Genomic DNA, 56,501 nt, shown 5'->3' with positions numbered 1-56,501 from the left:
CTTCGTCTCATTGCCATTGCTCGAAGACACCAGCATCATCGAAGCCACCGTCACGCTCGACGCCGCCATCGCACCACTGCCCGGCGAACCCGTGCCGCCTGAGCCGTGGGGAGAAGCTTTATTGCTTATCGACGCCCTCTCCACCACCACCCACCGCCCCATCCACCATCTTTGGGACACCCACGCCCCGGGTGCCAGCTCTCCTGCGGCGGCGCTCCTCGCCGACGCAGGCTACACCCAGGCATACCGGGAAACCCAGGCGACCTTTGTGCTTGATGGCCTTGGCTTGCCTGAGTCCCCCACCTGCACCATCGTCCACAACATGGACTTCTCGCCCGAAGATCTCTCCGGATTCCGAACGCTCATTAGCGCTGCTTCCCGGGACTACCCACGTGGCGAGCTCACACTCGACATAGTCGACTGGACCGAACAGCGCGTCTGCGATGCCAGCGCCCGCCTCCGCGACCGCGGCGGCAACCAACTCACCGCACTTCTGCGGTCTGGCGACCATTTCATCGGGCTGGCTGAAGCCGTCCATTACGACGTCGACGATGACACCCCCATGGAACTCGGCCTCGTCTACGTCCTCCCCGATGCACGCGGTCAAGGCTCCGCCAAACAACTTCTCTCCAGCGTTCTCGCCGCTGCGCGTACCGAATGGCCCAAGGTGGAAACCTGCTACGTATCCGCCCCCGCTGGCAGCGAACCTGTCACGTGCCTGCTCCGCGCCGCCAACGCCAAGATCATTTCCAGCTCTACTGCCTGGCAGAAGCGCTCAGGTTGATGCAATACTGCGCCGCATACCATCCCCAAACTCATCCAGAAGATCAAGCACATCCTGAGCGCGCCACGCGCGCACTTTATTCGACATCTGCGCACCAATGAGAATCCCATTTTCCTCAAGACGGACGAGCGTCGCACGCGCCGCCGCCGGGGTGATACCTAGTTCCTCCGTCAAAGCGGCCACGGTGATAACGGGTTGGCAAATGAGGACATCCAGTGCCCTCCAGTCAGTCGCGTCTTTACGCGCGGTGACTAATCCTTCCCACTCTTCGCGCACGCCATCGAGCTCAGCAACAAACCATTCACCCCGCCTCATCGCCTCATAAGCAGCGTGCGCGAACAAGCTGATGATCGATGTGACATCGCCGTCGCGATAGGCATCCAACGCTGCAAAGTACCTATCCACATCTGCCAAAAGCGACGCTGAGATAGGCAACGAGGTCTGCCTGGTCAGCCCGCGCTGACGCAACAGAACGTGAATCAGCGCACGGCCTGTTCTCCCGTTGCCATCGGCAAACGGGTGGATGCTCTCAAAATGCGCATGCGCCACCGCTGCATGGGCCAAGGCGGGAAGATCGTCACGTGCGAAGAATTCCAGAAAGTCTTCCAACGCTTCTGAAAGGTGACACTGATGTGGCGCAACAAAGTAGGCATCCAACGGGTACTGGTCCGCGCCCCCAATCCACACGGGTTCATTCCGCAACACACCAGCAATAGTGGGCGCGCTGTCAGCGAGCAGAATTCGATGAAGCTCTAGAAGATCAGCGAGCTGTTCAACGTCGTGATCTTTCGCTGCCTCCATCTGATGGACATTGCTCGCAATCAGCCCGGCATTGCCACGTCTACTGCCCGTCAACTCGGCTTCCAACACACTGCGCGCTGAGGACGAGAGATTCTCAATCTTGCTCGACGCCACCGACTCAGTCCGCAGCAGCAGTGGCGTAAACGGAATGAGACGGTGTGCCACCGTGGCGTCAAAACGCGCGACAGCAATCGTCGCCCGCTCAACTTCCGCCTGAAGATCAGCCGAAAGATCCAAAACCTCCCGTGCTATCGCGGGAACAAGCACACTCTCGTACGTGGTCGGCGCCTTCGTTCGGGCGCGACGCGACATCTCACCGCGGGGCACCCACGGCAAAGTTTCAGTACGGAACCTAGGCCAAGACATGATTAGAGGATAGGATAAGTGCTTATCCTATCTCCAGTAGGACGTCGCAGAGAGGATCCTTCAGGATCACTCACTCTTGGAATTTTGGTGGCACTCGCGGGCCTGGGCGCGGCGATCGTCGACGAGGTGTGCGGGGACATCCTGCGCGGAGTCGGCGTGTGAGTGGGCTTGGGTGGCAGCGGACTGGACGTCCGCAACCGGGTTAGCTTCGGGGTTGGCGCGACGGGTCTCCTCGTAGCGGGTCTGCTCCTCATCGCGGCGTAGCCATGCTGATGTGAGAATCGGCACGGCCACAACCAGGCACACGATGGCAAGGTACATGCCGGCACCGGTGGAGCCACCGGCTGTACCGGTCTGGCGCATCCATGTTCCCAACAGAGCTGTGGCAAGGCCGATGCAGGCTGTCAACCACGCCACCATCGCCGGGGATGTGTGCCGAAGCGCGAGGGCAAGCACGCTGAACACAACCAGTGATGCGAAGGACACCAGCGTGAATACGCGCTCTGCCAATGCAATGTGGGTATCAGCCGGCTCTGTAAACGAGAGCACCTGCCATCCCGGAGTACCGGCGGCGTATGGCAGGAAGAGAGTCATCACATAGACGGCAATCACCGCCACGAGGACCCACTTACGCCACCCGAGGTCGAGGCGGGTGGCGAGGGGTTTTTCGGGGGTTGGGGTGACGTCGTTAAGCAATCTGCTCTCCTTATCCGCATGAACCGCACGCGGACGCGGCGGGTGATGGGCTTGGTGCCCCAATCTTAGGCAAACCGAGGCCAACGCCGACAGGTGCTGTGGTGGGCACCTGGCCAGCCTCAGCATTATCGCCAGCGAGCGTGCGGCGATGCGAGTGAATGCCTGAATCCGCAATGAGATAGTGCGGGCGGGCTTCCGTAACCGTCACATGAACGATGTCACCCGGACGCACGGTGTCATCGATGTTGCCGGACACCGTGAAGTGCACGAGTCGTCCATCACGCGCACGGCCGGACATGCGGCCAGTCTCTTTCTTATCGTTGCTCTCCTGGACGAGAAGCTCCTGCTCTGTGCCAATGAGCTTGATGTTTTCTTCCTCACTGATGCGCTCCTGCAGCGCCAGCAGACGCTCGAAGCGCTCCTGCACGACCTCTTTAGGGATCTGGTCAGGCATTTCCGCCGCCGGAGTGCCGGGGCGCGGCGAGTACTGAAACGTAAACGCGGAGGTAAACCGGGCCTTTTCCACCACGTCGAGGGTGGCCTGGAAGTCCTCTTCCGTCTCACCTGGGAACCCCACGATGATGTCCGTAGTGATGGAGGCGTACGGCAGTTTCTCCCGCACCTCATCCAAAATGGCCAGGAACTTCTTCGAACGGTATGAACGGCGCATGTCCTTGAGCACCTTGTCCGAACCTGACTGCAACGGCATGTGCAGCTGCGGGCACACGTTCGGGGTGTCCACCATCGCATCAATGACATCGGAGGTGAACTCCGCCGGGTGCGGGGAGGTGAAGCGGACGCGCTCAAGGCCCTCGATCTCACCACAGGCGCGCAGCAGCTTCGAGAAAGCAGAACGGTCGCGGTCCAACTCCGGATCCACAAAGTTCACGCCATATGCGTTGACGTTTTGGCCGAGCAGTGTCACCTCGCTCACGCCTTGGTCCACGAGCGCTTTGACCTCGGCGAGAATGTCGCCCGGCCTACGGTCCTGCTCCTTGCCACGCAAGGATGGCACGATGCAGAACGTGCACGTGTTGTTGCAGCCCACGGACACAGACACCCAACCTGCATAGGACGATTCCCGCTTCGCCGGTAGAACCGACGGGAAGTGCTCCAAGGCCTCAACGATTTCAACCTGGGCTTCCTCACTTACCCGCGCACGGTCAAGCAACGCCGGAAGCGCCGCCATGTTGTGAGTACCAAACACGGCATCTACCCACGGCGCCTTCTTCACCACCACGTCTCGGTCCTTCTGCGCGAGGCAGCCACCAACGGCGATCTGCATGCCCGGGTGATTGCGCTTCACCTCACGCAGCTGCCCAAGCGTGCCGTAGAGTCGCTTGTCCGCGTTCTCACGCACGGCGCACGTGTTGAACACGATGAGGTCAGCTTCCTCATTCTCCTGTGCCGCCGTGTACCCCGCTTCTTCAAGCAGGCCAGACAGGCGTTCGGAGTCATGCACGTTCATTTGGCAGCCGAAGGTGCGTACCTCGTACGTGCGGGGCTGTGTCAGGGAAGGTTGTGTTGCGGTTGTCACGGTGGGACAGTCTATTCCCGCGCGGTGAACTCTCCTAACTGTCACCACGAGTCGTGGCTAATCCTCCACCGACTCCGATTCCAACTCTGCACAACGCTCTGCCAAGGCCTCCCGCGCGATCTGAAGCGACATACCGGAGTTGAATCCCCTCCGTGCGAGCACCCCGACGATACGACGCAACTCTTTGTCCCGCTGCTGCCGATCTTCAGGCACACGTTTGACCTGCCGCGCCTTCTTCACCGCTTGGCCACGCGCCACTTCACGCTCGTCTTCGCGTTCGATGACGCTGAGTGCCTCTGCCCGGTCGGCGTCCCCCACGCCTTTGCGTTGCAGCTCCACGTCCAGCATGGCGGCGGACTTACCGCGCCGCTCAAAACGCTGACGCACCCACTCGCGCGCGAAAGCCAGATCGTCGACCAAGCCGTTGCGCTGGAAAGAATCCAACACTTCATCGACGAGCTCCGGTTCGAACTCAGCTTTCACCAGCCGATCGCGCAGCTCCTGGCGGGACCGCGCCCGTGAATCCAGGAGAAGGAGGGCACGTTCGCGGATGCGGGAGAGGGCTTTCTCCCGCGTTTCGTCGATAAGCGGTTCCTGCCCGGAGTATTCCTCGAGCGCCTTTTGTAACGCGCGGATTTTCTCCGGGTCCGGCTGTTTTCTCTCCCTCACGGATTATTCTCCAGCTGGAGCAGCATCCTCATCGTCGAAGTCGATGTTGGGGACCATGTCCACCGGGTCATCCGTCAGTTCATCCTGGCCAGCGAACTCACCGACACCGAGCTTCTCAAAGATCTTGCGCTCCAGCTCATCGGCCAGGTCCGGGTTCTCCTTGAGGAAAGTGCGGGCTTTCTCCTTGCCCTGCCCCAGCTGGTCGCCCTCATAGGTGAACCAGGAACCGGACTTCTTGATGATCCCGTTGTCCACGCCCATGTCAATGATGGAGGACTCACGCGAGATGCCTTCGCCGTACATGATGTCGAACTCGGCGATCTTGAACGGTGGTGAGACCTTGTTCTTCACCACCTTGAGGCGGGTGCGGTTACCAATGGAATCCTGCCCATCCTTCAGCGTCTGAATTCGGCGGACATCGCAGCGCACGGAAGCGTAGAACTTCAGGGCCTTACCGCCCGTGGTGGTCTCCGGGGACCCGAACATGACGCCGATCTTCTCACGCAGCTGGTTAATAAAGATCGCGGTGGTACCGGAGTTGTACAGCGCACCCGTCATCTTGCGCAGCGCCTGGGACATGAGGCGAGCCTGCAGGCCAACGTGACTGTCACCCATCTCGCCCTCAATCTCGGCCTTCGGCGTCAACGCTGCCACCGAGTCAATGACGATGATGTCAATCGCGCCAGAGCGCACCAGCATGTCCGCAATTTCCAGCGCTTGCTCACCGGTGTCCGGCTGCGAAACCAGCAAATTATCGGTGTCCACGCCAAGCTTCCGGGCGTAATCCGGATCAAGAGCGTGCTCCGCGTCAATGAACGCAGCAATGCCGCCGGCGCGCTGTGCTTCAGCGATGGCGTGTAGCGCCACCGTGGTCTTACCGGAAGACTCCGGTCCGTAGATCTCCACAACGCGGCCACGTGGCCACCCTCCGATACCCAGCGCCACATCAATCGCCGTGTTGCCGGAAGAGATGGATTGAATCGGCGGGCGCTTCTCATCGCCCAAGCGCATGATGGCGCCCTTGCCAAAGTCCTTCTCAATCATCGCCATTGCGGCATCAAGCGCATTCTGGCGATCGTTGGCTGCTGAACCAGCCTTCTTCTTCGTTGCCATGGGTGTCTCTTTGTCCTTTCGTTGTTCACCGTCTCCCCGTGCGGGGCAGTTCAAGTTAAATAAGTGGTGCACTTACTTAGACCGCTCTAACCTCGCATCCGGTTCCCCGTTGCTGCGAATTACATTAATGCGATATCGGACACCACCCCCGAACATACACGCACGGATGTTCGAAAGAAAATTTTCTGGAGTTTATTTTCCAGGACGGTCAATACCGAGGCGTCGCTCTTCCGGCACGTCAAAGGCCTCACACAGGCCATCCCAAACAACCCGGGGATCGACTCCACTTTCGATCAGTTCCGCAGCCGTCTTCCCCTCCCCCGGAAAGACGTGGGAAGAGACGACCCATTGACCTTTTGCGTCACCAAACTCGTCGGTAACGCGTTGCTGGAACTCCGTCAAGCGCATGGCCACCACCATACAACCCTCACTCAAAGGGACCTATTGAACAGTGTTCAAGTTTGTGCATTAAAGTATCCGGCATGTCTAACACTGTCTCTACATCTTCTTCGCCCTCTAACGCCAACGTGGCGAAAGATCTTGCGCTCATCACCATGTTCACCGCGCTCATTTGCGTACTTGGGTTCGTCTCCATCCCAGTCGGCGTGGCTGGCGTGCCCATCGTGCTGCAGAATGTGGCCACCATCCTCGCAGGCCTCGTGCTCGGTGGTCGCCGTGGTTTCCTAGCCACCGGTCTGTTCCTGCTCATCAGCCTCGCCTTCCCGGTCCTCGCCGGCGGCCGCACGCTCATTCAAGCTTTCGCGGGCCCCAGTATCGGCTACTTGCTCGGCTACCTCCTTGGCGCCGCTGCAGCTGGCTACATTGCCTACCGCGCACCACGAGACAATAAGACGGCCATGGCCGCGTTGTTCGCCATTGCTGGCCTCGCCGCTGTCTTCCTGCAATATTTCTTCGGTGCGTTCGGCATGATGTGGCGCGCGGACATGACCCTCGGTACCGCGGTCGCTGCCCAGGGAGCGTTCATCCTTCCCGACCTGGCCAAGCTTACGGTCATGGTTTTGATCGCTCTCGCTGTCCATGCGGCGTTCCCGCAACTACGTCGTCGATAAGCTTGCCCCGTGCCCACTATCACGTTCGACGGCGCAGGAGTCGTCTACGAAGGAACAACGATCCTTGAGCCCGTGTCGCTGACTCTCACCGAGCAGCGCATCGGCATCATCGGCTCAAATGGGTCCGGCAAATCGACGCTCGTGCGTTTGATCAACGGCCTCATTGAACCCACTCGAGGCCGTGTGCTTTTCGACGCCTCCCCCACCACCACGCACGGCAAACACATCCGTCGCCGGGTGGGCTTCATCTTCTCCGACGCGGAGGCCCAGATTGTCATGCCGCGTGTCCGTGAGGACATCGCCTTTTCACTGCGACGTTTCAAACTGCCCAAGGTGGAGGTGAACCAACGCGTCGACGCCATGATGGAGAGGTTCGGGCTCACTGCTTTGGCAGAAAACTCTCCACACACGTTGTCCGGGGGCGAGAAACAGATGCTGGCGCTTGCCGCCGTTTTGGTCATCGAGCCGGAGACAATCATTGCGGACGAGCCCACCACTCTGCTTGATCTACGCAACCGCAAGCGGATCATTCGGGAGCTGCAGGAGTTGGAGCAGCAAGTCATCGTCGTCACCCATGACCTTGACATGCTCCACAACTTTGACCGGGTCATCTGTCTTAACGACGGGGCCATTGCTTACGACGGCACCCCTCGCGATGCCATCTCCTTCTACACCGACCTCATGGAGCGCACCTCCTCATGATCCGTGAGCTCCCCCTCGGCGTCTACGTCCCCGGCACCACCTTGGTGCACCGGGCTTCACCCACGCTGAAATTTCTGGCCATCGTGGTGCTGATCATCTTGACCACATGGCTGCCCACTCGTCCTTGGCACACAGCTGCTGTGCTGGGTGGGGTCCTTTTCCTCTACGCAGTAGCCCGGATCCCCGTGCGCACCACCTGGCGCCAGATCGCTCCCGTCCTGCCTTTCATGGCGTTCCTCGCGGCGTTCATGTGGTGGCAAAACGGTTTCGAAAGGATGATCACCGTCACCATCGGGCTTATCGCTTCTTTCCTCGCGGCGACGCTGCTTACCCTCACCACAACCGTTGAGGAACTTCTTGCCGCTTTGGAATCAAACATGGCACCGCTCACGCGCATTGGCGTCCCTGTAGACACCATTTCACTCGCCATTGCCCTGACTATCCGTCAGATCCCCATCATCCTGAACACCGCGAACGAATCCCTCGAGGCCCGCAAAGCTCGCGGTGCGCGCTTCTCCCTCTTGGCCTTCGGCACTCCCCTGGTGATCCGCAGCATCCGCAGAGCCGAGATGACGGGTGAAGCACTCATGGCGCGTGGCGCCGTCGATTAGGCAACGCAAAACCCCGGCCGTGGAGTGCATCCACATGCCGGGGTTAGACGTTGAAGGTGGTTTAGCTCTCGCCGCGCAGCTCACGCATGCGCTCAGCCACTGCATCGTCAGACACGCCCGTGGTGTCCGTGGAGTCAGCAGCGCCAGTGTCGCCACCCTCGATGGCCTGCTGTCCCTTGCCGGACTCAAGCTGGCCCATCTCAGCGCGGATCTGCTCGAGGCGAGAGTGGCCAGCCATCTGGATGCCAGCCTGCTCGACTTCAGCCATGCGGCCCTGGACAGAGCCCTGTGCAAGCTCAGCCTGGCCGAGGGCCTTGGAGTAGCGGCGCTCGATCTTCTCACGCACCTGGTCCAAGTTCGGCTGGTTACCTCCAGTGATGGCATTCATGGACTGCAGGGACTCGGCGACCTTCTCCTGCATCTTGGCCTGCTCCAGCTGGGAGAGCAGCTTGGAGCGCTCAGCGACCTGCTGCTGCAGCTGCATCGCGTTGCGCTCAACGGCCTGCTTAGCCTGCTGTGCCTGCTGCAGAGCCTGGTCGTGGAGCTGCTTGGTATCCTCAACGCCCTGCTCGGCGGTGACCAGCTGAGCAGCGAAAGCCTCAGCGGCGTTCTCGTACTCGGTAGCCTTCTGGTTATCACCATCAGCACGTGCCTTATCGGCCAGCTGCAGAGCCTGACGGGTGTTGGACTGGAGCTTCTCCACATCCGCCAGACGACGGTTGAGCTGCATCTCCAGCTGACGCTGATTACCAATCACTGCTGCTGCCTGCTGGGACAGAGCCTGGTGCTGGCGCTGCGCCTCGCCGATAGCCTGCTCGATCTGAACCTTGGGGTCAGCGTGCTCTTCGATCTTGTTGTCGAAAAGCGCCATCAGGTACTTCCAAGCTTTAACAAAAGGATTAGCCACGGTGCATTTGCCTTTCTTTCGTGTGCAGAACTGCAGCAGAAGATTGTTGTTAAGAAATGTTCGTCTATATGGTAGCGGAGCGCGCCCGCTCGCGCGTCACTCGAGACCGCACTAAACCTCTGCGGCGGCAGGAGGTGTGTGTGCCAGCTCGTCTGCCATGGCTTGGAGCGAGAGGTTCGCCGCAGCTTCCATCAGCAGTTCAGACACCGTGGTGTCCAGTGCAACACACACGGAAGCAAGCAGTTCAGAGGACACTTCTTTGCGGCCTCGTTCCAGTTCGGACAGGTAGCCGGGTGAAACACGTGCCTGGGATGCCAGTTCACGCAGCGTCACACCTTTATCCGCACGGAATGCGCGCAGGGACATGCCAAGGGCTTCCCGCAGCAGCGGTTCACGCACCTTCTCGCGGGTAATAACCTCCGGTGCGGGCTGGTACTTAAGAGTCGTTGTTGTTGCCATCACGTGTTCTAACGAACCATTCCTTCTTTTTGTTCCCATTCCCGAATTTCACGTTCCAGCATCTCCAAACTTGCTGTCACTGCGGCCTCCCGGATGGTTTGCCGGTCTCCGGCAATCTGCGGCGCGCGCTCCGCGATGGTGCGCATGGGCCCTGCCACAGCAACGTACACTTCGCCCACCGGGTGCCCGTCTTGAGGGGTCGGCCCCGCAACGCCCGTGAGAGCAACTGCCCAATCGGAGCCACACACGCGCTGTGCACCGCGCGCCATGTGTTCTGCAGTCACAGGCGACACAGGCCCATGCTCGACCAAAACATCCGCGGGCACGCCCGCCAAACTCCCCTTAAGGTCCGTGGCATACGTCACCAGCCCACCACGCAGCACAGCCGACGCGCCCGACACGTTCGCTACCGTCGCGCACGCCAAGCCTGCGGTGAGGGATTCGCAGAAGGAAAGGGTGTGGGAGTGGGCCTGGAGGACGCGAATAAGCGAGCTCGCGAGACTCATGCTGCCTTCCTATTCGCGCGGGCGCCGTCGACGAGATACTGCCCGCCCGTAACCACCGTGACCACAACGGCAATGAGCATGACAACAAGCGTGGGCACATCCATCCAGCTTGGTAGCGGGCACAGGTACAGCGCCACGCCGAGCGTCTGCAGCACAGTCTTGAGCTTGCCACCCTTCGACGCCGGCACCACCTTGCCCTGACGCAACATCCACATGCGCCACACCGTGATACCCAGCTCACGCACCACAATGACCACGGTGATCCAGATCGGCAGCGAGCTGGCAATATTCAGTGTCACCAGCGCCGTAATCATCAACGCTTTATCCGCAATCGGGTCCGCGATCTTGCCAAAGTCAGTGATCAGACCACGTGCGCGCGCAATATCACCATCAAGTTTGTCCGTGATCATCAACGCCACGAACAGACCAAACGCCCACCACCAGCGCTCACTCAGCGCAAGCCACGCGAACACCGGCGTGAAAATGATGCGCAAAGATGTCAGAACGTTCGGAAGATTCCAATTGGACTGTTTCACACCCCCAACCCTATTAGAATCCGCGTCCATGACCCACTTTATTGTTACCTACACGTACGGGGAGCATTCTCTTATCCACGAGACCCGTCCCGCCCACCGCTCTTTCATCGCCCGACTAAAAGATCAGGGGTATGTCATTGCCGCCGGGCCGTACGGGGATGGGAACCAGTCCGTGATCATCCTGCGCATGCGCGACGGGTCCTCGTTAGGGGCTGCCGCCGAACTGTTGGCGGAAGACCCGTACTTGACAGCAGGCGCTCTGGCGGACCGGGACTTCCGCGAGTGGAGCCCCGTCATCAACGTGTGGGAGTAGTTTCTGCGATCTAGCGGGCACCGCCACGCTTGACATCCAGGTGCGAGGTTTCCCGCGATCCGGTGGCGGTGTGGTCCCCCTTGCCCGAGGTTGCCGGATCATCGATCCACTCGATGTGGTTACCGTGGGCATCCACCTTGCGGCGGTTCCCGTGGTCATCATAGTCCACGTGGTACTTCATCGCGTCGCGTTCCAGCAGGCCCGCCTTGATGTCTGAACGCTCCTTGATGATCGACGCTACAGCCGTCACGATGAGCACTCCCACGATGATCACGAGCGACAGCACCGTGCTGACTTCCGGCACGTTGACGTTTTCACCACCGTTGATGAAGGACAGGTTGTTCTCGTGCAGCGCGTGCAGCAGCAGCTTCACACCGATGAATCCAAGCACCACCGCTAGGCCGTACGGCAAGTACACAAGCTTATCCAGCAGACCGTTGAGCAGGAAGTAGAGCTGACGCAGACCCAACAGCGCAAACGCGTTAGCGGTGAACACCAGGAATGCTTCCTGGGTAATGCCGTAGATCGCCGGGATGGAGTCGAAGGCAAACATGACGTCAACAAAGCCAATGGACAGAAGCGCCACGAACAGCGGGGTCACTGCCTTCTTGCCCGCTTCTGTGACGGAGAACAGACGGTCACTGTGGTACGACTTCGTCACCGGGATGACCTTGCGCAGGGTCTTGACCACGAACATGTCGTTCGGGTCTGGGTCTTCCTGGTCAGTGGCTTCGTCATAAACAAGCTTGATCGCGGTGTACAACAGGAATGCGGCGAAAATGTAGAAGACGTCGGACCACGCCTCAATGATCACTGCGCCGAGCAGAATGAAGGCCAAACGGCAGATCAGCGCGATCACAATGCCGATGAGCAGCACCTTCTGCTGATATGCGCGCGGGATCTTAAACGCACCCATAATGAGTGCGAACACAAACAGGTTGTCCACACTGAGTGACAGCTCAGTGATGTAACCGGTGAAGAACTGCACGCCGTGTTCGGCATCCCACAGCCACCACACGATGCCGCCGAAGATGCAGGCCATCGTCATATAGAACGCTGCCCAGCCGCCTGATTCTTTCATGGACGGTTCGTGCGGCGTACGCACGTGGGACACGAAGTCAAAGACGAAGAAGCCGAGGATCACCGCCGAGGTGATCAGCCAAATAGAAAGGGGCACATGCATGTACGCAACCTCCGGTTAGATATGAGTAACAACCGGAGGTCTCCCCCACCCGCCATGCTTATCGACGACTGGCCGGCCCGACCGGGAAACATTCCACTTCCGTGTTGACGATCGCCACCGCTTCCGGGGTACTCCCCTCCAACGAGGGGCAACACTACACGGTTTTGGCCATCTGCGCCTCACCGCCCCGCCGGAGCAGTGAGCATTGGCGCTAGAACGCGCCGCCTGTGGGGTTGTATGTGGCGGTCACCGTGTTGGGCGTGTCGGGGGCGTCGGGTGCGTCGGAGGTCTCGTCGTCAAGCTCCTGTTCCTCGAGCACCTCCTTGGGGGCCTCAGCGGGATCTGCACCCTTGATCATCCAGATGATGGTGTCCAGCTCCTCCGGCTTGACCAGCACCTCGCGGGCCTTCGAGCCTTCGGAGGGGCCGACAACGCCACGGGACTCCATGAGGTCCATGAGGCGACCAGCCTTGGCAAAACCGATGCGCAGTTTGCGCTGCAGCATCGAGGTCGACCCGAGCTGGGACGTGACAACGAGCTCGACAGCCTCGAGCAGATCGTCCATGTCCTTGCCGATCTCTTCGTCGATGTCCTTCTTCTCCGGCGCCTTCTCCTCGGTGACCCCCTCGGTGTAGTGTGGCTCGCCCTGTTCCTTGACAGCTTCAACGACGGCCTGGATCTCCTCATCAGAGACGAACGCGCCCTGCAGACGCTGTGGCTTGCCGGCGCCCTGCGGGATGAACAGCGCGTCACCCATACCGATGAGTTTCTCTGCACCCGCCTGGTCCAAGATGACACGGGAGTCAGTGAGCGAGGACGTGGCAAACGCCAGGCGCGACGGCACGTTCGTCTTGATCAAGCCGGTGACAACGTCCACAGACGGACGCTGCGTTGCCAACACCAGGTGGATACCAGCGGCACGCGCCTTCTGAGTGATGCGGACGATGGAGTCCTCGATCTCCTTCGGCGCCGTCATCATGAGGTCGGCGAGCTCGTCCACCACACAAATGATGAGCGGGTAAGGGCGCACCTCACGCTCCGAGCCGATTGGCGCGGTGTATTCGCCCGCGCGAACCTTCGCGTTGTAGTCCTTAATGTGGCGCACGCGCGCGGACTTCATGTCCATGTAGCGCTGCTCCATCTCCTCCACGAGCCACTGCAAGGCAGCAGCTGCCTTTTTTGGCTGGGTGATGATCGGGGTGATCAGGTGTGGAATGCCCTCGTACGGCGTGAGCTCCACCATCTTCGGGTCAACGAGGATGAGCCGGACCTCTTCCGGCGTCGCACGGGTAAGCAGCGACACGAGCATCGAGTTCACAAACGCGGACTTACCAGAACCCGTGGAACCCGCCACGAGCAGGTGCGGCATTTTCTGCACGGATGCAGAGACGAAGTCGCCTTCAATGTTTTTGCCCAGACCGATAAGCATCGGATCGTGATCACCACGCACAGTCGGCGCATCAAGCACGTCACGCAGACGAACCATTTCACGGTCGGCGTTGGGGACCTCAATACCCACGGCAGACTTACCGGGGATCGGGGTGAGCAGGCGGACGTTGTCCGTAGCCACGGCGTAGGCCAGGTTGGACTGCAAGTTGGTGATCTTGGACACCTTCACGCCGGGCCCGAGCTCAACCTCGTAGCGCGTCACTGTCGGGCCGCGGGAGAACCCAGTCACCTGGGCATCAACGTTGAATTCTTCAAAGACCTCAGTGATCGCCTCGATCATGCGGTCATTGGCCTCAGTGCGCGTCTTCGGGGTCTTACCCGCAATGAGCAGGCTGGTAGACGGAATCTTGTAGTCCGTCGTCGTCTCGGGGACGCGAGGAGAAGGCTTTTCTGCGTCTCCCCCAGCCTTCCCCGCCGCATCAATTCCAGAACGAGCGATGATTGCCTTACGCATCTCTTCCCGCGAGGCGGAGACCGCATCGGTTGTGGTCTCCGTTACAGGAGTCGGGCGTTCGAGAATCTTGGTCTCGTTGTCCGGCTCATCAACGATGGATGGTGCCACTCCCACCTTCTTGCGGGTGGAGCGTTTCTTCTTGGGCTCCTCGGGAGCGGGGGCGGTACTGTCCCCGTCGAAAAGCGTAGGCTCATCGACTGGGTAGTTGTCCATCGGCGTGCGACGACGAGCACGGGGGCGTTCCTCCGCGATGGCATCAATGTCATCGTCTGCGTCCGCGTAAAGGTCTTCATCCTCGGGATCTGGGGTATGAGCACTGCTTGCAATGGAGCTGAACAAGCCACGGATATAGTCGAAAGACTCACGCACCGTAATACCGGTAGCCAACAGGGCCGCGTACACGATGACCAGGCCCAACAGTGGAACCGCAACGAATGGCGTAAACCCGGCACTCAGTGGCCCGCCGATGAACGCACCAACAGCACCGCCCGCTATACGGCGGCTCTCCCAATCCCCCGGCGAACCAGCAAAAATGTGGATCAATCCGAGCATGCACACCGCGATAATCGTCAGGCCAACTCCACTGTGTGCCCGTTCCGAAGCGGAGTCCCCAAGATTCAGCATCAATGCGATAGCGATACCAACGAGCACCACCGGCAACACCAGCGCACCGGCCCCAATGACCCACGATGTGCCGCTAGCGATCAACGCGCCGACGGGGCCGGCAACGTCCATCCACACCGAGGCACCAAGGACGGCCGCAAGCCCAATGAGAATGAGGCCGATCGCATCGGCGCTAGGGGCGCGACGGGAGTTCACGTCCTCGTCCATTTCTTCGTAGGTGGCGGCTTCTGTGGCGTCGTAGTCATCCTGAATTTCTTCACGGCGCCGGCGCCCCCGGCCACCCACAACCTTGAAGGCACCCGTAATGTCGCGTGCGGCGTTTCCCACACCGCGGCCAACAGCACCCACGGCAGAACCAACCCTCTCATCGGAGGCATCGGCAGCGCCCGAAGACGAGCGGTAGCCGTAGCTACCGGTTGATCGCTTAGCGCGGCCCTTGGGGCCCGTCTGTGAGCGGCCTTTATTTCGGCGTGAGGTACTGGTGGCAGACATGGGGACCACTGTAATACCTTGCGTCCCTCAAATCACATACGCCACACCGGCCATAGTGGGTCTAGATACGACGCTTGACTGCCGCGATATCCTCTGCTTCGCCGCTAATCTCCACCTTGACTTTGTCGCGGCCGGTCACCCACAACAGCAACTCCCCCGGCTCACCCTTCACGCGGACGACGCGGGAACCATCCACTGCCACACCCCGCTTACCGCCGAGCGTCACTGCGGGAAGGTTCGGCGGGGTAAGAATCACGGGCACGTCCCCACTCGAGAGAGCCAGCTTGCCCATCATCGCCGCCGCGGACATGAGCTTCTTCTCCACCGCCCCAGAAAATTCACGTGGCTCCATCGGGCGGTCCCCACCACGACGCACATCCTCGTGGTGGATGAAGTTCTCGGACACGTTTATCAGCGAATCAAGTGGCTTCACAAACGCCGGTGGCCCCGCTGCCCACGCGCGCACCACGTCCTCATAGTTGCGCTGCTTCACTGATTCCTCAGCAGACGCGGTCACCGACTTCAGCGCCGGCATCAAATAGCCCACCGCCCGGTGGGGCTGGTTCTCCCGGATGTACATGTGTGTCACCAGGTCCTGGGTGGTCCACCCAGCACACAACGTTGGCGCATCGGGACCCACATCTAGGAGCAACTGGGCAAGCTTTGAGCGTTCAGACTGTTGAAACGACATGCTGCCCAGAATAGACCGAAGCCCCGCTCCATAAGGTAGGAACGGGGCCTCAGGAAGAGTCGTCGACAAGCGAAAAGCTACAGCGATTCGCGCGATGCTTCGATGTCTTCAGTGGACACCGGCGTCACGTCGTCGGCATTCATCGGCACAACCGTCGGCAGAATGACAGGCTCACGCTTGTACTTCTGCTCGATCGTGCGGGAGATGCGGCGACGCAGCTGCTGAACCATGCGGTACGGGTCATTCTCACCCTCAGCAGCGAGGTCGAACATGGTGTTCTCCACGAGTTCGACGATGACAGGTTTAACCTCACGATCATCATCGATGAGGCCCGTGGTGGACACGGTCGGCTTCTCAATGAGGCGCCCCGTACGATCATCAATCACACACGTGATGGAAATAACGCCACCGGCAGCCAAATTGGTGCGGTCCGCCAGCACGTCTGGGTCAACGTCACCCATCGTGGTGCCATCGACGTAGAGGTTGCCCACCTGATACTGGCCTGCAACCTTGACCTTACCGTTGACCATATCCACGACAACACCATTCTGCGCCAGCACCGTGTTCTCCGGCTTCACACCGGTAGCGATAGCCAGCTCCTTGTTCGCACGAAGATGACGCCACTCGCCGTGCACCGGCATAGCGTTGCGCGGACGAGCCATGTTGTAAAGGAACAGCAGCTCGCCGGCGTAACCATGGCCGGAGGCGTGGACATGCGCATCGTCGTTGGTGATCACATTCGCACCAATCTGGGCAAGGTTGTTGATCACGGCGAACACTGCTTCCTCATTGCCCGGGATGAGCGAGGAGGACAGGATGATCGTGTCACCGTCACGCACCGTAATCTGACGGTGTTCACGGCGGGACATGCGCGACAGCGCAGCCATCGGCTCACCCTGAGTACCAGTGGTGATGAGCATGACGCGGTGCGGCGCCATCTTCGCAGCCTCTTCGATGGGGATGATGGTGCCCTTCGGGGCACGCAGCATGCTCATCTTCTCCGCGATCTCCATGTTGCGAATCATGGAGCGACCGTTGAAAGCAACCTTGCGGCCGGAAGCCACAGCCGCGTTGACGGCCATCTGCACACGCGAGACGTTGGACGCGAAGGATGCGAGAACAACACGCTGCTTCGCGGCCTGCACGATGCGAATGAGGTTCTCCTCAATACCAGCCTCCGAGGCGGAAATGCCTGGGATGGTGGCGTTGGTGGAGTCACACAAGAACAGGTCAATGCCCTCATCGCCATAGCGAGCAAGCGCCGGCAGGTCGGTGGGCTTGTTGTCGTACGGGGTCATGTCGACCTTGACGTCACCGGTCATGCAGACAGTGCCTGCACCAGTCTTAATCACAACACCCAAGCAGTCCGGGATGGAGTGACCAACGTGGAAGAAGCGCACGTTGTACGGGCCGACGGTGATCTCCGACTTCTCGTTGACCTCGTGCAACTTCGGACGCTGGCGGTGCTCCTTGGTCTTTGCCGCAATGAGCGCGTTAGTGAACTTCGCCGAATAAATCGGGATATCTGGGCGCAGCTTGAGCAGCCACGGGATCGCGCCGATGTGGTCTTCGTGCCCGTGTGTAACCACGAGCCCGTCCACCTTATCCAGCTTATTTTCAATCGGACCGAAGTCCGGCAGGATGAGGTCCACACCCGGCTCATCAGAGGACGGGAACAGAACACCACAGTCCACGATGAGAAGACGACCGTTGTACTCAAACACGGTCATGTTGCGGCCAATCTCAGAGATGCCACCGAGCGCGTAAATACGCAGCGAGCCATTCGCGGGCTTCTGCGGTTCCGGCAGACGCTTCGTCAGGTCTGCACCCTGCATGCCCTTGACGGGGTTACGGCGGTTGTCACCACCGCGCCCACGGCCACGGCCCCGACCGCGACCACGATTGCGGTTACCACCGCTATTGTTATTACCGGCGTTATTGCCACCGTTACCACGGTTGTTATTGCCGTGATTACCGTTACCACCGTTACCCTTACCGTTGCCGTTGCCACGGTTTTCCTGCGGTTGGGTGTCAGCGGTTTGGAACACCGGCTGCTGATCGCCCGTCTCCGGCGGGCCCGCCTTGCGGGTCACCTTGCGCGAGCGGTTGCGGGTTTCGTTCATACTTAAAGGACTCCAGCCTTTTCCATGTCATGGCGGAGAGCCTCCAGCTGCGTTTCGTCGGGTGCGACGATGGGCAGGCGGGGATCTCCAACCTCAATGCCCTGCAGGCGCAGGGCGGCTTTTGCAAATGTCACTCCACCGAGCACGGCTTGCTGCTGAGCGAGCACGCACATGGTGGTGGCGTTGATTTCCCGCGCGCGGGCGAGGTCGCCTTCCTCGAAGCTTGTAACCATTTCTCTCATAAGACCTGGGGCTGCGTGGCCGATCACGGAGATGACTCCGGTTGCGCCGACGGAGAACCACGGCAGGTTGAGAACGTCGTCGCCAGAGTACCAGGCCAACCCGGTGTCATTGATAATCGTGGTGGCTTCTAGCAGGTCACCTTTGGCGTCTTTGACGGCTTTGATGGTGGGCAGGTCCGCCAGGGCACGAATTGTTGCGCCGGCGATGGGAATAGCAGAGCGTCCGGGAATGTCGTAGAGGCAGACCGGCAGGTCGGTGGCCTGGGCGACAGCAGTGAAGTGCGCTAGCAGCCCCGCCTGGGAGGGCTTGGAGTAGTACGGGGTGACCACGAGGAGAGAGTCAGCGCCAGCATCACGAGAAGCTTGCGCCAAAGCTATGGACGTCCGCGTGTCATTCGTTCCTGCCCCCGCCATGATCTTGACGCGGTCCCCCAGTTCGGAGCGCACCGCCTTGATCAGTTCGATTTTTTCCTCGGGGCTGGTCGTTGGGGATTCACCCGTGGTTCCGCCGAGGATGAGGGAATCGATGCCGTTGTCTACGAGGTGGACAGCCAACTTTCGTGCAGCGGCGAGATCCAACTCGCCGCGTGTGTCGAACGGGGTGACCATGGCAACGCCGATGGTTCCGAACTCATCTGCACCAGTTTGTGCTTTCGTTGAAATGCCCATGGCTACCTAGGGTACATTCTTTGCCCCGCCAATCAGTGACCGGCGGGGCTCAACAGAGCTAGCCGACGTATGGGCTTGTGGCCATAACGGTACCGTCGGTGAGGGTGCTGATGAGGAAGTCGCTAAAAAGCGACGGTGCTTGTTTCTTCAACACCTCAAGGATGGCTACGGCGAGTTCACGGATCTCTACATCCGCGTGTTCGCTGGCACGCGCAGCGATGAAATCGCGCCATGCACGGTAGTTGCCGGTGACCACAAAGCGTGTTTCGGTGGCGTTGGGCAAGATGGCTCGGGCGGCTTGGCGCGCCTTCTTCTTACGCAACAGCGCATTGGGTTCGTCCTCGAGATTGCCTTCGAGCGCGCCGAGGAGTTCCTCGTAGACGAAGCGCGTCTCATCGACGGCGGCGAGGAAAATACGACGCAGATCCTCGTCGGCCGCAATCGCGTCGGGAATGACAACGTCAGATTCACTCGACGGCACGAAACGTTGAGAGAGCTGTGAAAACGACAAGTGTCGGTGCCGCAGCAGTTCGTTTCCGGCAGCACGGGAGAGGCCGCGGATGTACAGCGTTGCGGTGGCATGCTCCAGCAGTGCATCGTGCCCGACCTCAAGAATGTGCCGCAGGTACGCCTCATTCGCCGCGGTATGCGGGTTGGGTTTGTCGAATGTTTCATAGCAGGCGCGCCCCGCAAATTCGACGAGCGCCTCCGCGTCAGTGGCATCCGGGTCTTGCTCCCAGTCCACGTCGGCGGGCGCCGCGAAGGAGGTGGCGGCGAGGAGTTGGACGTTAAGGGTTTTGCTCTGCGACATTTACAGGCCCAGGTAGGAGTCGAGGCCAACGGTCAGACCCGGGTGGTCCGCCACGCCACGCACGCCGGTGAGCACACCGGGCACAAACGAATCGCGGCCGTAGGAATCCTGGCGGATGGTGAGCGTTTGGTCGGTGGTGCCAAAGATGATGTCCTCATGCGCAACCATGCCCTGCATGCGTACGGCGTGAACCTTCACGCCGTCAACGTCAGCGCCGCGGGAGCCGTCGAGGGCTTGCTCGGTCGCATCAGGCATGGCGCCCATGTTGGCTTCAGCGCGCGTCGCCGCAATCCCCTGTGCCGTCTTCAGCGCCGTGCCCGAAGGTGCATCGAGCTTGTTCGGGTGGTGGTACTCCACAACCTCAGCGGAGTCGAAGAACGGGGCAGCCTGTCGGGCAAAGGCCATGGCCAGCACCGCGGAAATAGCAAAGTTCGGGGCGATGAGAACACCCACGCCCTCGTTGGCTGCACACCAGTCGCGTACCTGCTGGTAGCGCTCCTCGTCAAAGCCAGTTGTGCCCACCACGGCGTGGATACCGTTATTAATGCAGAACTCCAGGTTGCCCATCACAGCGTTCGGGGTAGTGAAGTCAACGATGACCTGCGCACCGCTTCGCACGAGAACATCGAGGGAATCACCTGCATCCACCTCCGCAACCAATTCCAGATCGGTGGCGGCGTTGACGCCCGCCACGACCGCGGACCCCACACGCCCTTTCGCTCCAAGAACTCCCACTTTGATGGTCATGGCTGTCAACCCCTTGAAATCTTGTGACTCTTTGTTTTCTACTCCGCCCCACTCTATCCCCTGCACCGCCAAGCGATCGCTCCGCCTTGCCTCCAACGAGCCAAGCGATTGTCGGATAAACTACAACATATGAAACACCAGTCACACGCGTTAACAATCGCTCTTCTCGCAACCAGTGCCTTGGGTTTGGCGGCCTGCTCTCCTTCGGAGAGCATTTCAGAGCCGAACGGCAGCCCGTCCACCTCCACTACAACGGACACGAAGACGGTCATGGCCTCCACGATCGACAACCAGGATGTGCCTGGGGAGTACTCGACGGAATCCACGGGAACCTTCACTGGCGAGATGAAGTCCGAGCTGAGCACCGCTGACATCCGCTCGGGTTCGCACGAGGGATACGACCGCGTCGTCTTCGAATTCGAGGGCGATGGCACGCCAGAGTTCCTGGCTGGCTACTCCGATGAACCTCTCCAACAGGCTTCCGGTCTGCCGGTGGACGTCCCAGGTGAGGCGGCCCTCGAGATCACCATTCATGGCACCTCCCTCGATCAAACCCCGGACGCCAAGTACGCCGGCAAGACCACCCTTGGGCTTGCCTCCGGCAATATCAAGGACGTGACCAACAGTGGCACCTTCGAGGCTGTCTCCCAGTACTTCATCGGGCTGGACAAACAGCGCCCGTACAAGGTGACAGTGTTGGAAAACCCGACGCGTGTCGTGGTGGACGTTCAGAAGTAGGCACACGGTAATGCTCCCTGCCCGTCGCGTAGGCGCAGTGTGCAGCGCGTTCTTCGCCGCCATATCGCTTAGCGCCTGTTCTCAACTGCAAGAACCTGACGAAGCGGTGATGACACTGCGTGAATCAGCTCCCCCGAACACCATCACCACAACGATGGAGACCACGGAGGAAGCCGCCCCAGAACCAGCTGCCGCGGAGGGTTTTGCCACGGACCGCGTGGAGATCAAGGACCACCTGGACGGCTCGTACAAGGTCACCGGTGTACGCATTGGTGCGCATGACACATTTGATCGCCTCGTCTTCGATATCGGCGGCACTGGCACGCCGTGGATCATGGCGGAGTACGACGATCAGCCCAGCCAACCCGGGTCCGGCTTTGATGTCCCCGTCAACGGTGGCGCCGCACTCCGTGTTCTCGTACGCGGTGTGAGCGACCCTTATGAAGCCCCACAAGGCTCAGATGGGCACGCCCCCAGCATCACCGACGTTGTCTACTCCGGCTGGGACGAAGGCGACTCCACCTGGTACATCGGTGTGGACAAGAAGCGCCCCTTCAAGATCGAAGTGATTGAGAACCCGACACGCGTAGTCGTGGACGTCCAAAAATAAGCGCATGACGAAGCCCCCGGCTGGTTCCGTTTCAGAACTGGCCGGGGGCTACGGGGATAAGCACGTGCTTAGTCTTCGACTGGAACAAGCGAGATCTTGCCGCGGTTATCGATGTCCGCGATCTCCACCTCGATCTTGTCGCCGACATTGACCACGTCCTCTACGTTCTCGATGCGCTTGTTGCCGCCGAGCTTGGAGATGTGCACCAGACCATCACGGCCCGGTGTGAGGGACACGAACGCCCCGAAAGCAACCGTCTTCACAACGGTGCCCAGGTAACGCTCCCCCACCTTCGGCTGCTGCGGGTTCGCAATCGCGTTGATCTGCTCAATCGCAGCATCCGCGCTTTCACCGGTAGCAGCAGCAACGTAGATGGTGCCGTCATCCTCGATGGAGATGTCAGCGCCGGTCTCCTCGGTGATCTGGTTGATGGTCTTGCCCTTCGGGCCGATGACCTCACCGATCTTGGACACAGGCACGTGCACCGTGGTGATCTTCGGTGCCAGCGAACTCATCTCGTCCGGGCCCTCGATGATCTCAGCCATCGTGTCCAGGATGGTCACGCGAGCGTCCTTGGCCTGGTTCAGAGCGTTGGCCAGAACGTCCGACGGGATGCCGTCGAGCTTGGTGTCCAGCTGCAGGGCGGTGATGAAGTCCGGGGTACCGGCAACCTTGAAGTCCATATCGCCGAAGGCATCCTCGGCACCGAGGATGTCGGTCAGGGCGACGTACTTGGTCTCACCATCAACCTCGCCAGAGACAAGACCCATGGCGATACCGGCGACCGGTGCAGCCAGCGGCACGCCAGCGTTGTACAAGGACAGGGTCGATGCACACACGGAACCCATGGAGGTAGAGCCGTTGGAGCCCAGAGCCTCAGAGACCTGGCGGATCGTGTACGGGAAGTCCTCCTTGGACGGGATCACCGGTACGAGGGCACGCTCAGCAAGGGCACCGTGGCCGATCTCGCGGCGCTTCGGGGAACCGACGCGGCCGGTCTCACCCGTGGAGTACGGCGGGAAGTTGTAGTGGTGGATGTAGTGCTTGGAGGTCTCCGGGTGGAGGGAATCCAGCTGCTGCTCCATCTTCAGCATGTCCAAGGTGGTCACGCCGAGAATCTGGGTCTCACCACGTTCGAACAGTGCGGAGCCGTGGGCACGCGGGATCAGTTCAACTTCGACGCCAAGGTCGCGGATGTCGGTGACACCACGGCCGTCGATACGGAAGCCCTCGGTGAGGATCTTCTCGCGCACAATCTGCTTCATCAGCGCGTTGTAAGCAGCGCGGATTTCCTTGGATGCGTCCTCAGCAGTGAAGGAGGACAGCAGGCTCTCCTCGATCTCCTCCATGTACTCGTTGGTCGCATCATCGCGCTCAGCCTTGCCCGCGATGGTGAGCAGCTTGGCCAGCTTCTTGGAAGCCTTCTTCTCCACAGCGTCAAAGACCTCGTCGCTGTATGCCGGGAAGAGCGGGAACTCCTGCGCTTCCTTCGCGGTCTTCTCCGCCAGAACATTCTGCGCCTCGCACAGGGTCTTGATGTATGGCTTCGCAGCCTCAAGGCCTTCAGCGACGGTGGATTCCGTCGGTGCCGGTGCACCGTCAGCCACCAGCTTCATCACATTCACGCCAGCGCCCGCTTCCACCATCATGATGGCTACGTCCTGGACCTTGCGGCGGCCCTTCTTCTTCTCAACGATGCGGCCAGCCACGACCATTTCAAAGACAGCCTGCTCGTGCTGCTCGTGGTTCGGGAACGCAACCCACTGGCCCTTCGGGTGCTTCTCATCAGCGATGAGCGCCATGCGCACACCACCAACAGCGCCGGAGACCGGCAGCCCCGACAGCTGCGTTGCGGCGGACGCGCCGTTAATAGCCACGACGTCGTAGTACTCCTCCGGGTCCCAGCTCATCACGGTGATAACAACCTGGACCTCATTGCGCAGACCCTTCACAAAGGTCGGGCGCAGCGGACGGTCAATGAGACGGCACGCCAGGATTGCCTGTGTGGACGGGCGACCTTCACGGCGGAAGAACGAGCCCGGAATCTTGCCAGCGGCGTACATACGCTCTTCCACGTCAACGGTGAGCGGGAAGAAGTCAAAGCCTTCGCGCGGCTGGTTGGATGCGGTGGTGGTGGCCAGCAGCATCGTGTCGTCGTCGAGGTAGGTGGTCACCGAGCCATCAGCCTGGCGTGCCAGCTGGCCGGTTTCAAACCGGACAGTGCGGGTACCAAAGTCACCGTTGTCCAGGATGGCGGTTGCTTCGGTCACACCGAATTCCTCATCAATGTGGAATTCAACAGAGTTATCCGGGGTGTGTTTTGTGTTCTTGCTCAACAGATCCCTTTCATGGGTTCGTGGCGGTCGTCGGTGCCGCCGAGATGAATCTTTTTTACACCCAGGCACACTACCAGCTGGCCACCCAAAACACCGTATGCACGCGAAAAACGGCCGCCAAAAATGACGGCCGTTGCTCGTTCTGGAAGAAAAGCTTTTTGCTTATCGACGCAGACCCAGCCGGGCGATGAGGTCACGGTAACGCTCAACGTTGTTCTCGCGCAGGTACTTCAGCAGACCGCGACGACGACCAACGAGCAGCAGCAGACCACGACGGGAGTGGTGATCGTGCTTGTGGTCCTTGAGGTGCTCGGTGAGGTTGTTGATGCGCTCGGTGAGCAGTGCAACCTGAGCCTCCGGGGAACCGGTGTCAGTCTCGTGTACGCCGTACTCCTTGAGGATTTCGGCCTTCTTCTCAGTGGTCAAAGCCATGGGAATTGTTCTCCTTGGTTATTTCAGTTCGCATTCATCGGATATCAGTGGCGGGGACTGCTGCGAACCACAGTCACGCGAGCCGCTACCGAAGAGGAAAGAGTACCGCACTATGAGCGGAAACCGTTAATCCCAGCCGGTGATCTAGTGAACTAGCTCTTCTCCGCCAAGCCAGTGATACGACGCATGAACTCTTCGAGGAAGCGCTGCTTGTCCACAGCCACGGCAACCTTGGCGGTTTTCGTCTCATCATTGAGGCGAGTTTCATCACCAATGGTGCGTCCGCGGGTTGCCCCTTCGGTGTCGACCTTGAGGTTGATGTCCAGGGTGGTCACCAGCGTTGGGTCAATGGCAACACCGACGGCCAGCGGGTCGTGCAAGCCACAGCCGCCCAGGTGCGGTGCGGTGGTGTCGTAGGCGCCGATGTAATAGTTCGTGGCAGCGGCTAGGAAGTCCCCGCCCGGGGTTCCCAGTGCTTCCCACTGTGCGGTCTCGGCGGTGGTGAGCAGGGTCTGCAGCGTGACATCCAGGCCGATCATGGTGATGTCTTTCATGCTGCGGAAAATCGCGTCCGTTGCCTCTGGGTCCTGGTTGACGTTGGCCTCCGCCCACGGGGACACGTTGCCTGGGACGGTGAGCGCGCCACCCATCATGACGATGTGGGCTTTTTCCGCAAACGTCTTGCTCACCTTCGCCGCCGCAGCGATCGTGGTGGACGGACCAGTGGGGACGATCACGAGTTCATCGCCGTACTTCTCCACTGACTCCACGAGGAAGTCCACCGCAGACTTCGGCTCCACCCGGCGCGTGGGCTCCGGCAGCTCGGCTTCGCCGATGCCGTTCTTGCCGTGGATGAACTCGGAGATCTCTAGCACCTCGAAGGACTCCTTCGCGCTAGCGTGTCCCGGGCCGGCGAACACTGGGACATCGGTGCGACCGAACAGCTCGAGAATGGCCAGGGTGTTGCGCACACCGGTTTCAACAAGAACGTTGCCGTAGGTGCCGGTCACACCGATGAGGTCCACTTCTTCAGAGCCCAGTGCGTAGGCGAGAGCGAGGGCATCATCGATGCCGGTATCAAGATCCAGAATCATTTTGCGGGTCATGGCGCCCAAGCCTAACCGGTAAGCACTTAAACGCGCTTAAGCAGGGTGCGTACGTTTGCTACGTCGCGCGCCATGTTGTCCAACAGTTCGTCGACGGAATCAAACTTCACCATGTCGCGCACCTTCGCCACGAATTCCACGCGCGCCAGTCGCCCATACAGGTCTGCGTCACGGTCCAGCACGAAGGACTCAACGCTGCGACGCGCATCCCCAAACGTGGGGTTCGTGCCCACGGAGATCGCCGCCGGGTAGCGGACCCCAAGCTCCATGTCCCCGTCAATCGGGCCAGTGCCTTCTTCAGGCAGCACAGTGAACCAGCCGGCGTACACGCCATCACCTGGCACGGCCTCGTTCTCGCAGACGTACTGGTTCGCCGTTGGGTAGCCCAGTTCACGTCCACCGCGTCCGGCGCCGCGCTCCACACGCGCTGTTACGGAGAAAGCACGGCCAAGGAATTCAGACGCTTGGCCCACATCACCCTCGGACAGCGCGTCGCGGATGGAGGTGGAGCAGACGCGGGAGGGGCCGTCGAAAAGCAAAGAAACAATGTCCACATCCACGCTATATTTTTCACCGAGCTCCTGCATCGTGCGCGCCGTGCCCAGCCCTCCCGCGCCGAAGGTGAAGTTCTCCCCCACGACGACGCGGGAAGCATGGAGCTTATCCACGATCACCTGTACGAAATAATCCTCCGGGCTCTCCCCGGCGAGTTCTTTGGTGAAGTCGATGACCAGCATGTAGTCAACGCCGAGCTCCTCAATGAGGCGGGCGCGCTCTTCCAGCGGCATGAGCACGTCCGGGGTGTACTCCGGCGCGAACACGGCAACTGGGTGCGGGTCGAAGGTCATCAACACACTCGGCGCACCGGCTTCGCGGGCGCGATCCACCGCATGCCCGATGAGCTTCTGGTGTCCGCGGTGCACCCCGTCGAAGACCCCGATGGTGACCACCGGTCCATTCAGACCGGCGGGAACCTCAGCGAGCCCTGACAAAATATCCACTCGCGACAGCGTAGTGCATAGGGTTAGTGCTATGAACCTTGGCCAAAACCCTGACCCTCTGTCCACCTCCGGCATCGTCGTGGTGGATAAACCGGCTGGCATGACCAGCCATGATGTTGTGGCACGTTTGCGGCGCTTTTTTGGAACCCGCAAGGTAGGGCACGCCGGCACGCTCGACCCAATGGCCACCGGTGTCCTTGTTGCCGGCATTGAGCGCGGCACGAAGCTGCTGGCTCACCTCGTGGCCGATGACAAGGTGTACTCCACCACCATCCGCCTCGGCGCCGCTACGACAACCGATGATGCGGAAGGCGAAGTCGTCTCGCAGACAGATGCCTCCGCGCTCACCGATGAGGCGATCATGGCCCAGGTCGCCGCATTGACCGGGGATATCATGCAGGTTCCCTCCAAGGTCTCCGCCATCAAAATCAACGGCAAGCGCGCCCACGAACTCGTGCGCGAAGGCAAAGAAGTGATCATCCCGGCACGGCCGGTGACGGTGTTTTCCTTTGCTGTCTCCGACATCCGCCACGAGGGTTCTTTCGTGGACGTGGACGCCCGCGTGCATTGCTCTTCCGGCACTTACATCCGTTCGCTTGCCCGCGATATGGGTGAGGCGCTTGGGGTGGGCGGGCACTTGACCGCATTGCGTCGTGAAGCATCGGGGCCTTTCACCCTCGCGCATGCACGGACGCTCGACGAACTGGAGGAATCAGCGCGCCTGTCCTTGACGCTGGATGAGGCGCTGACCACAGCGTGGCCTGTCCTTGAGGTCACCGCCGACGAGTACGCGGCGCTCGCAATGGGCAAATGGCTCGAGCCACGCGGACTCAACGGCGTGCACGCCGCAGTCGGTCCGGACGGTCGCGCGGTCGCGCTGGTCAAAGAAAAAGGCTCACGCTTATCCACGGTCTTCGTCGCTCGCCCGTCCACCCTCTAGGGCGCTACCGCACCACGAAGGTGCTGGCGCACACATAGCCGCCGCAGACAACCCACCGGCCCTCGATGAACGGCACCGGCGTTGGGCGTTTCAGAATGTAGGCGATGAACGTGCCATCCTCACGGATATCAATCTCCGCGTCCTCGAAGCCGAGCCAGCGCAACGTCATGGGGAACCATGCCTTGTAGGTGGCTTCCTTCGCGCAGAACAACAGGCGGTCCGCCCAGTCGTGGCCCGCAGCCTTTTGGGCATCTACCCACTGACGCTCCTGTGGCCGGGCGATCTCCTCCAGCACACCGTCCGGCAGCGGTTCGGCTGGTTCCGCATCAATGCCCACGGTCCGCAACGCCTTCGATGGCGCTGCCACCGCGATGCGCAGTCCCTCCGTATGAGTCAGGGAACCGGTGTAGCCCTCCGGCCACAACGGCATTCCTTTCTCCCCACGCAAAATCGCGTGGACTGAATCCACACCGAGCTCGCGCAGCGCCTCATGCGCGCACCAGCGTGCGTCACCGAATTCCCCCTTCCGGGAATCCACAGCACGGCTGACCACGATGCGCTCTTCGGGGTGCAACTCGTTGTAGTTGCTTAAGTCCGTGTCACCATTGGCCTGGTCGGTGAACATGTACACCACACGAGCGGGTGCGGGGAACAGATCGCGATCAATCACTGCTCCACCTCCATCACCGGGTACGGCCACTGTGGCACATCTCCGCGCCGGCGCCACTCATCCGGGTAGCCCAAGGAAACCTCAATGTGGTCCACGCCCTCATACGTTTCCACCCCAGGCATGTGCAAGTGGCCGTAAATGACTGCGCGGGCGTTGTAGCGCTTCGCCCACCCACGGGTATGCCGAGTGCCACACCACAGGGCGATCTCACGCCACAGCATCTTGTCCGTTGGCTCTTGGATGAGTGGCCAGTGGTTGACCAAGATGGTCTCCCCCTCGACCCGGGAAAGCCTCCTGGTCGTGTACGCCAACCGGTCCCAGCACCACGCAAGAATGTCCACGAAGGGGGCGATGGCCACCTCATCCGTGAGCACGATCTCGCGCGCCCGTGCGGACGCGAGTGCTTCTTCCACGCTCATCATGGGGCCGCGGAAAGAGTAGTCATACAAGGTGAACAGTGGCGCGATGGTCACACCCGCGAACACTGGGTACGGGTCTTCCGGGGTGATCACCCCGATGGCGCGCAGTTTCTCCACCAAGTGCTCATACTTCTCGCGCCCCTTGTACCGGTCCATCCCACGACAAAACAGTTCGTGGTTTCCCGGCACCCAAATGACGGTGTGGAAACGCTCCACCAACTGTTGCATCACCTGGACCACCAGCTCGGTGCGTTCTGCAACATCACCAGCGACAATGAGCCAGTCGGAGGGATCATTCGGCTGGATCTCCTCCAACCGCGGCTGGTTCGCCTTTACCGCCGCATGCAAATCAGAGACCGCCCACAAGGTGGTGGTCCGCTTGTCTCTTGGCTGCTCAGTCATCGTACTTATGTTCCTACCACTGTGAGTGCCCAGCGCATGGATTTAAACCGCCAGATCACACCAACCAATCGCAGCGCGATCATCGCGGCCAAACCACACCAGATACCCGTCAGACCTGTACCAGCCCAGTAGGCAACGGCAATACCTGGCAGGAAACCGAAGACCACCGAGGCCACTGTGAGCGTGCGTAAGAACGCAGCGTCGCTGGCACCCAACAGCACGCCGTCGAGAGCAAAGAGCACTCCCCCGGCCACGACCATGGCAATGAGCACCCACCATGGCACCACCATGGCATCCAACACCATCTGCTCGGAGGTGAAGATACGACGGATAACCGGACCACCGACCGCGAAGATCGCCGCCAAGATCAGCGCGAAGCCCGCGGAGAGACGCACCACCTGGCGCCCCACATCGCGTGCGGTATCAACCCTGCCGGTGCCCAACGCAGCACCGGTGAGAGTCTGCGCGGCAATAGCCAAAGAGTCGAGCACCAACGTGAGGAAATTCCACAGCTGCAGCATGATCTGGTGCGCGGCGAGTGCTGCCACACCAACGCGGCCTGCCACCGCCGCCGCGGAGACAAACGCCACCTGGAAGGACAGCGAGCGCACGATGAGATCACGCCCCAGGACCAGCTGCTGCTTGATCACACGCCAATCCGGCTTCCACGGCCCGTTGTGCGCACGGGTCAACGCCACGATGAAGCCCGTTGCGGTGAGCCCCATCCCGATGATGTTGGCCACCGCTGACCCCACGAGTCCGAAGTGGGCTACAAGGAAGGGCAACGCGATGGCGCCCGGTATCAGGCCACACAACGTGAACACGAACGGCAGCCGGGTGTTCTGAATGCCACGCAGCCAGCCATTGCCCGCCATGATGATCAGCGTCAACGGAATAGCAAAAGCAGCGGTGCGCATCCACCACACTGCCTGGCCAGCTGCCGCGGGATCATTGGTAAGAAACAGCGCGATCGGCTGGGCGAAGATCCACACCAGCGTGGCCAGCAACGCACCCACGCCTAGGGCGACCCATGTGGCCTGCACACCCTCAGCAATCGCTTGGTCTTTATTACCCGCCCCATAGAAACGGGCTGAGCGTGCTGTCGTCCCGTAGGACAAAAAGGTCAACTGCGTGGTCACCGTGGATTGCACAGTGGCACCCGCTGCCAGCGCCGCCAACTCCACCGCGCCAAGGCGACCAATCACTGCGGTGTCCAGCAGCAGATACAGCGGATTCGCCGCGAGCACACCAAGGGCAGGAAGGGCGAGTGCAAGCACTCGCCGGGCGGTCACATCCGTCACGGAAGCTCCGAAACAGACTGCTGCAGCGCGTCGATAGCAGCGTCCACAGCCCCCGCCACAGAGTATCCCGCAGCCGGTACGTGTCCACCGCCACCGTGCATGGCAGCCACGTCCGCAACGTTGACCACGCTCGAACGCAGGGACACAGACCAATAGCCCGGGTGGATTTCCTTGAACACCACACCGATATCACTGCCGGTCAACGCACGCGAGTACTCAATGATGGCTTCGATCGCGGTTTGGTTCATGTGACGCAAATGCGCATCATCAATCGCCAGTACAGAGATGGTGTAGCGGCCCGCCACGCGGGTTTCCATACCCGCCATGACATCGCCCATGAGCTTCAAATCATCAGCAGACACCGCGTCCATGAGGTCCATCGCTGCGGCGCGGGTGTCCACACCATGTTCCATCAGCTCAGCGGCGAGGATGTGCATGCGGGCGGTGCCCCACCGGAAACTCCCGGTGTCTGTTACCAGGCCCGCGTACAGGCAGTACGCAATATCAGGGGTGAGTTCAACACCCATATGGGACAGCAGTTCACGGATAATCACCGTCGTCGATTCAGACGGCAGCACCAAGTTCAGCGCCCCATAACCGGGATTCGAAGCATGGTGGTCAATCACCACAACACGCTCCGGGTGGCTTGCCAGCTCGTCGTGGTACATGCCAGTGCGATCTAACGACGCACAATCCGTGGTCACCACCAGGCCGGTAGATGGCAGCGGCTTCCCCAACGCTACCGTTCCCACACCAGGCACGGTGCGGATGTTTTCTGGGAGCTCCTCTTTCTGCCCGATGTACACCGATGACGGCACACCCAGCGCATCAAGCGCATACTTCAGACCGAGAGCAGATCCCACCGCGTCCGCATCCGGCCGGATGTGGGTGACAATGTGCACCTCATCCGCCGCGCGCAGCTTCGCGGCCACACCGGCGAAGTCACCTTCACCGGGGCCAAACAAGGCCCGATATTCGGCCTGAATGTCACCGGCCATTTATTCGTCCCTCGTCTTGTACGGGTCCGCATCACCCGCCGGGATGGCATTCTTCTTCAGCTCAGCCAGCTCCTCATCGCGGGCACGCGCACGAGCGAGAAGCTCCTCCATGCGGGCGGATGCCTCCGGCACGGTGTCCAGCTCAAAAGCCAGCGTTGGAGTGAAGCGCACGCCCAGCTCATCGCCGACGATCTTGCGCAGCTGACCACGAGCACGGTGGAGGGCTTCCGCCGCCTGCTCATAATCCGGCTCATCATCAATATTCGCGCCGCGCACCGTGTAGTACACAGTCGCGTCATGCAAATCGCCGGTCACGCGGACATCAGTGACGGTGACCAATTCCAAGCGGCGGTCCTTGATCTGGCGCTCGATAGCGCTAGCCACGATCGTCTGGATTCTCTTTGCCAGGCGTTGTGCGCGCGTGTTGTCAGCCATACGTCACTCCTTTGATGTCAGCAGCAGAATAGGGTTTAAGTCTACAGGGCTAAAGAAAGTCGTCGATAAGCATGTGCTTATCGACAACCTCTCTCATCCCCCACCTACGTCCTTGGTACCTCGACCATCTCGTAGGCCTGGATTTCATCGCCCACCTGGATATCCGGGTAGGACAGGACCATACCGCACTCGTAGCCCTTGGCCACTTCGGTGACGTCGTCCTTCTCCCGGCGCAGGGAGGTGATGGTTGCGTCCGGTGTGATCACGTTGCCATCGCGCACGAGGCGCAGCTTCGCACCACGCTTGACACTGCCAGTGGTGACCATACAACCAGCGATGAGACCCACAGCGGATGCCTTGAAGATCTGGCGGATCTCCGCGGTACCCAGGTCCCGCTCCTCGTAGACCGGCTTGAGCATGCCCTTGAGAGCAGCCTCCACATCCTCGATGACCTGGTAGATCACCGAGTAGTAGCGGATCTCCACACCTTCCTCATTGGCCTCTTCCGTGGCCTTGCCCTCGGAGCGAACGTTGAAGGCCACGATGACAGCATCCGACGCCGCAGCGAGAGAGACGTTGGTCTGCGTGACCGCACCGACACCGCGGTCGATGATGTTCACATCCACCTCGTCGTCGACCTCGATCTTGAGCAGCGCCTCCTCCAGGGCTTCCACCGAACCGGCGTTGTCGCCCTTGAGAATGAGGTTGAGCGTGTTCGTCTCCTTGAGTGCCTGATCCAGGTTCTCCAGGGAGACGCGCTTCTTCTTGCGGGCCTGCATAGCAGCACGCTGGCGGGCATCACGCTGTGCAGCGATCTGGCGCGCAACGCGGTCATCTTCGACCACGAGCAAGTTATCACCAGGACCCGGAACACCGTTGAGGCCTTGGACCTGGACCGGGCAGGACGGGCCTGCTTCTTCCACGTCATTGCCCCACTCATCAATCATGCGGCGAACGCGACCGAAGTTGCCGCCCACAACGATGGAATCGCCAACGCGGAGGGTACCGCGCTGAACGATCACGGTGGACACCGGACCACGGCCACGGTCCAGGTGCGCCTCAATGGACAGACCCTGCGCATCCATGTCCGGGTTAGCGGTGAGCTCCAGCGATGCATCGGCGGTGAGCAGAACAGCTTCCAGCAACTCATCGATGCCGGTGCCATTCTTCGCGGAGATGTCAATGAACATCGTGTCGCCGCCGTACTCCTCCGGCACCAGCTCGTACTCAGTGAGCTGGCCACGAATCTTGTCCGGCTGTGCTTCAGGCTTATCCACCTTGTTCACAGCAACCACGATCGGCAGATCAGCTGCCTTCGCGTGGTTAATGGCTTCCACGGTCTGCGGCATCACGCCGTCATCTGCAGCGACCACGAGGATGGCCAAGTCCGTGGACTTCGCACCACGGGCACGCATGGCGGTAAACGCCTCGTGGCCCGGGGTGTCCAGGAAGGTGATCTTGCGGGGTTCACCATCAAGCGTGACCTCAGTCTGGTACGCACCAATGCCCTGGGTAATACCGCCAGCCTCACCACGACCAACGTTGGCGTTGCGGATGGAGTCCAACAAGCGGGTCTTACCGTGGTCAACGTGACCCATGACGGACACAACCGGTGGACGCTGCTCGAGCGCCTCTTCACCGCCTTCGTCCTCACCGAACTGCAAGTCGAAGGACTCGAGCAGCTCACGGTCCTCATCCTCTGGGGAGACAATCTGGACTTCGTAGTTAATCTCCGCACCCAGCAGCTGCAGGGTGTCTTCGGAGACAGACTGCGTCGCCGTCACCATCTCGCCGAGGTTGAACAGAGCCTGGACGAGGCTCGATGCCTCAGTACCAATCTTTTCTGCCAAGTCAGACAGGGTCGCACCCTGGCGCAGGCGAACGGTCTTACCGCCGCCATCCGGCAGGCGAACGCCACCAACGACGTTCGGTGCGTGCATCTCCTCGTACTCATTACGCTTCTGGCGCTTGGACTTGCGTCCACGGCCAGGTGCGCCACCTGGGCGACCGAAAGCACCGGCGGTACCACCACGGCGACCGCCACGGCCGCGGAACCCGCCACCGGGTCCGCCAAAGCCACCGGGACCGCCCGGTCCGCCGTGTCCACGGCCACGACCACCACCGGGGCCACCCTGACCACGGCCACGTCCACCACCGCGGGTAGCGGCGCGCGACGGCATCTGGCCCGGGCTTGGCGCATTAGCCATATCCGCTGGGCTCGGTGCACCTTGACGCGGTGCGCCGGAACCACGCTGGCCCTGGCCGCCACCAGAACGACGCTGACCCCCGCCAGCACCTGCACCGCCGCCACGGTTGCCACCAGGACGCGGCTGTGGGCGTGGGCCACCAGTGTTGGACGAGAACGGGTTGTTAGCCACGCGTGGGCGACCACCCGGCTTCGGCATCGGGCGTGGCATTGCAGATGCCGCATCCCCTGGCTTAGCGGCCGGCTTCGGAGCTGCCGGCTTCGGTCCTGGCGCAGCAGGCTTGGGCGCAGCCGGCTTTGCAGCCTCAGCTGGTTTCGGCGCAGCCGGCTTCGGACCTGGCGTAGCAGGCTTCGCGGCAGCAGACTTCGGTGCCGGCTTTGCGGCAGGCTTAGCAGCCGGCTTTGCAGCGGTTTTCGCCGCCGGCTTCTTCGGTGCTTCTGCGGCCTTCGCATCCTTCGCGTCGGCAGCACCGCCACCGCGCTCTTCGTAGAGCGCAATCATTTTCTTCACCACCGGGGGTTCGATGGTGGAAGAAGCAGTCTTTACAAACTCGCCTTCCTCTTTCAGGGTGGCGAGTAGTTCCTTACTTGTTACGCCGAGCTGTTTTGCCAGTTCGTGAACGCGTAGCTTTCCGGGCACGTGTCTCCTCTTGGTCAGGCTAGAGGTGGCACGGCAGCTCGCGGAGCTACGCGGGCGACCTCTAGACGATGGTCATGACGTTCATCGCTGATGCATTTTCTGCTTCATGGTTGAAGACTCATCAGTTCTTTAGTCCTTTTCACTTACTGTTTTGCCCGCCGGCGTGGTGGTTTCCACGTCGGCGATGTACTTGCGCACATGGCTAGTGTCCACTTTCGCAGACACGCGGAGGGCCCGCCCGAAGGCGCGGCGTGATTCCGCCTGCTCACACGCAGCGAGCGTGGGTGTGATCCACGCTCCGCGTCCCGGCAAGATCCGCTTGGGGTCGGGGATGATCCGTGTTGGATCAGCCGGGTCGACGACGATGCGGAGGAGCTTTGTTGCTGGTTGCAGTTGGCGTGTGGCTATGCACATGCGGACTGGTTCATGTTTCTTGCTCATTTTCGCTTATCGACGACCCCTACCCCAGCAGTTCTGCCAGATTGAAGCCACTGAACCACCTTACGCCACTTTGGCGCGAACTGTTACTCCGCTTGGTCGGTCTGATCTGTCGTCCCCACACCGGAATCGGAGTGGATGTCGATTTTCCAGCCGGTGAGGCGCGCTGCCAGACGAGCATTTTGACCTTCACGGCCAATGGCCAAGGACAGCTGGTAGTCCGGCACGGTCACTCGGGCAGTCTGGGCATCATGATCGAGAACTTCTACGCGGACAACCTTGGACGGTGCCAGCGCATTGCCCACGTACACGGCTGGGTCATCGGAGTAGTCAACGATGTCGATCTTCTCGCCGGCAAGTTCCTCCATAATGTTGGTCACGCGCGCACCACGCGGGCCAATGCAGGCCCCCTTAGCGTTAATGCCCTTAGCTACACCCTTGACGGAGACCTTGGAACGGTGGCCAGCCTCACGCGCAATGGACACCAGCTCCACTGCCCCATCAGCAACCTCTGGCACCTCGAGCGCAAACAGACCACGGACGAGTTCCGGGTGCGTGCGCGACAGGTTCACCGTCGTGCCTCGCTCACCACCGGAAACACCCACCACGTAGGCCTTCACGCGGTCACCATGCTCGAGCTTCTCACCCGGGATCTGCTCGGCGGGAAGCAAGATACCGTCCTGCGGGTCAGACTCGGTACCCAACTGCACCACGACGATGCCGCGCGCGTTCGCATTCGCATCACGCTGCACAACACCAGAGACAACCTTGCCTTCGAGCTCGGAGTATTCACCGAATGCACGCTGCGCCTCAGCCTGACGCAGACGCTTCAGAATCGCGTCGCGCACAGCCAAAGCACCCACGCGAGAGAAGTTCACCGGGGTGTCATCGAATTCGGAGACGGCGTTGCCTTCTTCATCCAGTTCGCTGACAATGACCGCAACATCACCAGTCTCGGTATCAATGTCCACCCGCGCCTTGGAACCTTCAGTAGGAGCCGTTGGAGTCATCCCATCGTTCTTGTGCTCGCGGTAGGCGTGCAGCAGTGCAGCAGCAATAGTGCCCAGAAGGTCCTCAACCGGAATGCCGGCTTCCTTTTCAATGTTTTTTAGTGCTGCGATGTCAATATTCACTTGTCGTCCTTCCCGGTGGTGCTTTCCTCGGCGATCTCAGCGATCTCGCCGAAGGGTGTTTCCGCCACGTCGATCTCTGTTTGTGGCGGAGCGTTGAACTCAATTTCTACCACTGCACCCGACACATCCGAAATAGGAACCACGCGCACACCAGGCTCCCCCTTCTTCACCGGCACGATGAGAACCACCTGCTCGGTTGCCTCATCCACGGCGCCAATACGGAAGACCTCCCCGCTCAGCTTCACCAGTCGCCCCCGATTACGGCGCCAGTGGCGGAGCTCCGTCAGTGGCAGATCAATGCCAGGGGTGGTCACCTCCAAGGTGTAGCCGGCGCCGAAGTTGACGTCGCCGCGGTCCTCGGCAGCGTCGAAAAGCTCAGAAAGCTCATTGGACACCTCTTCCAACTGGTCCAGCGTCGGCGCGTCATCACCCGACACAGCGACAACGACCTGGGACTTTTTGCCAGCTTTGACCGTTTTCACGGTTTCGATGTCAAAGCCCCGCGCATCAGTAACTGGGCGGATCAGAGCAGTGAGTTCTTCAACTTGCGGGAATGCCATGCAGGCCACTGTACTGCCCTGCCGGTAGGGTCGACCACGTGAAGTCCCCCCGCCATCTCGCTGCCCTATGCATCGTCGCAGTCTTGCCACTAACCGCCTGCTCCCCCGCCGATCTCTTTGGCCCGCGCGCCAACGGCACCATCATGGAGCTAGCCAAGCAGGCCTCCGCCGATCAATTCGGTGGCAACAACGAGTGGAACGAACTCCGCGCCACCCACGCTGACCAACTTCAAGAGGAAGCACGGCGCCTGTGTGGAACCAGTGAACACGGCGATGTGCCCACCTCCTGCAACGTCACGTACGGCGACACCGACCTTCCCGCCAGCGGTACCGCGGAGGACCTTGTTACCCGCACCGCCACAGCCGCCGATAAAGTCCCCGCCGAATCCCGCGATCTCGTGATTGCTCAAGCGATCGACGCTGCTGCCGCCGAGAAGCTCCCGATTGATGGCTTTAAGCCCCCCATTGAGGGGCTTGAGCCCCTCAATGCCGCCAAGGAGCTCGTCAGCGCCGAGTACGCCGTGGAATTCGGCCTGGACATCGCCAGCGCCTACGCCGACGAGCAACTCCACAGCCGCATCAACGATCTGCGGCTGCTTCATGACGCCCGCGTGGCCACCCTCCACCACACCTTCCCCACTGCGGAGCTTCCCGCCCGCGAAGCCGGCTATGAGATCCCCGACGGCGCACCGACAAACCCGGCTGAAGCCACGGCGTTCGTCGACGCGCTAGAAAACAACCTGGTTGAGCATTGGCGCGCCGCAGCCGCCAATGCTGATTCCCCCGAATGGCGTGAACTGGCCATCCTGTTAGCCGGCCATGCCCAAAGCGCAGCCAGCCAGAACTAGCCGTTAGCGCTAGCCGTTGACCAGTTCGCGCACCTTGTCCACGATCTGATCCGCCGGAACCTCCAGCGTTTCACCACCGCGGATACGCAGCTCAATGATTCCGTCGGCGAAGGAACGACCGAGGATCACAATGAACGGCATACCCAGAAGTTCAGCATCCTTGAACTTGACGCCTGGGGAGACCTTCGGGCGATCGTCGAAAAGCACATCGATGCCGGCCTTTTCAAACTCGCCCACCAGGCGCTCACCCTCTTTGAGCGCGGCCTCATCCTTGTTAGCCACGGCGAGGTGCACCTGGTACGGCGCGATCTCCTTCGGCCAGACCAGGCCCTTCTCATCGTGGGTCTGCTCCGCGATCACGGCGAGCATGCGGGTCACGCCGATGCCGTAAGACCCCATTGTCGGAACAGCACGCTTGCCGTTCTCGTCGAGGATCTGCACATCCATCGCCTCGGTGTACTTACGGCCAAGCTGGAAGATGTGGCCCAGCTCAATGCCGCGCGCCAGCTTCACAGTGCCGTTGCCGCTTGGCGACGGGTCACCCTCCTTGATCTCCGCTGCCTCGATGAACTCATCGACCTCGAAATCGCGGCCAGCCACCAGGCCAACAACGTGCTTCTGCGGCGCATCCGCACCGGTGATCCAGGAGGAACCAGCAACCACGCGCGGGTCGGCGTAGACCTTCACACCGTTGGCGTTCAGTGCCTTCGGGCCGACGTAGCCCTTCACCAGGAAGGAGTTCTTCTTGAAGTCCTCTTCGCTGGCCAGCTCAAACGTGGCCGGCTCCAGAGATGCTTCGAGTCGCTTCTCATCCAGCTCACGGTCACCCGGGATGAGCACACCAGTCAGCTGCGGGCCGACCGGCTTGCCATCCTCGTCCACCTGGCGCGGATCGTTGACCTTCACAACCATGCACTTGAGGGTGTCAGTGGCTTCGACCGGGCGGCCGTCGATAAGCACGCCCACGCTGTTTGCCCACTCGACGAGCGTCTCAATCGTCTCCGACTTCGGCGTGTCATGCACGACCGCTTCCGGCTGGCCCTCGATCGGCTGCTCCGCCGGAGGAACCGTCACCACAGCCTCTACGTTCGCCGCGAAATCCCCCGCGGTGGAGACAACAAATGTGTCCTCGCCGTTGTCCGAGTATGCGAGGAATTCTTCGGAGGCGGAACCACCCATCGCACCTGACGTGGCCTGGCAAATCTCATACTTCAGGCCCACGCGGTCAAAGATCCGCTCGTACGCGCCACGGTGCTTCGTGTAGGACTCATCCAGGCCCTCATCGGACATGTCGAAGGAGTAAGAGTCCTTCATCACGAACTCACGGCCACGCAGAATGCCCGCGCGCGGACGCGCCTCATCGCGGTACTTCGTCTGAATCTGGTACAGCGTCACCGGGAAATCCTTGTACGACGAGTACAAGTCCTTCACGGCGAGCGTGAACATCTCCTCATGCGTCGGGCCCAGCAGCATGTCCGTGCCCTTGCGGTCCTTCAGACGGAACAGATCATCGCCGTACTCTGTCCAACGGTTCGTCGCCTCATACGGCTCACGCGGCAAAAGCGCCGGGAACAGGAGCTCCTGTGCACCGATCGAGTTCATCTCCTCGCGCACAATCTCCTCGATGTTGCGCACAGCCCGCAAACCGAGCGGCAACCACGAATACACGCCCGGCGCCGCACGGCGAATATACCCGGCGCGCACCAGCAGCTTGTGGCTGGGCACCTCAGCATCAGCAGGGTCTTCGCGCAGCGTGCGCAGGAACAGCGTGGACAAACGTGTGATCATGCCCGTCATCTTAACCCTGCCCGTGGACATGTAGTTTGGACGGCATGCTGATTGTGCTTCCGCCTTCTGAAACCAAAGCTCCCGGCGGCGAAATGGATGGCATCGACGTCTCTTTCCCATCCCTCGATTCGATCCGCAATGAGATCATGGATGACCTTGCCGCACTCGAGCTCGACGAGATGATGTCCGCGCTCAAACTCCCTCCGACCAAGCGCGAGGAAGCCGCGGAGAACCTCTCGCTGCGCTCAGCGCCCGTCATGCCCGCCATCTACCGGTATACGGGAGTGCTTTATGACGCATTGTCTGCCGACACCCTCCTCGACCCCGCCCTGGCGCGCCTGGCCATCGGCTCCGCCCTCTTCGGCGTTGTCCGCGCCGGCGACATGATCCCCCGCTACCGGCTCTCCGGTGGCTCGAAACTTCCGTCTCAGCGCAGTACCCCCACCATGAAAGCCCGCTGGGGCACCGCCATCACCGACGCTCTGCTCGCGGTGGATGATCTGATCGTGGACATGCGCTCCGGCGCTTACCAGCAACTCGGCCCTGTGCCCGACGCGATCACCGTCCGCGTCGAGTCGTTGCAGGAGGATGGCACACGCAAGGTGGTCAGCCACTTCAACAAGCACTACAAAGGCGAGCTCGCCCGCGTGCTGGCCACCGCTCCCGATGCGGACTCGGTCACTGATATCGAGGGTGTCGCAGCCATCGCTGAGGCTGCCGGGATGACGGTGGAAGTGGATGGGAACCGGCTGACGCTCGTCGTTTAGCTATTGAGCGGTTTGACTATGGCACCTGAAGGCCAAAACTGCCCTGGGGTTTTAGGCGTCGTCGCTCGCCATAGTCAAACGGACCCGTTAGCCCTCAATGCCGCCATGACCCCCGCGACGAAACCATCTGGGTCCCGTAACAGGTCTGCCGGCTTCACCCGGCGCACCACATAGCCACTGTTCTGAATCTGCACTTCCCGCTCACGCTCACGCCGGAGGGTCTCCGCGAGCGGCCGATAGGTGGCGTCGTCGTATTTCACTTCTCCGTCGACCTCGATGACAACCCGGCCGATCAGCAGATCTACCAGGTACGGCCCGATAGGGGCTTGGGTGGACGGAGCCAGACCAGCACAAATCAGCAAAGCTCGCGCGTAGCTTTCATACGGCGACTGCGAGTTCGCCACCGCGTGCGCGAGAGCTTTCCGCACCACTGCCACTCCCTTCTTGCCACGCATCGCATCGACGGTGGCTTCCAGTTCATCGCGGGTCGTGGTGCGCGATGCGAGCAGCCAGTCGAATGCCACGAGCCCTTCGGCGAATCCGTGGCGGATAGCAATGTCGACCGCGGTGCGGATAGGCGTGGTCACTGCGAACCCGCCATAGGCTTCGATGTAGCCAATCTCATGTGGTGCAAGGGTGCCGCGGTGGTAGCTCACCCCTTCCGCCCACCGCGACCGTTGTGGCACTCCACCGCTGGGCAGCATGAGCTCCACGGTCTCTTCACTAGTCGCAACAACCCACATGTTGGTCAGCCGCGCAGCCGCACGCCCCGTCAGCACAGCCTTCGGATGGCTGTGTGCCACGGCCGCCGCGCGCAGCCAGCGCTTTTCATAGCTGGTCAACCCACGGTGAACCTCCGCACTAATCGCACGCAGTGCGCTCACTGCCACCATGTGCTCATCGCTTCTTCGCTTATCGACGAGCCCTTCCACCAAACCTATTCCCCTATCCACGTTCATATGTCCCCCTTTAGTGAATTGTTGTTCTCATTTACTTGGACTGCCCTAGACCCCGATTTGGTTCCCTCCGTGGCTAAAGTTGTTCTATGTCCTCCCGAACTATTTATGGTGTCGCAGTAGCTTTTGCGCTGTTCAGCTTCGCGTTGATCGTGCTGAATATTGATGCCGCGCCGGACAATATTCCTGTGCACGTGGGCCCAGGTGGTGAGGTCGACCGGACCCAGCCGAAGTCCATCCCCTCCGCTACCTTCGGCGTGTGGTACTCCGTGCTGCTCCTCGTGCTCGTGGCTTTCGCAGCGCCACGGCCAGCCATGGCTCAGATGCGATTCCCTGTTACTGCCGAGGAACCCGCTATCCCCTTCTCCAACACCGCCGCCGATAAGGCTGCCACCCTACTCAGCATCACCCAGCGCTCACTCGCATGGCTGGCGTTGGCCACCGTCGTGCCGATGTGCCTCATGCAGTTCACTCTCACCTTCCCCTCCTATGGGGATTACCTCATCGCCACCATCATCCTGCTGATAGTCAGCATCATCGCCGCACTGGGCTACACGTTTGTTCAGATCTCCCGCTGGCAGGACCAGTTGGCAGCCATGCCCACCGACGATGAGGAGCGCACCCGCCAGAAGTACTTCGGCTTCGGTGGCGGCATGGGCTTCTACAACAAATCCAACGACCCGATGGTCGCCTGGGTCTCCCCCTTCAACCAAAGCAAGGTGGATCTGAACTGGGCTCACGCACCGGTGAAGCGGTACGTCCTCACGCTCGTGGTGCTGATCGTGATTGTGACAGTGGCGCCGTTTTTGACGTTCTAGGCTGAGGTCACTGCGTTACGCGCAAGACGGTGAAGGTTTTGTCACGCGCCACCTGTTTCACCGATGTGAAGCGGCGCTCCACTTCCCCGCGGTAGCGCAAGTGGGAGTTATGCACCAGGTAGAGCTCGCCGTTGAGGGTGAGGAGGCGCACGGCGGCGTCGAGAAGCTTCTGCACCAAGGTGGCGTCGACGGCAGTACCGTCGTGGAACGGTGGGTTCAGGGCGACGGTGTCAAAGGATGCATCCGGGAACCGTGAGCCAGCATCATCCCACGTGGCATCCAGGCCGATGGCGCGGGCGGAGAGGACAGCGTCAGCATCGGAGTCTGTCGCCTGCGAATCAAGGGCACGAGTAACGGAACCGTTGCCGCAGCCGAGATCAAGCAGCCTGCCCGGCTCAGCGGGCAGGCAGGAGCGCAGCAGCTCCCCACCGCGGTCCGGTTTCGCCCCGGAGAAGACGCCGCCGTAGGCAACGAGGCCGTCCCCACGCACCGGCTCGTAGGTCACGGAGCGCGGGCCGGTGGCAACGAGGCAGCGGAATTTCCCGCGACCGCGAGAGGCACTGACATCGCTGAAAGATTCCGCGAGCGTCGCGTTCATGCCGCGCGAGAGGTGCTTGTTATTCCCGCCGAGCACCACGCGGACGTCTTCGTAGCCAGCACCAGCGATAGAACGCGCGAGGTAGTCCAGCCGCGCTAGGGACTTGGGCATCTCCCCTATTGCCACGGCGGATCCGCTCGCACCGGCCAGGAACTCGTCCAGCCGCACATCACCGGCAACCACGACACCAAGCGACGCGGCCTCCTGGCTGCGCGCGTAATCCGAGTCCAGGAACACCACAGGGCCACCTTCCGCCAGCGCCGCGCGGGTGAGGTCCAAGGTGGGGTCGTGGCAAATGAGAGTGGTGGCGGTGGCGCGGATCGGCGCTTCGTCGATGATGAGGCGATCGAGCGTGCGCATCGTGGCGGTTCCGTTCATGGCGCCCAAGTCTAGGGTGGGGCACATCAGTAGTGGTAGCGGGCCTGCAGGATGATCAGATCATCACCGTCCACCAAATAAATGAGCCGGTGTTCCTGCGTGATCCGCCGCGACCAGGCCCCTTCCGCACCATATTTGAGGGGCTCCGGTTTCCCGATCCCTTCGAACGGATCACGCATCGTGTCTCGGATCAACTGGTTGATGCGCTTCAGCGTCTTACGGTCCTCACGCTGCCAATACTGATAGTCCTCCCACGCGTGGGCGACCCACACCAGACGCATTAGTTCTCGATCGCGTGCTCTACAAACTCACCCGCACGCGCAGCTTCGTAAGCATCGAGAACTCGACGTGCATTCGCGGGGGAACGGAAGATATGAGCAGTCTCCTCCCAGGCGGCGTAATCATCCGCCGACATGAGGACCGCGTTGCCGGAACGGGACGTTATTTCCACGACAGAACGATCGTTGTTAACACGCTCAATGAGTGGGAACAGCGTCCGCCGTGCTTCACTAGCGCTTAGTGCCATGACCCCTCCTTAGTTGTACCGCTTTACCGTACCACACGGTCAGCCTGTCTACGCTGGCCATATGCTCGCCCTGAAACACTCTTTCGCCGACGCACTGCCCTCCATGGCGGTCGAAGCACGCGGCGCGGACTTCCCGGCCCCTCAAATCGTGGTGCTCAATGAAGCGCTGGCGCGGGACCTCGGGCTAGACCCCACGTGGCTGCACAGCGACGACGGTCTCCGGTGGATATCGGGGGCCGACGGCGGGCACGCCACCGCGTACGCCGGGCACCAGTTCGGGCAGTTTGTGCCATTGCTTGGCGATGGCCGCGCCCTCCTCCTCGGCGACCTCCCCACCGCGGACGGCCGCATAGAAATTCAGCTCAAAGGCTCCGGCCCGACACCTTTCTCCCGCCCGGGTTCGGATGGTCGCGGGGCACTCGGACCAATGCTGCGGGAGTATCTGGTGAGCGAGTTCATGCACGCGGTGGGTGTTCCCACGACCCGCTCTTTAGCGGTGTTGACCACCGGGGAGACGGTACTACGGCAGCAGGGTTATGTGCCGGGCGGGATCGTGGTACGAGTGGCGCGTAGCCACCTGCGTATCGGATCGGTTCAGTATGCAGCCTCACGGTCCCCGGAGCTCGCAGAAAAGCTTATCGACGCCGCCGGATTCGACGCGCCGGAAGATCTCCTTGCCACCGTCATGGCACGCCAGCTCGACCTGGTTGCGCAGTGGATGCGCATCGGCTTTGTCCATGGGGTGTTGAACACCGACAACGTTGCCTTGTCCGGCGAGACGATTGACTATGGCCCGTGCGCCTTCACTGAGAAGTTTCGGCCGGCGGCTGTGTTTTCCTCCATCGATGCGCAGGGCCGCTACGCATTTGGGAATCAGCCGGACATCATGGCATGGAACCTCACGCGCCTGGCGGAGGCTCTATTACCAGTGAGCAACACCGACGCAATGCAGGAAGTCCTCGCAGACATGGAACCCACCTGGCACCGCGCGTGGGAGAAACACGTGCCTGCCCCGCAGGCGCTGGCCCAAGCGGATGACATCACCACGTACAACCACGAACACCACGGCGGTCCGCTGTTCATCCCGCGTAACCGAATGCTTGATCGTGCCATCAGCAGTGCTGAACGCGATGGCGACTTGCAGCCGTTCATTGAGCTGCTCACCGCCGTAACGGACCCCTATAACGCAGAAGCGGGCCCGGCCTGGATGGCCGAGCCCGAGGGGGATGACGGCGAACCGTTCATCACCTTCTGCGGTACTTAAGCACTTAGCGGTTGAGCTTCAGTGCCTCTTGGGTCTCTGCCCACTGCTTCTCGTACAGGTCACGCTCACGCATGAGGGTCTTGCCGTAGGTAGGAATCATCTCGTAGAGCTTCGGGCTCCACTCGATCATGCGCTCACCGAAGCAACGCTCAAGCAGCTCGAGCATCGCAGCCGGAGCGATCGACGCACCCGGGGAAGCACCGAGGATGCCGGCGATAGTGCCATCCTGGTTGTTGACCAGGGCGGTACCGAACTCCAGGGAGCCGAAGTGTGGCGGGGTTGCTGGCTTAATGATCTGGACGCGCTGGCCAGCAATGACAGCCTCCCAATCCTTGCCGTCAGCGGACGGCATGTACTCGTGCAAGTCGTGCACGCGGCCGTCGAAGGACTTGAACACTTCCTCCACCAGGTACTTGACTAGGCCGAAGTTCCATGCAGCAACACCCAGGTAGGACGGGATGTTGTCCACGCGGATGGACTTGAACAGGTCGAAGTAGGAGCCTTCCTTCAGGAACTTCGGCGTCCAACCACCGAACGGGCCGAAGAGGAGAGACTGCTTACCGTCGATAACGCGCAGGTCCAGGTGCGGGACGGACATCGGCGGGGCACCCACCTTTGCCTTGCCGTACACCTTGGCCTGGTGCTTAGCCACGAGTTCCGGGTTGGTGGTGCGCAGCCATGCACCCGAGATGGGGAAACCTGCGTAGCCGCGAACCTCAGGCACCTTGGCCTTGCGCAGCAGGTCGAGGGCGTAGCCGCCAGCACCGACGAAGACGAAGCGAGCCTTGGTGGTTTCCTTGGCACCGGTGTGCAGGTTCTTGGCGGTGACCTTCCAGAAGCTGCCTTCACGTTTGATGTCCACAACCTCATGGCCGTAGCGGACCTCGGTGCCCTGGGTCTGGGAGTGATCGATGAATTGCTTGGTCAGTGCACCGAAGTTGACGTCCGTACCAGCGTCAACCCAGGAGATGGCCACAGGCTCAGCGTCAAAATCACGCTGCTCAGCCATGAGAGGCAGCTTCTCAGCGAACTTCTCCCGGTCATCGGTGAACTGCATGTCCGGGAACATGTAGTTCTCGGACAGCGCCTCGTAGCGGTGCTTCAGGTACTCAATCTGATCGTGGCCCTGCGCGAAGGACACGTGCGGGACAGGGTTGATGAACTCGGTCGGGTCAGACAGCACGCCCTCATTGAGCTGATGGGTCCAGAACTGGCGGGAGACCTGGAACTTCTCATTGATTGCCACAGCCTTGGTCACATCAATGCGGCCGTTCTTCTCCGGCGTGTAGTTGAGCTCGCACAGTGCGGAGTGGCCGGTACCCGCGTTGTTCCAGGGGAAGGAAGACTCCTGCGCTGCGCCATCAAGGCGCTCGTAAATGAGCTGAGACCAGGATGGCTCGAGCTGGCGGAGCATTGCCCCCAGTGTCGCGCTCATGACACCCGCACCAACTAGGAGGACATCAACCTCGTCCCCTGTCGAGTGGTTGTTCGCTGTTTGGGACTGCTTCGTTGACACCTTTTGACCTCTTCGATCTTGTCGCCGTGTTTGCTTTACGTGAATACTACCCCTCCCCATCATTCCACCCGAAACGCGGTATCGGACCCAAATCAAATGTCCGCATCAAACTAAAATCCAGCCCCCCTATGATGTGTGACATGAAACTCGATTCCTTGAGTTGGACCACGGACGAACTCGGCAGTAATTACCGGAGCGCCACGTTGCCCCTTGGACCTGATCCGGATGACGCGGGGGACGTGTCTGCGGTTCTGGTGCAGGCGCTCCCGGATGAGGTGACGGGCAAGCCGGCTCTGCTGTGGGTGCATGGCATGTCGGACTACTTCTTCCAGGACCATGTGGCACAGCACTACAAGGAGCTCGGCTACCCCTTCTACGCGCTGGATCTGCGCAAATGCGGCCGTGCCCACCGCAGCGGTCAGCGCTGGCACTACACCACGGACATGCGCTACTACTTCGACGAGCTGACGGAGGCAACCAAGCGCATCGCCGAGAAACACGGCAGCGTCATTCCCCTGGCGCATTCCACCGGTGGCCTCATCACCCCGCTGTGGCTGGATCATCTGCGCCGGCATGACCCGACAACGCACGCGCTGGTTGCCGGCCAAGTGCTCAACAGTCCGTGGCTGGACATGCAGTTCCCGTCGTGGGTGGTGGCGGTAACTACCCCGCTCGTAGACATTATGGGCAAGCGCTTTCCGCTGTGCCCACTCCCTTCGATCGGTGAGGCCACCTACGGGGAGTCCATTTATAAAGGTGCGCACGGTCGCTGGGACTATGACACGGACAAGAAAGCCATGGGTGGCCACAAGAAATTTCTTGGCTGGTTCCGTGCGGTGATGGTCGCGCAGAAGGACATCCACGACGGCGCGGTGGATTCCGGCGTGCCCACTCTCACGCTGTGTTCTGCACACTCATATCTGAACAAGCCGTATTCCGCGGCAGCCGATACGGCAGACACGGTGCTCGACGTCAAACAGATTCAGCGTTGGGCGCCACACGTCTCCAGCGCGCCCGGCAGCACCACCGCCGTCATTGACGGCGCTCTCCATGACGTTTTCCTCTCCGCCCCACTCGCCCGCCAGAATGCGTTCCGGGAGTTGGATGGGTGGCTGGAGGGGCTCGTCGAAAAGCGAAAGGCTCAATAATGACGCATTATGACTACATTGTGCTGGGCTCCGGCTCCGGCAATTCTTTTCCCACACCCGAGTTCGACGGCAAGAGCATCGCGCTTATCGACGAAGCCCCGCGCTTCGGCGGCACCTGCCTCAACCACGGCTGCATCCCCACGAAGATGTTCGTTGTCGCGGCGGATACCGCGGAATCAGCGGCGGAATCGGCGCGCCTCAACATCCGTACCTCCTTCGAGGGGGCGGACTGGCCGGCGATCGTGGACCGCGTGTTCACCAACCGCATCGACGCGATCTCGCGCGGTGGTGAGGAGTACCGGCGCGGCGATGAGTGCCCGAACATCGACATCTACGACGGGCATGCTGAGTTCATCGGCCCGAAGACCATTCGCACCTCCCGCGATGGTGAGCCTGCGGAGATCACCGCCGACACGATCGTCCTGGCAGCTGGGTCCCGTTCTTTCATCCCGGATGTCATCGCTGAATCCGGCGTGCCGTACCTGACCAACGAATCCGTCATGCGCCTGCCCGCGCAGCCCGAGTCCCTGACCATCCTCGGTGGCGGGTATATCGCGATGGAATTCGCGCACATCTTCCAATCCCTGGGCACCCACGTGCGCATTGTGAACCGTTCGCCTTTGATGCGCCATCTAGACCGTGACCTGGCTGCACGCTTTAATACGCTGGCTACGGACCGCTACGAAACGCACCTTGGCCGCACCGTTGCCTCCGCGTCCCACGATGACCACGGCGTCACGCTCATGCTTGACGACGGCACCGCCGTCACCTCCTCCGCCCTCCTCGTCGCCACTGGCCGTGTGCCCAACGGCGACCGCCTCGGCGCGGCTGCTGGCGGTGTGGAACTGCATGAGGATGGCCGCGTGAAAGTTGATGAGTTCGGTCGCACCACCGCTGATGGCGTGTGGGCGCTGGGCGATGTCTCCTCGCCCTTCATGCTCAAGCACGTGGCCAACGCGGAACTACGCGCGGTACGCCACAACATCCTGCGCGTTGCTGCCGGCGATGAATCCGGCATGGTGCCCATGCCCCATGACCACGTGCCATCCGCGGTGTTCACCTCCCCGCAGATCGCTACCGTTGGTCTCACGGAACAACAGGCTATCGAGGCAGGCTACGACGTCACCTGCAAGATCCAGAACTACGGCGACGTCGCCTACGGCTGGGCGATGGAAGACACCACCTCAATTGTGAAACTTGTCGCCGACCGGCGCACCGCCCGCCTCCTCGGCGCACACTACATGGGGCCGCAGGCATCGACCCTCATCCAGCAAATGATCACGGTGATGGCTTTCGACCTTGATCTCCGTGAAGTCGCCCGACACCAATATTGGATTCACCCCGCATTAGGTGAGGTAACTGAGAACGCCATCTTAGGCCTCGATTTCACTTTTCCCGAGGTCTAAGCCAAAAACTTTCACCGTTCAGTAATCAACCTGAGCATGCTCCTAAGTTTTTCACAGTTAAAACCCGCCAACTTTTGCGTCTACCAGCATGAATGCGCTAACCTGTTCAACGTTCCCTGGAAGCGAACCGAGTGCCACCGCGCACCCGTTCTCCATATTGGACTAGAAAAGGAATCGTAAATATGCGTAACCTTCGCAACATCGCCCTCGCAGGCGCAACCGCAGTCGCGCTGACCTTCGGCAGCACCTCCGTCGCAATCGCCGAGGATGCCAACGCTCAGACCCAGCAGAGCTCCCAGCAGGGCGGAAGCCTGGCAAACAAGATCGGCAAGGGAATCTTCAAGATCAAGGGCGCTGAGACCGAGTCTGACACCCTGAAGGGTCGCGAGATCTTCGGCACCCAGAGCAGCCTCTCCGAGCAGCCGGTTGGCGCGAAGCTCCTCTACTCCCTGACCGTTATCCTCGGTGCGGCAGCTGTGCTCGGCATGATCATCGCTCCGATCGACAACTTCATCAAGTACGGCCCGCACGCTAAGTAACTGCGTTCGAACTCCCATACTCATTTCAACTTCTAGAAAGTAAGGAAACAACATGCGTAAGTTCCGCAACGCAGCTCTCGCTGCAGCAACCGCAACCGCCGTCGCTTTCGGTGGCGTCACCGTCGCTGGCGCTGAGGAGGCCCAGGAGACCGCTCCGTCCGCATTCGTCTCCGGCTCCAGCACCAAGAACCCGAACAACACTGAGATCAAGGACGTCCTGAAGCAGGGCTTTGATGGTATGTCCAGTGGCAAGGGCTTCTCGGGATTCGGTCACGCTACCGACGCAGATAAGCCGGCATTCCTGACCTTCCTGTTCGGCAAGGAGAAGAAGGACGGCGAAACCCCGCAGTGGGCACTGATGTGGCGCGACGCTATCGACTGGTTCGCACTGCTCGCTGGCCTCGGCGCACTGATCGGCCTGGGCAACTGGGCTCTGCACGAGGGCCTGCTGCCGCAGCTCTAAATCTCAGCGTCCGCAGTTCTAGAAGCTGCGCGCTAGTTAATTCAAGAAGACCGCGTATGCCGCGGTCTTCTTTTTGTTTGCCCCCTGGTTCGAAGCGATGTACCGCGGTCTAATGGTTAGCGCTGGGAATCGGGGAGGGTGAGGATCTCGTTGCCGTCCTCGGTGATGAGGATGGTGTGCTCAAACTGGGCCGTGTACTCACCATCGGTGTTCTGGACGGTCCAACCGTCGTCCCAGATCTCATAGTCAAGCCCGCCGAGGTTAATCATGGGCTCGATCGTGAGCGTCATGCCTGGTTCCAACACGTCCGTGTACGCATCAGAGTCGTAGTGGAGCACCACCAGCCCATTATGGAAGGTGGGGCCCACGCCGTGGCCAGTGAAGTCGGTGACCACGTTGTAGCCGAAGCGCTTGGCGTAGGACTCAATGACACGACCGATCACGTTGACCTGACGGCCCGGCTTGGCGGCGCGGATGCCGCGCATCATCGCTTCATGTGTGCGCTCAACCAGCAGCTTGTGCTCCTCGGCAACCTCACCAGCGAGGAAAGTAGCGTTAGTGTCGCCGTGGACGCCGTTCTTGTAGGCAGTGACGTCGATATTGCAGATGTCGCCTTCCTGGATCACGGTGGTGTCCGGGATGCCGTGGCACACGATCTCATTAAGCGACGTGCAGCAAGACTTTTCAAAACCGCGGTAGCCGAGCGTCGACGGGTACGCGCCGTGGTCAAGCATGTACTCGTGGGCGATACGGTCAATCTCATCGGTGGTCACGCCAGGCGCCACCGCCGCGCCGGCAGTCTCCAGGGCGTTGGCTGCGATGCGGGATGCTTCGCGCATCTTCTCAATGACCTCGGGTGTCTGCACAAACGGCTCGCCAATATTCTCCGCGACCGTGTCCTTCCAAACGTATTCCGGACGCTCAATGGAATCCGGCACGGTGCGGATCGGGGTGGGTTTTCCAGGTGTCAGTTTTCCGCGTGGGTTCATGGGTGCCATGGTAGTCCCGCGGGTTTCTGTCTAAGCGCCCGCCTCATCGATATTGCGCAGCATCGCATCCGTGACAGCAACCGCAGCCTCAGATCCGCCGCCAAGAACGATGAGGGTGGCAAAGGCAATATCATCATCCCGGTAGCCGGTGAACCAGGAGTGGGAGCCGCCGTTGATCTCAGCCTCGCCGGTCTTGCCGCGGATGTCGCCGCCAGCACTCATGCCACCAGCGGTGCCGCCAGGACTGACAACGGCTTTCATCATGTCCTGCAGCCCCGCCACTGCGTGCGGCTCAAGCTTCGGCGCCTGTTCGCTGGCCTTGGTCTCCTTGCCCTTAATCAAGTACGGCGTCGGCACCTCCCCGCGCGCGGCCGTTGCGGACACGAGCGCCATGCCAAACGGGCTGGCCAAGTCATGGCCCTGCCCATAGCCGGCCTCGGTACGGTCGAGCGGCTCCTCACCAACGGGGATCGAGCCAGTCAAGGTATCCAGGCCAGTGATGTCATAGTCAACGCCCAAGCCAAATTGCTTTCCGACGTCCTTTAGCTCCCCCGGCGCCAACTTCGTCGAAATATCCGCAAAAGTGGTGTTGCATGAACGCGCGAACGCAGTCTGCAACGGCACATCGCCAGCACCAGAACCCGCGTAGTTAGTCACGATACGCCCGTAGATATTCATCGTTCCCGGGCACGGCACGATAGAGTCCGGGTTGAGTCCCTGCTTTTCCAGGCCAGCAGCAGCGGACACGATCTTGAACGTCGAGCCCGGCGGGTACTGGCCCATGAGAGCAAGGTTGCCGTCCTTGTCCGCCTCAGGCGTTTGAGCAACGGCAAGGATCTCCCCCGTCGACGGGCGAATGGCCACGATCATCGCCTTCTGTCCGGCGATCGGTTCAAGTGCCTTCTCCGCAGCGACCTGCACCTTGTGCGAGAGGCTGATGCCAATGGACGGCGACGGCTTCGCGTCGTGCTTCTCCACGTCCTCGAGCTCATTGCCGTTCTCATTCACAATGGCAATTTTCCAGCCCGCATCGCCTTCCAAGTCCCCGCGCACAACTTCCCCGATGCGCGCCATGATGTCTGGCGCAAAACCCGGATTCGCATTGACCATCGCGGCTTCCTCATTGAGCCGCACTCCGGGGATGCCCTTCAGTGCGGCATCAGCGACCGCATGGGCGGTAGCAGGGATCATCGCCACGGAGTACGCTCCGGAAGCCGCCTCCAGCTCCTTCTGCAAGTCCCCCGCATCGCGCGTGGGTACCGCCTTATCCGTCGCATGGGCATTGGCCAAAGCATTGGAGATCGAGATCGCGGTCTCCGAGACACTACGCACGGAACCCTTATCGACGAGCAACCGATACGCCACCCCCGGACTCAACAGCGCCACACCATCCGAGGACACAACACTCGCTTGCTTCGCCGGAACCGTGCGCAGCTCAAGGTGCTGGTTCGCACCCAAGCGCGGGTGCAACACTGACGGTTGCCAGCGCACAGTCCACTCGTCGTTAGACTGCGTCAGCGTCATCGATGCGTCATAAGACACGTGCCGGTCCCGCGGCAACGCCCACTCCAAGGTGTAGTGGGCAGTAGCGATGTTCTCTTTTTGCTCGATGTAGTTCAGCGTCGCATCCAACGCCTCTGCCTGCAGGCCACTGACGGTAGCGGAGGCAGAGGAGGTGGCGTTCTGGGGGACGTCGACAAGCTGCGCGAGGGCCTCATAATCGAAGTCCTGCAATGCATCGAGCAGATCCTGTGCCACAGGCTTCGCGGGGTTCGGCTTCGGCGTGCACGCGGTCGCACCCAACGCAACAACCAGAACCGCAAGCAGCGCAAGGACCCGAGGCTTCATCGTTCTACTTCGTCACCTTGACTTCCGCCTTGGCGCCCGCGATCTCCTCGAGGCCTTCCTCTTCCGCGATGCGCATCGCGTGCGCAATCAGCGTTTCCACGATCTTCGACTCCGGCACCGTCTCCACAACCTCGCCCTTGACAAAGATCTGGCCCTTGCCGTTACCGGAAGCGACACCGAGGTCCGCATCACGCGCCTCGCCGGGGCCATTAACCACACAGCCCATCACGGCCACGCGCAACGGGTACTCCATACCCTCAAGACCGGCAGTGACTTCCTCAGCGAGCTTGTACACATCCACCTGGGCGCGGCCACATGACGGGCAGGACACGATCTCCAGCTTGCGCGGGCGCAGATTGAGCGACTGCAGGATCTGGTCGCCGACCTTGATCTCCTCCACCGGGTCAGCGGAAAGCGACACGCGGATGGTGTCACCGATCCCCTCAGCGAGCAGCGCACCGAAAGCCACAGAGGACTTGATGGTGCCCATGAACTTCGGGCCCGCCTCGGTGACACCGAGGTGCAGCGGGTAATCCGTCTTCGCGGCGAGCTGGCGGTAGGCCTCCACCATGAGTACCGGGTCAGAGTGCTTCACGGAGATAGCAATGTCGCCGAAGCCATGCTCCTCGAACAAGCTCGCCTCCCACACCGCGGACTCCACGAGAGCCTCCGGCGTGGCCTTGCCATACTTCTCCAGCAGACGCTTATCCAAAGAGCCGCCGTTAACACCAATACGAATCGGGATACCCGCGTCCCCAGCAGCCTTAGCCACTTCTTTCACGCGGCCGTCGAATTCCTTGATGTTGCCCGGGTTGACGCGGACGGCAGCGCAGCCAGCATCAATGGCCGCGAAGATGTACTTCGGCTGGAAGTGAATATCCGCGATAACCGGGATCGGCGACTTCTGTGCAATCGCCGGCAACGCCTCCGCGTCCACCGTCTTCGGGCAGGCCACGCGCACGATGTCGCAACCAGACGCCGTCAGCTGCGCGATCTGCTGCAGGGTGGCGTTAATGTCGTGCGTCTTCGTCGTCGTCATCGACTGCACACTAATCGGGTGATCGGATCCGACACCTACTCCACCCACGAACAACTGGCGGGTTTTACGACGCGGAGCAAGAGTCGGAGGCGGGCCTTCCGGGATGCCCAAACCGATGGGAAGATTCATAGACCTAAGACTAACACCGGTTCCGTCAGCCAAAGAGACGCACGGGGTTGACCACGTCGGCGACAATGACCAACACGCCCACACCCAACAGGAGCGCCGCCATCGCGTACGTGATCGGCGCCAACTTCTGGTAGTTCACCGGCTCCCCCGCCGGCAGCCCGCGCAGCGCGCGCAGCCGATCACGGATTGCTTCATACAGAACCACCGCGATGTGCCCACCATCCAATGGTGGCAGCGGGATCAGGTTGAACAGGGCCAGGAAGAAGTTCAGGGAAACCAGCAGGAAGAAGAACACCGCCCACATGGAGCGCTCCACCAGCTCACCACCGGCCCGCGACGCACCGACCACACTGATCGGCCCCTCCACATCCCGCTCCGCACCGAAGATGGACGCCGCCACCCCCGGCACCTTGCCCGGAAACGCGATGATCCCCTTCACGGATGCTGACAGCATCTCCCCGGACACACGCGCGGTTGCCGGCACTGCTTCGACCGGACCAAAGCGCTTCACGGCATCTTCCACCGGTGCGTTGCTCACACCGATCGCGCCGGCTTCAAAGGCGGTTCCTTCGGGGGTGAGGCGGGTGACGGGGGCCACAGGGACGTCGATAAGCATGCGCTCCCCTGCGCGCTCCACATCAAGCGTGACCGTCTGGTCTGGGCGAGTGAGCACGTACTCGCGGATCTCCACGAACGTGCGCATCTCCTGGCCGTCGATGGCCAAGATCTTGTCGCCGGGGCGCACTCCCGCTTCACCGGCCGGACCAGGGCCCGCGCAGTCGGCGACCGTCCTGGCATCCACCTGGTCAGACGTGCACGACACCTCTCCCACCGTCGGGGTGCGATCTGCGTACGGGTTCGGGATACCGAACGAGACCGCCAGTAGGTACAGCACCATGAACCCGAGAAACAGGTTCATCACAATGCCACCGCTCATCACCGCAACCCGCTGCCACCACGGCTTACGGTACATCGCGTGCGGCTCTTCTTCCGGGGTGAGCGGATCCATCGCGGTCATGCCGGCGATGTCGCAGAACCCGCCGAACGGCAGCGCGGCGATGCCGTACTCCGTCTCCCCCTTCTTCACGGACACAAGCTTCGGGCCGAACCCCACGAAGAAGCGGCGCACGCGCATGCCAAAGGCTTTCGCTGTGAGCATGTGGCCGGCCTCATGCAGCGCGATCGACACAGCGATACACAGCGCGAAGGCAACAATGCCCAGGATGAATGGTCCCACGAACTGCCTTTCCGTCTGGCGCTACGCACTGATGGTTTTAACCCGCTCTATGGCGCGGGCGCGGGCCTCGGTTTCCACGGCCACGATATCGTCGAAGGATGACGGTACCACCGCAAAATCCGACGCCGAATCCAGCACATAGTCGATGGTGTCCACGATCTGCGGGAAGCGGATCTTTCCGGCTAGGAACGCGGCGGCCGCCTCTTCGTTGGCGGCGTTGTACACGGCGGGGAAGGTGCCTCGGGCGCGGGCCACCTCACGTGCAAGGCGAACCGCGGGGAACGCCTCCTCATCGAGTGGCTCAAAGCGCCAATCCATCGCCTGCGTGAAGTCAAGCTTCGGCTGCACGTCCGCCACGCGGTCCGGCCATGCAAGGGCATGCGCGATGGGCATCTTCATCGATGGCGGTGACGCCTGCGCGATCGTCGCACCGTCCACGAAGGTCACCATCGAGTGCACGATGGACTGCGGGTGGACAGTCACGTCGATGATGTCTGGGGAGATGCCAAAAAGCAGCGTTGCCTCGATGAGCTCAAGGCCTTTATTCACCATCGTCGCGGAATTCAGGGTGTTCATCTGCCCCATCGACCACGTCGGGTGCGCGGCGGCCTGCGCGGGGGTGGCGTCCCACATCTGCTCGCGGGTTTGCCCGCGGAAAGGCCCGCCGGAAGCGGTGAGCACGAAGCGCTCCACGTCCTCGGCCCGGCCCGCACGCAAACATTGCGCCATCGCGGAGTGCTCCGAATCGACGGGGACGATCGCGCCGCCACGCGCCATCACGATGTCACCGCCCGCGACGAGTGACTCCTTGTTCGCCAGCGCCAGCACCGCACCGCTGTCCAGCGTGGCCAGCGTCGAAGCCAGGCCCAGCGACCCCACCAGCGCGTTCAACACCACGTCAGCATTCGCGTTGCGCACCAGCGTTTCCGCGGCCGCGTCGCCACGCAAGACCTCGCCGCCGAGCTCACGGCTCACCTCATCAGCAGCTTCTTGCTTAGCGACGCCAACCTGACCCGCCCCCAGCCTCCACTCCCGTGCCTGAGCAACGATGGTGGCCGGGTCCGATCCGGCAGCAGAAATACCCACCAACTCAAAAGCATCGGGGTTGTCCCGAATAACCTCGAGGGCCTGCGTACCGATGGAACCTGTGGAACCCAAAATCACAACTTTGCGCACCGTTTCATTGTCACACAGAGCAGGCATCGGTGAATGTGGGGTCATACTAACGGTGAGGTTCGGGGTGTTTCTGTTCAGACCACCGATTTAGTAACGCCATGGTGAGGATCGAGTAACGCCCGGGTGAGTATCCAGTAACACCCGGGCG

Annotated in this window: 57 protein-coding genes (1 of these 57 running past the window's edge); 16 read left to right on the top strand and 41 right to left on the bottom strand. The window is 61.2% G+C overall.

Going from position 1 to position 56,501, the window contains the following annotated elements:
• Positions 1-784 carry the 3' portion of a GNAT family N-acetyltransferase gene (locus QP994_RS05370; RefSeq protein ID WP_284865643.1) on the top strand. The gene continues 269 nt to the left of window position 1, outside the view, so 784 of the gene's 1,053 nt are visible here — the last part of the coding sequence; its start codon lies beyond the left edge, outside the window; it ends in the stop codon at positions 782-784.
• On the opposite strand, the gene QP994_RS05365 is transcribed toward QP994_RS05370, so the two are convergent.
• From QP994_RS05365 to QP994_RS05340, 6 genes are all read right to left on the bottom strand, one after another.
• A complete protein-coding gene (locus QP994_RS05365; RefSeq protein ID WP_284854757.1) occupies positions 776-1,951 on the bottom strand; it encodes a Fic family protein in 1,176 nt (391 codons plus the stop codon). The genes QP994_RS05370 and QP994_RS05365 overlap by 9 nt on opposite strands.
• Before the next feature lie 66 nt (positions 1,952-2,017).
• A complete protein-coding gene (locus QP994_RS05360; protein ID WP_284865642.1) occupies positions 2,018-2,647 on the bottom strand; it encodes an Rv2732c family membrane protein in 630 nt (209 codons plus the stop codon).
• 10 nt (positions 2,648-2,657) lie between these two features.
• On the bottom strand, positions 2,658-4,199 hold the full coding sequence (miaB, locus tag QP994_RS05355) for a tRNA (N6-isopentenyl adenosine(37)-C2)-methylthiotransferase MiaB (protein ID WP_502870013.1): 1,542 nt from the start codon (positions 4,197-4,199) through the stop codon (positions 2,658-2,660).
• A gap of 42 nt (positions 4,200-4,241) precedes the next feature.
• Positions 4,242-4,853, bottom strand: coding sequence for a regulatory protein RecX (locus tag QP994_RS05350; RefSeq protein ID WP_284865640.1), 612 nt, complete (start codon positions 4,851-4,853; stop codon positions 4,242-4,244).
• A 3-nt stretch (positions 4,854-4,856) separates the two neighbouring features.
• Positions 4,857-5,966: a recombinase RecA gene (recA, locus tag QP994_RS05345; protein ID WP_284865639.1), complete on the bottom strand. Its 1,110-nt coding sequence runs from the start codon at positions 5,964-5,966 to the stop codon at positions 4,857-4,859.
• A gap of 192 nt (positions 5,967-6,158) precedes the next feature.
• Positions 6,159-6,374, bottom strand: coding sequence for a DUF3046 domain-containing protein (locus tag QP994_RS05340; protein ID WP_284854752.1), 216 nt, complete (start codon positions 6,372-6,374; stop codon positions 6,159-6,161).
• 74 nt (positions 6,375-6,448) lie between these two features.
• On the opposite strand from QP994_RS05340, the gene QP994_RS05335 reads away from it, so the two are divergent.
• The 3 genes from QP994_RS05335 to QP994_RS05325 are packed head-to-tail and all read left to right on the top strand — an operon-like array spanning position 6,449 to position 8,349.
• Entirely contained in the window at positions 6,449-7,036 is a 588-nt protein-coding gene (locus QP994_RS05335; RefSeq protein ID WP_284865638.1) for a biotin transporter BioY, read from the top strand.
• Positions 7,037-7,045: 9 nt separating this feature from the next.
• Entirely contained in the window at positions 7,046-7,738 is a 693-nt protein-coding gene (locus QP994_RS05330) for an energy-coupling factor ABC transporter ATP-binding protein (RefSeq protein WP_284865637.1), read from the top strand.
• A complete protein-coding gene (locus QP994_RS05325; protein ID WP_284854749.1) occupies positions 7,735-8,349 on the top strand; it encodes an energy-coupling factor transporter transmembrane component T family protein in 615 nt (204 codons plus the stop codon). The genes QP994_RS05330 and QP994_RS05325 overlap by 4 nt, the downstream gene beginning before the upstream one ends.
• 61 nt (positions 8,350-8,410) lie before the next feature.
• Here the strand turns inward: QP994_RS05325 and QP994_RS05320 are convergent, their stop codons facing one another.
• The 4 genes from QP994_RS05320 to pgsA all read right to left on the bottom strand — a co-directional run bounded on the left by QP994_RS05320 (position 8,411) and on the right by pgsA (position 10,787).
• The gene (locus QP994_RS05320) at positions 8,411-9,256 is read right to left on the bottom strand and encodes a PspA/IM30 family protein (protein ID WP_284854748.1); all 846 of its coding nucleotides are present in this window, start codon (positions 9,254-9,256) and stop codon (positions 8,411-8,413) included.
• Positions 9,257-9,367: 111 nt separating this feature from the next.
• Positions 9,368-9,715 carry a helix-turn-helix domain-containing protein gene (locus tag QP994_RS05315; protein WP_284854747.1) on the bottom strand — a complete coding sequence of 116 codons (348 nt, stop codon included), beginning with the start codon at positions 9,713-9,715 and terminating at the stop codon, positions 9,368-9,370.
• A gap of 8 nt (positions 9,716-9,723) precedes the next feature.
• Positions 9,724-10,221 (bottom strand): CinA family protein, encoded by a 498-nt coding sequence (locus QP994_RS05310; RefSeq protein ID WP_284865636.1) that lies wholly within the window; start codon positions 10,219-10,221, stop codon positions 9,724-9,726.
• Complete coding sequence (gene pgsA / locus QP994_RS05305) at positions 10,218-10,787, bottom strand: CDP-diacylglycerol--glycerol-3-phosphate 3-phosphatidyltransferase (protein ID WP_284854745.1); 570 nt, start codon at positions 10,785-10,787, stop codon at positions 10,218-10,220. Before pgsA ends, QP994_RS05310 begins: the two co-directional genes overlap by 4 nt.
• Between pgsA and QP994_RS05300 the strand changes: the two genes are divergently transcribed.
• Positions 10,786-11,070, top strand: coding sequence for a YciI family protein (locus QP994_RS05300; RefSeq protein WP_284854744.1), 285 nt, complete (start codon positions 10,786-10,788; stop codon positions 11,068-11,070). The genes pgsA and QP994_RS05300 overlap by 2 nt on opposite strands.
• Positions 11,071-11,080: 10 nt before the next feature.
• Here the strand turns inward: QP994_RS05300 and QP994_RS05295 are convergent, their stop codons facing one another.
• The 7 genes from QP994_RS05295 to dapB all read right to left on the bottom strand — a co-directional run bounded on the left by QP994_RS05295 (position 11,081) and on the right by dapB (position 20,555).
• A complete protein-coding gene (locus QP994_RS05295) occupies positions 11,081-12,253 on the bottom strand; it encodes a TerC family protein (protein ID WP_284854742.1) in 1,173 nt (390 codons plus the stop codon).
• Positions 12,254-12,464: 211 nt separating this feature from the next.
• A complete protein-coding gene (locus QP994_RS05290) occupies positions 12,465-15,272 on the bottom strand; it encodes an FtsK/SpoIIIE family DNA translocase (protein WP_284865635.1) in 2,808 nt (935 codons plus the stop codon).
• Positions 15,273-15,333: 61 nt separating this feature from the next.
• Positions 15,334-15,963 carry a TIGR03085 family metal-binding protein gene (locus tag QP994_RS05285; protein WP_284865634.1) on the bottom strand — a complete coding sequence of 210 codons (630 nt, stop codon included), beginning with the start codon at positions 15,961-15,963 and terminating at the stop codon, positions 15,334-15,336.
• A gap of 77 nt (positions 15,964-16,040) precedes the next feature.
• A complete protein-coding gene (locus QP994_RS05280; RefSeq protein WP_284865633.1) occupies positions 16,041-18,086 on the bottom strand; it encodes a ribonuclease J in 2,046 nt (681 codons plus the stop codon).
• 2 nt (positions 18,087-18,088) lie between these two features.
• Positions 18,089-18,997 carry a 4-hydroxy-tetrahydrodipicolinate synthase gene (gene dapA / locus QP994_RS05275; RefSeq protein ID WP_284865632.1) on the bottom strand — a complete coding sequence of 303 codons (909 nt, stop codon included), beginning with the start codon at positions 18,995-18,997 and terminating at the stop codon, positions 18,089-18,091.
• Between the two features lie 58 nt (positions 18,998-19,055).
• Positions 19,056-19,808: an FAD-dependent thymidylate synthase gene (thyX, locus tag QP994_RS05270; protein ID WP_284865631.1), complete on the bottom strand. Its 753-nt coding sequence runs from the start codon at positions 19,806-19,808 to the stop codon at positions 19,056-19,058.
• Positions 19,809-20,555: a 4-hydroxy-tetrahydrodipicolinate reductase gene (gene dapB / locus QP994_RS05265; RefSeq protein ID WP_284865630.1), complete on the bottom strand. Its 747-nt coding sequence runs from the start codon at positions 20,553-20,555 to the stop codon at positions 19,809-19,811.
• Between the two features lie 129 nt (positions 20,556-20,684).
• Here dapB and QP994_RS05260 point away from each other — a divergent pair, with 129 nt between their 5' ends.
• Together QP994_RS05260 and QP994_RS05255 are read left to right on the top strand one after the other, a co-directional pair.
• Complete coding sequence (locus QP994_RS05260) at positions 20,685-21,293, top strand: AMIN-like domain-containing (lipo)protein (protein WP_284865629.1); 609 nt, start codon at positions 20,685-20,687, stop codon at positions 21,291-21,293.
• A gap of 109 nt (positions 21,294-21,402) precedes the next feature.
• Positions 21,403-21,903 (top strand): AMIN-like domain-containing (lipo)protein, encoded by a 501-nt coding sequence (locus QP994_RS05255; RefSeq protein WP_284865628.1) that lies wholly within the window; start codon positions 21,403-21,405, stop codon positions 21,901-21,903.
• A 68-nt stretch (positions 21,904-21,971) separates the two neighbouring features.
• Here the strand turns inward: QP994_RS05255 and QP994_RS05250 are convergent, their stop codons facing one another.
• The 4 genes from QP994_RS05250 to QP994_RS05235 all read right to left on the bottom strand — a co-directional run bounded on the left by QP994_RS05250 (position 21,972) and on the right by QP994_RS05235 (position 26,778).
• Positions 21,972-24,242, bottom strand: a complete 2,271-nt coding sequence (locus QP994_RS05250) for a polyribonucleotide nucleotidyltransferase (protein WP_284865678.1) — start codon at positions 24,240-24,242, stop codon at positions 21,972-21,974.
• Between the two features lie 159 nt (positions 24,243-24,401).
• Positions 24,402-24,671, bottom strand: a complete 270-nt coding sequence (gene rpsO / locus QP994_RS05245) for a 30S ribosomal protein S15 (RefSeq protein WP_284854727.1) — start codon at positions 24,669-24,671, stop codon at positions 24,402-24,404.
• A 152-nt stretch (positions 24,672-24,823) separates the two neighbouring features.
• Complete coding sequence (locus QP994_RS05240; protein WP_284865627.1) at positions 24,824-25,777, bottom strand: nucleoside hydrolase; 954 nt, start codon at positions 25,775-25,777, stop codon at positions 24,824-24,826.
• Positions 25,778-25,803: 26 nt separating this feature from the next.
• Positions 25,804-26,778, bottom strand: a complete 975-nt coding sequence (locus QP994_RS05235) for a bifunctional riboflavin kinase/FAD synthetase (protein WP_284865626.1) — start codon at positions 26,776-26,778, stop codon at positions 25,804-25,806.
• 31 nt (positions 26,779-26,809) lie between these two features.
• On the opposite strand from QP994_RS05235, the gene truB reads away from it, so the two are divergent.
• A complete protein-coding gene (gene truB, locus QP994_RS05230) occupies positions 26,810-27,718 on the top strand; it encodes a tRNA pseudouridine(55) synthase TruB (protein ID WP_284865625.1) in 909 nt (302 codons plus the stop codon).
• Positions 27,719-27,722: 4 nt separating this feature from the next.
• Here truB and QP994_RS05225 read toward each other — a convergent pair whose 3' ends face one another.
• The 9 genes from QP994_RS05225 to rimP all read right to left on the bottom strand — a co-directional run bounded on the left by QP994_RS05225 (position 27,723) and on the right by rimP (position 36,920).
• On the bottom strand, positions 27,723-28,388 hold the full coding sequence (locus QP994_RS05225) for a 4'-phosphopantetheinyl transferase family protein (protein ID WP_284865624.1): 666 nt from the start codon (positions 28,386-28,388) through the stop codon (positions 27,723-27,725).
• Complete coding sequence (locus QP994_RS05220) at positions 28,385-29,209, bottom strand: metallophosphoesterase family protein (RefSeq protein ID WP_284865623.1); 825 nt, start codon at positions 29,207-29,209, stop codon at positions 28,385-28,387. The genes QP994_RS05225 and QP994_RS05220 overlap by 4 nt, the downstream gene beginning before the upstream one ends.
• Before the next feature lie 5 nt (positions 29,210-29,214).
• A complete protein-coding gene (locus tag QP994_RS05215) occupies positions 29,215-30,510 on the bottom strand; it encodes an MATE family efflux transporter (RefSeq protein ID WP_284865622.1) in 1,296 nt (431 codons plus the stop codon).
• On the bottom strand, positions 30,507-31,508 hold the full coding sequence (locus QP994_RS05210; protein ID WP_284854714.1) for a DHH family phosphoesterase: 1,002 nt from the start codon (positions 31,506-31,508) through the stop codon (positions 30,507-30,509). The genes QP994_RS05215 and QP994_RS05210 overlap by 4 nt, the downstream gene beginning before the upstream one ends.
• A complete protein-coding gene (rbfA, locus tag QP994_RS05205; RefSeq protein ID WP_284865621.1) occupies positions 31,509-31,943 on the bottom strand; it encodes a 30S ribosome-binding factor RbfA in 435 nt (144 codons plus the stop codon).
• A gap of 104 nt (positions 31,944-32,047) precedes the next feature.
• Entirely contained in the window at positions 32,048-34,789 is a 2,742-nt protein-coding gene (gene infB, locus QP994_RS05200; RefSeq protein WP_284854710.1) for a translation initiation factor IF-2, read from the bottom strand.
• 129 nt (positions 34,790-34,918) lie between these two features.
• A complete protein-coding gene (locus tag QP994_RS05195; protein WP_284854708.1) occupies positions 34,919-35,230 on the bottom strand; it encodes a YlxR family protein in 312 nt (103 codons plus the stop codon).
• Between the two features lie 83 nt (positions 35,231-35,313).
• Positions 35,314-36,360, bottom strand: a complete 1,047-nt coding sequence (gene nusA / locus QP994_RS05190; protein ID WP_284865620.1) for a transcription termination factor NusA — start codon at positions 36,358-36,360, stop codon at positions 35,314-35,316.
• Entirely contained in the window at positions 36,357-36,920 is a 564-nt protein-coding gene (gene rimP, locus QP994_RS05185) for a ribosome maturation factor RimP (RefSeq protein ID WP_284854704.1), read from the bottom strand. Before rimP ends, nusA begins: the two co-directional genes overlap by 4 nt.
• Before the next feature lie 38 nt (positions 36,921-36,958).
• On the opposite strand from rimP, the gene QP994_RS05180 reads away from it, so the two are divergent.
• Complete coding sequence (locus tag QP994_RS05180) at positions 36,959-37,768, top strand: DUF4439 domain-containing protein (RefSeq protein ID WP_284865619.1); 810 nt, start codon at positions 36,959-36,961, stop codon at positions 37,766-37,768.
• Positions 37,769-37,777: 9 nt separating this feature from the next.
• On the opposite strand, the gene QP994_RS05175 is transcribed toward QP994_RS05180, so the two are convergent.
• Entirely contained in the window at positions 37,778-39,556 is a 1,779-nt protein-coding gene (locus QP994_RS05175) for a proline--tRNA ligase (RefSeq protein WP_284865618.1), read from the bottom strand.
• A 44-nt stretch (positions 39,557-39,600) separates the two neighbouring features.
• On the opposite strand from QP994_RS05175, the gene yaaA reads away from it, so the two are divergent.
• Positions 39,601-40,323, top strand: a complete 723-nt coding sequence (gene yaaA, locus QP994_RS05170; RefSeq protein WP_284865617.1) for a peroxide stress protein YaaA — start codon at positions 39,601-39,603, stop codon at positions 40,321-40,323.
• 74 nt (positions 40,324-40,397) lie between these two features.
• Here the strand turns inward: yaaA and QP994_RS05165 are convergent, their stop codons facing one another.
• Positions 40,398-41,282: a DUF559 domain-containing protein gene (locus QP994_RS05165; protein WP_284865616.1), complete on the bottom strand. Its 885-nt coding sequence runs from the start codon at positions 41,280-41,282 to the stop codon at positions 40,398-40,400.
• An 86-nt stretch (positions 41,283-41,368) separates the two neighbouring features.
• Here QP994_RS05165 and QP994_RS05160 point away from each other — a divergent pair, with 86 nt between their 5' ends.
• Complete coding sequence (locus tag QP994_RS05160) at positions 41,369-42,097, top strand: DUF1648 domain-containing protein (RefSeq protein ID WP_284854695.1); 729 nt, start codon at positions 41,369-41,371, stop codon at positions 42,095-42,097.
• 7 nt (positions 42,098-42,104) lie between these two features.
• Here the strand turns inward: QP994_RS05160 and QP994_RS05155 are convergent, their stop codons facing one another.
• The 3 genes from QP994_RS05155 to QP994_RS05145 are packed head-to-tail and all read right to left on the bottom strand — an operon-like array spanning position 42,105 to position 43,599.
• Positions 42,105-43,073: a class I SAM-dependent methyltransferase gene (locus QP994_RS05155; RefSeq protein ID WP_284865615.1), complete on the bottom strand. Its 969-nt coding sequence runs from the start codon at positions 43,071-43,073 to the stop codon at positions 42,105-42,107.
• Between the two features lie 26 nt (positions 43,074-43,099).
• Positions 43,100-43,354: a Txe/YoeB family addiction module toxin gene (locus QP994_RS05150; protein WP_076598803.1), complete on the bottom strand. Its 255-nt coding sequence runs from the start codon at positions 43,352-43,354 to the stop codon at positions 43,100-43,102.
• On the bottom strand, positions 43,354-43,599 hold the full coding sequence (locus QP994_RS05145; RefSeq protein ID WP_284854686.1) for a type II toxin-antitoxin system Phd/YefM family antitoxin: 246 nt from the start codon (positions 43,597-43,599) through the stop codon (positions 43,354-43,356). Before QP994_RS05145 ends, QP994_RS05150 begins: the two co-directional genes overlap by 1 nt.
• A 61-nt stretch (positions 43,600-43,660) precedes the next feature.
• Between QP994_RS05145 and QP994_RS05140 the strand changes: the two genes are divergently transcribed.
• Positions 43,661-44,863, top strand: a complete 1,203-nt coding sequence (locus QP994_RS05140) for a protein adenylyltransferase SelO family protein (RefSeq protein ID WP_284854684.1) — start codon at positions 43,661-43,663, stop codon at positions 44,861-44,863.
• Positions 44,864-44,867: 4 nt separating this feature from the next.
• Here the strand turns inward: QP994_RS05140 and mqo are convergent, their stop codons facing one another.
• Positions 44,868-46,298, bottom strand: a complete 1,431-nt coding sequence (gene mqo, locus QP994_RS05135) for a malate dehydrogenase (quinone) (RefSeq protein WP_502870011.1) — start codon at positions 46,296-46,298, stop codon at positions 44,868-44,870.
• 221 nt (positions 46,299-46,519) lie between these two features.
• On the opposite strand from mqo, the gene QP994_RS05130 reads away from it, so the two are divergent.
• The 4 genes from QP994_RS05130 to QP994_RS05115 all read left to right on the top strand — a co-directional run bounded on the left by QP994_RS05130 (position 46,520) and on the right by QP994_RS05115 (position 49,935).
• Positions 46,520-47,527 (top strand): alpha/beta hydrolase, encoded by a 1,008-nt coding sequence (locus tag QP994_RS05130; protein ID WP_284865613.1) that lies wholly within the window; start codon positions 46,520-46,522, stop codon positions 47,525-47,527.
• The gene (gene mtr / locus QP994_RS05125) at positions 47,527-48,933 is read left to right on the top strand and encodes a mycothione reductase (RefSeq protein WP_284865612.1); all 1,407 of its coding nucleotides are present in this window, start codon (positions 47,527-47,529) and stop codon (positions 48,931-48,933) included. The genes QP994_RS05130 and mtr overlap by 1 nt, the downstream gene beginning before the upstream one ends.
• 182 nt (positions 48,934-49,115) lie before the next feature.
• On the top strand, positions 49,116-49,472 hold the full coding sequence (locus tag QP994_RS05120; RefSeq protein ID WP_284865611.1) for a hypothetical protein: 357 nt from the start codon (positions 49,116-49,118) through the stop codon (positions 49,470-49,472).
• Positions 49,473-49,524: 52 nt separating this feature from the next.
• Positions 49,525-49,935, top strand: coding sequence for a hypothetical protein (locus tag QP994_RS05115; RefSeq protein WP_284865610.1), 411 nt, complete (start codon positions 49,525-49,527; stop codon positions 49,933-49,935).
• 116 nt (positions 49,936-50,051) lie between these two features.
• On the opposite strand, the gene map is transcribed toward QP994_RS05115, so the two are convergent.
• Genes map through dxr form a run of 5 tightly spaced genes read right to left on the bottom strand, consistent with a single transcriptional unit; the run spans position 50,052 to position 56,380 of the window.
• On the bottom strand, positions 50,052-50,924 hold the full coding sequence (gene map / locus QP994_RS05110) for a type I methionyl aminopeptidase (RefSeq protein WP_284865609.1): 873 nt from the start codon (positions 50,922-50,924) through the stop codon (positions 50,052-50,054).
• Positions 50,925-50,954: 30 nt separating this feature from the next.
• On the bottom strand, positions 50,955-52,772 hold the full coding sequence (locus tag QP994_RS05105; RefSeq protein ID WP_284865608.1) for a penicillin-binding transpeptidase domain-containing protein: 1,818 nt from the start codon (positions 52,770-52,772) through the stop codon (positions 50,955-50,957).
• A gap of 4 nt (positions 52,773-52,776) precedes the next feature.
• Positions 52,777-53,940: a flavodoxin-dependent (E)-4-hydroxy-3-methylbut-2-enyl-diphosphate synthase gene (gene ispG / locus QP994_RS05100; protein ID WP_284854669.1), complete on the bottom strand. Its 1,164-nt coding sequence runs from the start codon at positions 53,938-53,940 to the stop codon at positions 52,777-52,779.
• Between the two features lie 25 nt (positions 53,941-53,965).
• Complete coding sequence (locus tag QP994_RS05095; RefSeq protein ID WP_284865607.1) at positions 53,966-55,177, bottom strand: M50 family metallopeptidase; 1,212 nt, start codon at positions 55,175-55,177, stop codon at positions 53,966-53,968.
• Between the two features lie 21 nt (positions 55,178-55,198).
• Entirely contained in the window at positions 55,199-56,380 is a 1,182-nt protein-coding gene (dxr, locus tag QP994_RS05090; RefSeq protein WP_284865677.1) for a 1-deoxy-D-xylulose-5-phosphate reductoisomerase, read from the bottom strand.
• Positions 56,381-56,501 lie beyond the last annotated feature (121 nt).

It is taken from the genome of Corynebacterium sp. MSK044, from assembly GCF_030232825.1.
GTDB lineage: Bacteria > Actinomycetota > Actinomycetes > Mycobacteriales > Mycobacteriaceae > Corynebacterium.
Note: the sequence above shows the minus strand (reverse complement) of the source record. Positions and strands in the feature narration are given on the sequence as shown.

What these genes read in the sequence shown, in the direction of transcription:
- QP994_RS05365 (WP_284854757.1), bottom strand. Translation starts at nt 1,951, where the DNA reads ATGTCTTGGCCTAGGTTCCGTACTGAAACTTTGCCGTGGGTGCCCCGC.
- recA (WP_284865639.1), bottom strand. Translation starts at nt 5,966, where the DNA reads ATGGCAACGAAGAAGAAGGCTGGTTCAGCAGCCAACGATCGCCAGAAT.
- QP994_RS05340 (WP_284854752.1), bottom strand. Translation starts at nt 6,374, where the DNA reads ATGCGCTTGACGGAGTTCCAGCAACGCGTTACCGACGAGTTTGGTGAC.
- QP994_RS05335 (WP_284865638.1), top strand. Translation starts at nt 6,449, where the DNA reads ATGTCTAACACTGTCTCTACATCTTCTTCGCCCTCTAACGCCAACGTG.
- QP994_RS05325 (WP_284854749.1), top strand. Translation starts at nt 7,735, where the DNA reads ATGATCCGTGAGCTCCCCCTCGGCGTCTACGTCCCCGGCACCACCTTG.
- QP994_RS05315 (WP_284854747.1), bottom strand. Translation starts at nt 9,715, where the DNA reads ATGGCAACAACAACGACTCTTAAGTACCAGCCCGCACCGGAGGTTATT.
- QP994_RS05310 (WP_284865636.1), bottom strand. Translation starts at nt 10,221, where the DNA reads ATGAGTCTCGCGAGCTCGCTTATTCGCGTCCTCCAGGCCCACTCCCAC.
- QP994_RS05300 (WP_284854744.1), top strand. Translation starts at nt 10,786, where the DNA reads ATGACCCACTTTATTGTTACCTACACGTACGGGGAGCATTCTCTTATC.
- pgsA (WP_284854745.1), bottom strand. Translation starts at nt 10,787, where the DNA reads ATGGACGCGGATTCTAATAGGGTTGGGGGTGTGAAACAGTCCAATTGG.
- QP994_RS05295 (WP_284854742.1), bottom strand. Translation starts at nt 12,253, where the DNA reads ATGCATGTGCCCCTTTCTATTTGGCTGATCACCTCGGCGGTGATCCTC.
- QP994_RS05290 (WP_284865635.1), bottom strand. Translation starts at nt 15,272, where the DNA reads ATGTCTGCCACCAGTACCTCACGCCGAAATAAAGGCCGCTCACAGACG.
- QP994_RS05285 (WP_284865634.1), bottom strand. Translation starts at nt 15,963, where the DNA reads ATGTCGTTTCAACAGTCTGAACGCTCAAAGCTTGCCCAGTTGCTCCTA.
- QP994_RS05280 (WP_284865633.1), bottom strand. Translation starts at nt 18,086, where the DNA reads ATGAACGAAACCCGCAACCGCTCGCGCAAGGTGACCCGCAAGGCGGGC.
- dapA (WP_284865632.1), bottom strand. Translation starts at nt 18,997, where the DNA reads ATGGGCATTTCAACGAAAGCACAAACTGGTGCAGATGAGTTCGGAACC.
- thyX (WP_284865631.1), bottom strand. Translation starts at nt 19,808, where the DNA reads ATGTCGCAGAGCAAAACCCTTAACGTCCAACTCCTCGCCGCCACCTCC.
- dapB (WP_284865630.1), bottom strand. Translation starts at nt 20,555, where the DNA reads ATGACCATCAAAGTGGGAGTTCTTGGAGCGAAAGGGCGTGTGGGGTCC.
- QP994_RS05260 (WP_284865629.1), top strand. Translation starts at nt 20,685, where the DNA reads ATGAAACACCAGTCACACGCGTTAACAATCGCTCTTCTCGCAACCAGT.
- QP994_RS05255 (WP_284865628.1), top strand. Translation starts at nt 21,403, where the DNA reads ATGACACTGCGTGAATCAGCTCCCCCGAACACCATCACCACAACGATG.
- rpsO (WP_284854727.1), bottom strand. Translation starts at nt 24,671, where the DNA reads ATGGCTTTGACCACTGAGAAGAAGGCCGAAATCCTCAAGGAGTACGGC.
- QP994_RS05240 (WP_284865627.1), bottom strand. Translation starts at nt 25,777, where the DNA reads ATGACCCGCAAAATGATTCTGGATCTTGATACCGGCATCGATGATGCC.
- truB (WP_284865625.1), top strand. Translation starts at nt 26,810, where the DNA reads ATGAACCTTGGCCAAAACCCTGACCCTCTGTCCACCTCCGGCATCGTC.
- QP994_RS05220 (WP_284865623.1), bottom strand. Translation starts at nt 29,209, where the DNA reads ATGACTGAGCAGCCAAGAGACAAGCGGACCACCACCTTGTGGGCGGTC.
- QP994_RS05210 (WP_284854714.1), bottom strand. Translation starts at nt 31,508, where the DNA reads ATGGCCGGTGACATTCAGGCCGAATATCGGGCCTTGTTTGGCCCCGGT.
- rbfA (WP_284865621.1), bottom strand. Translation starts at nt 31,943, where the DNA reads ATGGCTGACAACACGCGCGCACAACGCCTGGCAAAGAGAATCCAGACG.
- QP994_RS05195 (WP_284854708.1), bottom strand. Translation starts at nt 35,230, where the DNA reads ATGAGCAAGAAACATGAACCAGTCCGCATGTGCATAGCCACACGCCAA.
- rimP (WP_284854704.1), bottom strand. Translation starts at nt 36,920, where the DNA reads ATGGCATTCCCGCAAGTTGAAGAACTCACTGCTCTGATCCGCCCAGTT.
- QP994_RS05175 (WP_284865618.1), bottom strand. Translation starts at nt 39,556, where the DNA reads ATGATCACACGTTTGTCCACGCTGTTCCTGCGCACGCTGCGCGAAGAC.
- yaaA (WP_284865617.1), top strand. Translation starts at nt 39,601, where the DNA reads ATGCTGATTGTGCTTCCGCCTTCTGAAACCAAAGCTCCCGGCGGCGAA.
- QP994_RS05165 (WP_284865616.1), bottom strand. Translation starts at nt 41,282, where the DNA reads ATGAACGTGGATAGGGGAATAGGTTTGGTGGAAGGGCTCGTCGATAAG.
- QP994_RS05160 (WP_284854695.1), top strand. Translation starts at nt 41,369, where the DNA reads ATGTCCTCCCGAACTATTTATGGTGTCGCAGTAGCTTTTGCGCTGTTC.
- QP994_RS05155 (WP_284865615.1), bottom strand. Translation starts at nt 43,073, where the DNA reads ATGAACGGAACCGCCACGATGCGCACGCTCGATCGCCTCATCATCGAC.
- QP994_RS05150 (WP_076598803.1), bottom strand. Translation starts at nt 43,354, where the DNA reads ATGCGTCTGGTGTGGGTCGCCCACGCGTGGGAGGACTATCAGTATTGG.
- QP994_RS05145 (WP_284854686.1), bottom strand. Translation starts at nt 43,599, where the DNA reads ATGGCACTAAGCGCTAGTGAAGCACGGCGGACGCTGTTCCCACTCATT.
- QP994_RS05140 (WP_284854684.1), top strand. Translation starts at nt 43,661, where the DNA reads ATGCTCGCCCTGAAACACTCTTTCGCCGACGCACTGCCCTCCATGGCG.
- mqo (WP_502870011.1), bottom strand. Translation starts at nt 46,298, where the DNA reads ATGAGCGCGACACTGGGGGCAATGCTCCGCCAGCTCGAGCCATCCTGG.
- QP994_RS05130 (WP_284865613.1), top strand. Translation starts at nt 46,520, where the DNA reads ATGAAACTCGATTCCTTGAGTTGGACCACGGACGAACTCGGCAGTAAT.
- mtr (WP_284865612.1), top strand. Translation starts at nt 47,527, where the DNA reads ATGACGCATTATGACTACATTGTGCTGGGCTCCGGCTCCGGCAATTCT.
- QP994_RS05120 (WP_284865611.1), top strand. Translation starts at nt 49,116, where the DNA reads ATGCGTAACCTTCGCAACATCGCCCTCGCAGGCGCAACCGCAGTCGCG.
- QP994_RS05115 (WP_284865610.1), top strand. Translation starts at nt 49,525, where the DNA reads ATGCGTAAGTTCCGCAACGCAGCTCTCGCTGCAGCAACCGCAACCGCC.
- map (WP_284865609.1), bottom strand. Translation starts at nt 50,924, where the DNA reads ATGAACCCACGCGGAAAACTGACACCTGGAAAACCCACCCCGATCCGC.
- QP994_RS05105 (WP_284865608.1), bottom strand. Translation starts at nt 52,772, where the DNA reads ATGAAGCCTCGGGTCCTTGCGCTGCTTGCGGTTCTGGTTGTTGCGTTG.
- ispG (WP_284854669.1), bottom strand. Translation starts at nt 53,940, where the DNA reads ATGAATCTTCCCATCGGTTTGGGCATCCCGGAAGGCCCGCCTCCGACT.
- dxr (WP_284865677.1), bottom strand. Translation starts at nt 56,380, where the DNA reads ATGCCTGCTCTGTGTGACAATGAAACGGTGCGCAAAGTTGTGATTTTG.